Below are 56,205 nucleotides of genomic sequence, written 5' to 3'. Positions count from 1 at the left end.
CGCGCTGGCCGGCTACGAGCAGCGGATCCTGTTCGAGGCCGAACGGCAGCTGGCAGGTGCGCTGGCCGAGGCGTGGGAGACCGACCCCGAGCCCGGGATGGCCACCTCGCCGGTCCTGTTCTGCCCGCGGATCGCCGCCCCCCTGGCCGCGGCCCTCTGGCTCACCGTGTCCCGGGTGGTCGTCGTGGAGCAGCGGCGGGTCGTCGAGCACGCCGCCGACCACCGCACCGCCGCGACCGAGGTGCGGACGCTGACCGACAGCCTGATGAGCGGGCTGTACGCGCAGCTGGGCCTGGAGCCACCGGTGAACGTCGCCTCGCTGCCCCGCCGCGCCGGCTGAGGCGTCGCCGGGAGGTCAGGCGGCGACGGTCTCGTCGACCGGCCGCAGCATCGGCACCAACACCTCGTCGACGATGCACTCGACCTGCTCGGCCGTCAGCGGCTCGGCCATCCGGTAGCGCTGCCACCAGAACGCTTCGAGCACCGAGGCCAGCAAGCGCAGCCGCTCGAGCCGGAGGGGCTCCCCGCGCTGCTGGGCCCGCTCGCCGACGGTCTGGACGGCGGCCGCCAGCGGGCGCACGAGAGCCTCGTCCAGCCCTGCCCGCAGCTCCTCGTCGTGCCGGGCCGCGCCCACCAGGCTGGCCACCGCGCGCTCCTGCCGGTCCAGCGGCTGCGTCCAGCGGTCGCTGACCAGGCCCAGCAGGTCCGCCCGCAGCGATCCGGAGTCCTCGGGCAGCACCACCAGCTCGAAGCGGCTCACCGCCGCCCGGGCGAGCGCGGCCATGGACGGCCACCGGCGGTAGATGCCCGCCTTGCCGGCCCTGGCCCGGGCGGCGATGCGATCGCTGTTCAGGCGGCCCCATCCCTCGTCGGCCAGGATGTCGACGGCCACGGCGAGCAGCTGTTCCGACAGCTCCGCACTCAGCGGACGGCCCGGCGTACCGCTCACGACGCCGTCCTGTCACGGCTGGTTCTATGCACGCGGCCATCCTGGCTGCCGGACGGGGTCACCACAATGATCTCGGTCCTCTGAGGTACACCTAACTTTCCGCGTGCCCCGGCCGGGCGCCGGGGAGGACCGCCTGGTCAGGCGCCCGCGGCGCTCTCGATGTGCACCCGCAGGTTCGCCCCGTCCTCGGACAGCCAGCCCTGCGCCCGGGCGCCGGCGATCATCTGGTCCCACCGCGCGTCCCAGTCCGGGGCGGTGGCCCGGGGCGCCGCGGCAGCCCGCAGCGCCGCCACGTCGAGGGTGGCCGTCTCGGCGTCCTGCAGCCGGCCGAGGCCCGATCGCTCCAGCGCCTCGGCGGCCTCCTCGTCGGTGACCGCCCCCAGGGCCAGGTGCAGCCGGCCCAGGTCCTCGACGTCGACCACCCGCGCCTCGGGTCGCTCGTCGGCGCCCGTCATCACCTCGACGATCATTTCGAACTCCTCATGGATGACAGGTTATGGCCCCGTCCAGGGCACCGCCCTGGACGTGCGAGGGGTGGGGAGGAGGGGTCCTTCCGCTAGACATGCCAGGGGAAGCGGCCGAAGTCGGGGTCCCGCTTCTCGAGGAAGGCGTCGCGGCCCTCGACGGCCTCCTCGGCCATGTAGGCCAGCCGGGTGGTCTCGCCCGCGAACAGCTGCTGCCCGACCAGGCCGTCGTCGATCAGGTTGAACGAGTACTTGAGCATGCGCTGGGCGGTCGGGCTCTTGGCCACGATCCTCTTGCCCCACTCCAGGGCGGTGGCCTCGAGCTCCGCGTGCGGGACGACGCGGTTGACCATGCCCATGGCGTGGGCGTCGGCCGCGGTGTACTCCTCGCCCAGGAAGAAGATCTCGCGGGCGAACTTCTGCCCGACCTGCCGCGCGAGGTAGGCCGAGCCGAAGCCGCCGTCGAAACTGCCGACGTCGGCGTCGGTCTGCTTGAACCGGGCGTGCTCGGCGCTGGCCAGGGTGAGGTCGGCGACGACGTGCAGGCTGTGCCCACCGCCGGCGGCCCAGCCCGGGACGACGCAGACGACGACCTTCGGCATGAAGCGGATCAGCCGCTGGGCCTCCAGGATGTGCAGCCGGCCGCTCGAGCGACCCTTGTCGTGCTCGTAGCCGTACTTCCCGCGCACCCGCTGGTCGCCCCCGGAGCAGAACGCCCAGCCGCCGTCCTTCGGACTCGGCCCGTTGCCGGTGAGGAGCACGCACCCCACGTCGGTGGAGAGCCGCGCGTGCTCCAGCGCGGTGATCAGCTCGTCGACGGTCTGCGGCCGGAAGGCGTTGCGCACCTCCGGGCGGTCGAAGGCGATGCGGACGACGCCGGCGTCCACCGCCCGGTGGTAGGTGATGTCGCTGAAGTCGAAGCCCTCGACCGGCGCCCACGCGGAGCTGTCGAAGATCTCGGAGACGTCGTCGCGGGCGCTCATGCGCCGAACCTAACCCGCGGGGCGGGGTGGACCGGCAGCCGCCGGTCACCCACCCCCGCCGGGAGGGCCGCCCAGGACCCGGCTACGCGTCGTCGCCGGCGAGCAGCGGCCGCAGCCGGTCCAGCGAGGCGGCCAGCCCCGGGTGCAGGGCCACCGCGGCCAGGCCCGCCAGCGGCACCCACGCCACGCCGTCGCTCTCCCCGTCCAGCCGGAGGTCGACCGCCTCGAACCGGCGCGCCGGCCGGGCCAGGACCGTCGTGTACGCCCAGCCCCCGTGGTCGTCCACCGACTGCGCGCCCAGCACGACGTCGCCGGCCGTCAGCCCCAGCTCCTCGGCCACCTCGCGCAGCGCACCGTCGGCCGCCGACTCGCCCACGTGCAGCGCGCCGCCCGGCGTCCCCCAGGTGCCGCCGTGGTGCGACCACCAGGCCCGGTGCTGCAGCAGCAGCTCGACGCCGTCGGGACCGTCGCGGTGGATCAGCAGGCCGGCCGCGCCGGCCCGCCCCCAGTGACGGTGCCCCTGGCTGCAGGCGGTCCAGCCGTCGGTCGAGGCGAGCACCCGCCCAGTGAACCCGCTCGCGCGGGCGGCCGCCGGGGGCACCCCGCCGGAACTCGTGCCCTGCCCACCCCCGCGGGCAGGGCACGAGCATCCCGGGAGAGGACATCCGCACCCGCCGCACCCGCACGCGCGCCGTCGCGCCGGGCCGGGCAAGGTGTGCGGCGGAACCCTCTGCCTCTGAGTGCCCTGGTGATCAGAGGCAGAGTGTCCCCAGGAACACCGCCCACCCCAGGGAAGGACGACCACGTGAGCACCACCACGACCATGGCCGAGCTGAACGGGCTGATCGGCACGGAGCTCGGCACCAGCGACTGGCACGAGGTCACCCAGGAGCACGTCAACCAGTTCGCCGAGGCGACCGGCGACCACCAGTGGATCCACGTCGACGTCGAGCGCGCGAAGAAGGAGAGCCCGTTCGGTGGCCCGATCGCCCACGGGTACCTGACGCTGTCCCTGCTGGCCCCGCTCTCCTCGCAGGTCCTCGTCGTCACCGACACGGTGATGGGTGTCAACTACGGCCTGAACAAGGTGCGCTTCCCCTCCCCCGTCCCGGTGGGCTCCCGGGTGCGGCTCACCGCGACCCTGAAGTCGGTCGAGGAGGTGGCCGGCGGCCTGCAGCTGACGCTGGCCGCGGTCATCGAGCGGGAGGGCGGCGACAAGCCCGTCTGCATCGCCGAGCCCGTCTACCGCTACTACGGCGGCTGAGGAAGGACCCCGTCCTCCAGACCGCTCGCAGGCTCGCGGCGGTGCCCGGGACGGGGTCGACGGCAGCTCGCGCCGGCACCCGGCATAGCCTCGTCCGGTGCGGATCGCCGTCTTCACCGGGTCCCACGCGGGGCCACCGGCCCACGCGGAGGCCGTCGCGTCCTTCGCCACCGGGCTGGCCGAGGCCGGCGTCGTAATCGTCTACGGCGGGGGGCGCGTCGGGATGATGGGCGTCGTCGCCGACGCCGCGCTCGCCGCCGGCGGTGAGGTCGTCGGCGTGATCCCGCAGCACCTCGTCGACGACGAGCTGGCCCACCCCGGCCTCCCGCGGCTCGAGGTGGTCTCCTCCATGCACGAGCGCAAGGCGCGCATGGCCGACCTGTCCGACGCGTTCGTCGCGCTCCCCGGCGCCGCCGGCACGCTGGAGGAGCTGTTCGAGGCCTGGACGTGGGGCATGCTCGGGCTGCACGCCAAGCCGGCGGCGCTGCTGGACGTCGACGGGTTCTGGCAGCCGCTGCTGGCCCAGCTCCGCCGCATGGTGGACGACGGCTACCTCGACGGCCCCCGGCTCGACGCGCTGGGCGTGGTCCGCGACGCCGCCGGGCTGCTGCGGTTCGTCGAGGGCTACGAGCACCCGCCGCGGAAGTGGACGGCACCCGCACCGGCCTGACCAGCGCCGTCGTGACTGCAGAGCAACAAGAACCGTGGTGCACTGGGGCCGTGGCAACCGGTCAGGTCCGAGAGTCGCGGATCGTCCACGGGCACAAGCGGGCCTTTCTCCGCGCGGGAGACGGCCCGCCGCTGCTGCTGCTGCACGGCATCGGGAACAACTGCCAGACGTGGGCCGGGGTGATCGACCGCCTCGCCGAGTCGCACACCGTCATCGCCCCCGACCTGCTGGGGCACGGCGACTCGGACAAGCCGCGCGGCGACTACTCGATCGCGGGCTACGCCAACGGCGTGCGCGACCTGCTCGCGGTGCTCGACGTCGAACGGGCCACCGTCGTGGGGCACTCGCTGGGCGGCGGCATCGCCCTGCAGTTCGCCTACCAGTTCCCCGAGCGCTGCGAACGGCTGGCGCTCGTGGGCAGCGGCGGGCTGGGCTCGGAGCTCTCCGCGGGGCTGCGGGCGGCCACCCTGCCCGGGGCCGAGCTCGTGGTCACCGCGCTGGCCGGGATCTCCGGCCCGCTGCGCATCGGGCTGCGGGCCGTCGACCAGCTCGGGGCGCTCGCCGGCTGGCGGCGGGTGCGCGACCTCGCCGAGGCCGGCGACGCGCTGCTGGCCCTGCAGGACGCCGAGGCGCGGCGGGCGTTCCTGCGCACGCTGCGCGGGGCGGTCGACGTGCGGGGGCAGGCGGTGACCGCGCTGGACCGGCTGTACCTCGCCGACTCCGTGCCGATGCTGGTCATCTGGGGCGGTCGCGACCCGATCGTGCCGGCGCAGCACGCCGAGCCGGTCCGGGCCGCGGTCCCGTCGGCGCGGATCGAGGTGTTCGAGGACGCGGGCCACTGGCCGCACCTCGACGAGCCCGACCGCTTCTGCGACGTGCTGCTGGACTTCGTCGCCACGACCGAACCGGCGCACCACGACCTGGACAGCTGGCGGCGGCTGCTCTCCCAGAACTGGGACGGCGTCCCGCGGTCGGTCGCGCGGTGAGCCCCTCCACTGCCTAGCGTCGGACGGGTGGAGCACTGGGACGTCGTCGTCGTCGGTGGTGGGCCGGCCGGTGCCGCCGCCGCCCTGGCCGCCCGTCGGGCCCGGCCCTCGGCGCGGGTGCTGGTGCTCGACCGCGCCGAGTTCCCCCGGGACAAGGTGTGCGGCGACGGCATCGCCGCCGAGGCGTTCGACGTCCTCGCCGGCCTCGGCCTGCGCCCGGCCGCCCTCACCGCCGGCTTCCCGCCGGTGCCGCGGCTGCGGCTGCGGTCGCCCGGGGGGACGACGGTCGAGCGGGCCACCGCCCGGCCCTCCCACGTCATCCCCAGGGCGGTGCTCGACGCGCGGCTGATCGCGGCCGCCCGCGACGCCGGGGCGGTGCTGCGCCGGCACGTGGTCCGGCGGATCGCGGTGCACGCCGACGCGGTCGAGGTGGACGGGTCCGTCACCGCCGGGGTGCTGATCGGCGCCGACGGCGCGGAGTCGGTGGTGCGCCGGGCGCTGGGCACCCGGCGCAACCGGCCCGACCAGCTCGCCGTCGCCCTCCGCGGCTACGCCCCCGAGCCCCCCGGGCAGCGCGGCGTCCAGGTCATCACGACCACCGACCAGCGCTGGCCGGCCTACGCGTGGTCCTTCCCGCTGGGCGACGGACGGGCCAACGTCGGGTACGGGGAGCTGGTGTCCGGCGGCGCCACCCGGGTCGAGCTCGTCGCCGGCATGCACCGGCTGCTGCCGGGAGCCGAGCCCGAGCAGCTCCGCGCCCACCGGCTGCCGCTGAGCACCGGCCGGCCCCGCCAGCCCGATGGGCGGGTGCTCCTGGCCGGTGACGCCGCCGCGTTGATCAACCCGCTGACCGGTGAGGGCATCTTCTACGCCGTGCTCTCCGGCGCCCTCGCCGGGCAGGCCGCCACCCGGGGGGCGGACGCGGGCGCAGCCTACCGGCGCGCGCTCGCCGACCGGCTCGGCCGCCACCTCCGGCACTCGTCGGTGGCCTCCCGGCTGAGCCGCTGGCCGGCGCTGATGGACTCGGTGTTCCGGGCCGCCGCCGGCTCCCAGGGCGTGTTCGACGACGTGGTCGACCTCGGCCTAGCCGACGGCCGGCTCAGCCTGCGGGCGCTCGCGGGCGCCGCCCGCTCCCTGCGCCTCCCCTCGCCGGCCGGTTAGGCCGCCGCGACCTCCACCCGGCCCCGCCCGGCGCGCTTGGCGGTGTACAGGGCGACGTCCGCGGCGGCGTAGAGCTCACGCAGATCGGTGGCCGCGCCGGCGAGGTGCGACACCCCGACGCTCACCGACATGCCCAGGCTGCTCCCGTCGGAGAGCACCAGGGGCGCCCCGCACACGGCGTCCAGCAGCTGCTCGGCGCGGCGCACCGCGGTGGCCCGCGAGCAGTCGCGCAGCAGCACGGCGACCTCGTCCCCGCCGAGCCGGCTGACCAGCGCGTCGGCGGCGCGGATCTGCTGCTTGATCACGGTGGACAGGTGCACCAGGGCGTCGTCGCCGGCCAGGTGGCCGTGCACGTCGTTGATCATCTTGAACCGGTCGACGTCCATGAGCAGCAGCGCGGTGCCCTGGGACGACGCCGCGCCGGCGCCCCCGGTTTCCAGCGCCTCGTCGAGCACCCGCCGCGTGACCATCCCGGTCAGCGCGTCGACGTCCGCCTGCTCCTGGAGCGCCGCCACCAGGCGCTCCTGCTTGTCGGTGGAGCGGATGAGCAGACCGCCGATCACACCCAGCATGGCGCCGAAGAACGCGAAGTCGGTGAGGGCACCGCTGAAGGGCGCGGCGTCGAACAGCATGACCCCGCCGGCCGCCACCGCGACGACCGTGGCGACCACCGCGCCCGCCGTCCGCGGGTGGAAGCCCGCGTAGAGCACGACGAACGCCAGGAACGCCTGCGCGCGGGTCGACGTCCCCCCGTTCACGACGGCCAGGACGCACAGCACCGCCACCCCGCCGACGGCCAGGACGACGAACGCGCCGGCGCGGTCCAGGCGCTCCGCGGGCACGACGTGGAAGAGGGCCGCCACCCCGGCCAGCCCGATCACGCAGGCCCAGACCACCGCCGGGCTCGCGTCGCCGTCCGTGGCGGGCCCCAACAGTCCGACCAGCGCCAGCATCCCGGCGCAGATGGCCAGGACGACGACGGCCGTGCGCGCGGCAGCGGCGGGCTCGCGTGCTCGCAGCGACGGCGGGAAGGTCACCTCCCCCGCATCGGCACGGCGACCCCGGCAGCGGAGCGCCGCGTCCCCCCGAGGGGTGGGCAACCCCCCGCTGCGAGGGGCTACCGCCGCCCGGACAGCCGGGTGAACGCCTCCGTGCGCGCTGCGCCGTCGTACCCGCCCCGCGGTGCACCCAGGCCGAACAGCGCGCCGACGGTCGGCGCGACGTCCACCGTGCGCGCGGGCGCCCCGCTGACCGCGCCCGCCCGCACCAGGGGGTGCCCGCCCGCCACCAGGAACGGGATCGGTTCGGTGGCCGGGTGCCCGTGGTTGCCGGGGATGGGGTTGGACAGCGGCGTCGGGTCGGTGAAGCGCCAGCCGGCCCGGCAATAGGCGACCAGGTCGCCGGCCTCCCGCCCCAGCCGCAGCTCCGCCGGCCGGTGCACCGACAGCACGCCGGGGTGTGCGGCGACCAGCCGCCGCACCTCCGCCAGCCCAGCGGCCCGCTGCGCGGCCGGGCCGGTCCAGTAGAGGAGGTCCGCGCCTCCGTTCTGGGCGATCTGCACCGACTGCCGCAGGTCCGGGCGCGGCCGCAGGACGGCGTCCACCGAGACGAGGTTCGTCGGCACCGACCAGTCCATCGAGTGGTCGGCGAGCACCACCAGCACGCTGCCGGCCCACCGGCCGGTGCGCTGCAGGTGCGCGACGAAGCGGCCCACCTGCAGGTCGGTGCTGCCCAGCGCGAGAGCGCGCGCCACCCGCAGGGTGCTGCCGGTCAGATCGCTGTGGCCGACCCGGTCGATGTCGCCGAGGTTGACGAAGACAAGGTCGGGGTCGGCCTCGTCGACCATCGCGATCAGCGCGTCGGTGGTCGCGGCGTCCGGCGCGTGCCCGGTGACGGGGATGACCGGGAACGGCTCCCAGCGGTAGGTGGCCCGCTCACCGAAGATCCCGTACAGGTACTCCTTCGACAGCACGGTGCCCGTGGTGCGGCCGGTGGCGTTCACCCGCTCCAGCAGCGTGGGGAAGCGGAGGTCCGAAGGGCGGTCCAGGTCGCGGACGGCGCCCTCGGCCCGGTCGTACACGGAGTTGGCCGGCACCCCGGACCGGTCGGGCCGGACGCCGGTCATCATCATCACGTGGTTGGGGATGGTCTCCATCACCGGCAGCGAGCGCGCCGACGGGAACCAGGTGCCCCCCGTCTTCAGCCGGTGCAGGTTCGGCGTGAGCAGCGGGGTGATCTCCTCCGGTCGCGTCCCGTCGACGACCAGCACGTAGACCCGCAGCCGGTCGGCCGCCCGGGCCCGCGGCGCCCCGAGCGCCGTCGACAGGACGACGGCCGCGCCGCCCGCGGCGGTGACCCGGAGGAACTGCCGGCGGTCCATCCCCTGCGCCGGGCCGCTCACGCCAGCCGCCGGGGCGCACGCTCGACGCGGCCGGTGCCGGCCGGCGTCCGCCAGGACGTCGACCAGACCGCGGCCGACGCCGGATCGGTGCGGTCGGTGAGGACGTACCAGTCCATCTGGACCGCCTCCGGGGTGACGTCGAGGACCGAGAAGCCGTGCGAGTCGAAGTCCAGGTGCTTCACGTGCGGATTGGCCAACCGGATCGCGGTCTCCACCGCCAGGGACGTCGTCCGGGGCGGGGTGCCGAGGATGTCGTCGAGGTTGTCGCTGGTCACCGAGGTGCACACGAGCTCCACGCCGAGGCTGTCGCGCGTCAGCGGGTAGGTCGCGTCGTCCGCCGGCAGCTCGGCCGCCCAGCCGGAGTGGATGTCACCGGTGAGGAAGACGGTGCCGCGCAGCGCGCGGTCGCGCAGGTGCGCCCGCACCCGGTCCCGCTCGGCGGGGTAGCCGTCCCACTGGTCGACGTTGTAGGGCAGGCCGGTCACCCGCGGGAGGTCCACGCCGACCAGGCCGGCGATCGCCTGGGTCGCCCGCAGGTCCAGCCCGTTCGGGAACCGCACCGGCGCGATCATCACCGGGTTGCCCACCAGTTTCCACTGCACCGCGTCGTCGGCCAGCCCGTCGAGCAGGAACTCCAGCTGCTCCGGCCCGGTCAGCGTGCGGCCGGGGTCCCCGAGGGCGGGGTCGAGCGGTGAGGCGGCCTGCTGGTCGCGGTAGGTGCGCAGGTCGAGCATCGACAGGCTGGCCAGCCGGCCGAAGCGCAGCCGCCGGTAGAGCCGGCCGCCCGGCGTGTAGCGCACCGGCATCCACTCGGCGTAGGCCTGCTGGGCGGCCCCGCGGCGAGCCGGCCAGGCGCCCTCGGCGCCCTCCGTGTGGTTCTCCGCGCCGCCGGACCACGCGTCGTTGGCGCTCTCGTGGTCGTCCCAGGTGACCACCCACGGCGCGGCGGCGTGCAGGGCCTGCAGGTCGGGGTCGGCCTTGTACTGGGCGTGCCGGCGCCGGTAGTCGGCGAGGGTGACGATCTCGTGCGGCGGGTCGTGCGGCCGGACGACGACGTCACGCGCCTGGTACTCCCCCGGCGCGTACTCGTACAGGTAGTCACCCAGGTGCACCACGAGGTCGAGGTCCCCGCGCGCGGCCAGGTGCCGGTAGGCGGTGAACCAGCCGGCCTGCAGGTTGGCGCAGGAGACCACCGCCATGCGCAGCCGCGGCACGGCGGCACCGGTGGCGGGCGCCGTGCGGGTGCGGCCCACCGGGGAGGTCGCCCCCCGGCAGCTGAAGCGGTACCAGTAGCCGGTGCCCGGCCGCAGTCCGGCGGCGTCCACCTTCACCGTGTGGTCGGTCGCCGGGCCGGTGCGGACCCGGCCCCGGCGGACGACGCGGCGGAAAGCGGAGTCGGTGGCCACCTCCCAGCCGACCTCGACGACGGGGCCGGCACCGGAGCCCGGCGTCGACCGGGCGTCGGGCGTCACGCGGGTCCAGAGGACCACGGCGTCGGGCAGCGGATCGCCGGAGGCGACCCCGTGCGCGAACGGCCCCGGGATGCGGGCGGGGGCCGGCGCGGCGGCAGCGGGTCCTGCGGACACCGCGCCTGCGACTCCGGCGCCGGTGACGGCGGCCAGCTGCAGGGCGGTGCGGCGGGAGAACGGCGGCGTGCGGGTGATCACGGCCCGTCCATTGAGCGGCCCGGCCCGCGGTTACGGCCCGGACGCAGCGTTCACCGAGCGTTCGCCACCGGTTCCGCGTCGCCTCGTGGGAGCGGCGCTCAGCGCAGCGCGGTCACCAGGGTGACCCCGGTCGCCCCGACGGTCTGGACGACGAAGCCGAGCTCGGCCAGCGTGTCGGCGAGGGCGGCGGCCATGACCTCCTGCACGACCACGTGCGCCGCCTCGCCGCGCGAGTGCTGCACGCCCATCCGGTCGTGCGTCCGCCAGCTGACCAGCACCCCGCAGGACGCGGTCTCGGGCACCAGGCAGACGCCGCCCGACGTTCCGCTCCCGGCGGCGTCGTGCAGCGGCAGCCCGGCCTCGACCAGCGCCGCCGCGACCTCCACGACCAGGGTCGTCAGCGGGTCGGTGTCGCTCAGCAGCGCGTCCCAGTCCTCGGGGAGCCGGTCGAGCTGGTCGCCGAGCTCGGTCAGCCAGACCCGGTCCGCCGGCGAGGGGCGCGGGGCGATCGTGCCGTCGGCCCGGGGGACGCCGAACACGGTCACGGCCGCCAGCTCACCCGCCAGCGCCGCCCAGTCGGCGTCGATCCGGTCGGCGAAGGGGCCGGCCATGGCCTGCGCCGACCCGTCGACCAGCCACCAGCCGTTGGCGGCCCCGGGAGTGGGGCCGGCCGGCCGCGCGGGCACGGGCGCCGCGGCGGGCCGGACGGCGAGGGCGACCGCCTGGGGGCTCCGCTGGGTCCCGCGCCCGGCCGGGGCGGGGGCGGCGCGGCGCCCGGCCGGGTGGGTGCCGGCGGCCCTCGCCGCCGCGCGCTGGACCTGCTGGGTGGCGGCCGCGCCGGCGTACTCGTACCGGGCGGTGGAGCTCGCGCCGAGCGCGACCACGACCGCGGTGCACAGCAGGAAACCGAGCACCGCCGCGGCGGGCCACAGCAGCATCGTGCCCATGATCACCGGGAAACTCCTCCGTGCCTCGTCGCGACCGGGGAAGGTGCCGCGATCACGGGAGAAGTTACGGCGCACCGACCCCGCGATCGGCGGGTTCGGCGCCTCACCGGAAGGCCCGTCACCGGATCGTTGCGACCGCCCCTGCCGCGGCACGGTGACCCGTCCCGCGGGCCACCGCCATGTCGACATGCACCGCGTCGACCAGCGTGGATGCCGTCGGCGGTCGGACCGGTCACCCCTCGCCGGCGCTGCCGCCCGGCATGTCGGGCGGCCGCGCCGAGGGGCCGCGATGCGCGCTGCGGGCGCCGTCCCCGGGGGGTCGCGCGCCGCGCCCGCACGTCGCTGCCCGGCGCACCGTCCCGGGGACGCGGAACGGCCCGCCGGCGGGTGCCGGCGGGCCGTTCGCGTGCTGCGCTACCGGGTCAGTTGACCCGGACCTGCATGAGCGCACCCTGCGCGCTCATGCCGGTGACGGTGATCGTCGTGCCGGTCTTCGGCACGTCGACGCCGGTCCAGCCGTTGGCGTCGGGCTGCTCGCCCGGGGCCACCCACCAGTCGAGCGTGTCGTCGAAGGTGCGGACGGCCGGGAGACCGCCGACCCGGCCGGCCACGCCGGTGTCCGGGTCGTGCAGCGTCAGCTTGTCCGTCGGCTGGAGCCCGAAGGTCGAGTCGTAGGACTGGACCCGCGGCCGCCAGCTCTCGCCGTTGGTGCGGTCCTCACCCTCGTCGTCGGTCGGCTCGTAGAGCAGGCCCGGGTGGGCGTCGACCGGGAGGACGAGGCCCGCACCGGGGTGGGCGCCGACGTTGTTGTCGTTGTACTGGGTGTTCCAGTAGCTGATCAGCAGGCCGTCCTGGTACGGGAAGTGCTCCACCCAGTCCGGACGCCGCGGGTCACCGAAGTTGTACGGCCCCGTCTTCAGCCCCGTGTCGTAGCCGGTGTAGGCCCGGTTCTCGAGGATGTAGGCGTTGAAGTACGAGTTCGTCGTCGTACCGGTGGTCAGCTCGAAGCCGTCCAGCGTCCAGTCGGTCACCGGTGCGTCGTCGATGGCCACGGCGTCGACCTGCAGGCCCGGCTCGGTGGCCGCGCCGTCGGTCCAGTACCGGAAGCCGACCTGCGCCCCGTCGGGCACGCCCGCCAGGCCGGCCGTGAGCTCGACCCACTCGCCACCGGTGCTGCCGGTGATGCCGTGGCCGAAGTTCTGGCCGTTGGGGTCGGTGGTCGTCGACAGGTTGGTCGGGATCGACGTGAAGGTGGCCCCGCCGTCGGTGGTGTACACCGCGTACGCGTAGTCCCAGTCCGCCTCGATCTCGTACTTGACCTGGGCGGTCAGCTCAGCCGCCCCTGCGGGCTTGGGCGCCAGCATGCTGTGGTCGAGGTTGTCGCCCGAGCCGGAGTACCAGAAGTCCTCGCCCTCGAACGGGGTGCCGATCGTGGTGGTGACCTCGTTGTCCGGGAGGACGACGACGGCGGCCTGGTTCTCCTTGGAGTTGTACGCCGCCGGGCCGAGGCGCAGGTTCGCGCTCTCGCCGGGCTGCACCACCTCGTAGTTGAGCCAGCCCAGCTGCAGCTTCTCCCAGGCGCCCATGTGGATCGGCTGGGTGCCGATGCCGTCCTCGGGGCGGCCGGAGTTGCCGTAGGAGCCGGAGCTCATCAGCGTCCAGAAGGCGGTGCTGTTCTCCGCGCCGCCGCTGTTGCCGGAGGTGTCGTACAGGTCGGGCAGACCGAGGTCGTGGCCGAACTCGTGGGCGAAGACGCCGACGCCGCCGTTCTCGGGCTCGACGGTGTAGTCACCGATCCAGTACTTCGACCCACCGACCTGCGTGCCGCCGAGCGGGTTGACCGCACCGTTGACCGTCGGGCCGGCGGTGCCGATCCGGTTGGTCTGGTTGTACCAGCGGTGGCTCCAGATGGCGTCGTCGCCGAGGACGCCGCCACCGACCTCCTCGCCCTCGCCGGAGTGCACGGCCTGGAAGTGGTCGATGTAGCCGTCGGCCTCGTCGAAGTTGCCGTCGCCGTCGGAGTCGTAGCGGTCCCAGACGTCGAACTGCGAGAGGTACTCGTCGATCTGCTCGGCCGTCTTGCCGGCGGCCAGCTGGTTGGCGTACCAGGTGTTGACCGAGTCGTTGATGAAGCCCCAGACGGCGCTGTCGCCCAGGTCGTTGTCGCCGTAGGAGGCGCCGGTGCCGGGCACCTGCACCCAGTCCTCGACCTCGCCGGTCACGGTGTAGCGGCCCGAGGAGAGCTGCTCGTAGAAGTTGGCCACCGAGTTGACGCCCGGCTCGGAGCTGTACAGCAGGGTGTCGAAGTAGCCCTGCGAGAAGTCCGGGGTCCAGATGGTGGTGTTGTCCACCGACCGCTTGGGCTCCGGGATCGAGTTGTGCGGCAGGTCGCTGAACTCGCCGAGGACGGTCCAGATCGCGTCGCTGTCCTCCTGGGCCAGCTCGACGTAGCGGCCCCGGGCGACCTCGACCACCTTGTTGTTGCCGCGCGGCGTGGCCTGCCCGGTGAGCACCTGCTCGAGTGCCTCGGCACGCAGCGCCTGCTGCGTCTCGGCGAGCGGGTTGGGCAGGTCGTGGGCGCGCTGCGGGGTCGCGGGGGCGTCTTCTGCGGGGGGTGCGGCGGAAGCCGTCACGGGAACCGCCATGACCAGGGCGGCACCGGCGACGACGGCCAGAGCTCTCTTCAAGGATGGTTCTCCTGCGTTCGGAGGAAGACCGTCCAGCCGGACGGTGGGGGGCCACCGGCGGCCGCTCGCGGACGGTCGAGCGGGACGTTAGATGCGGCCTGCACGTGTGTCTACATATCGACACCGCCCGGTTACGCAGGGGCCGCACCCCGCGGGGGGCGACTACGGATCCGACCAGGCTCTTTACCGTTGCGAAACAGTTTCCGGACCGCCGGATCCGACCCGGCAGCGTCCCACTGTCTGGGACGATCGGGTGTGGGGTGGGATCCGCCGCAGGTCAGGCGGCAGCGCGGAGACGTGCCGGGGCGAGGTGACGACGCCCTGCGGCACCGCAGCGCGGAGGGCGTGGGATTCGAACCCACGAAGAGGGGTTACCTCTTAGCGGTTTTCAAGACCGCCGCCATCGGCCACTAGGCGAGCCCTCCTGGCGCCGTCGAGGCTAGTGCGTCATCCCGGACGCCCGCTCCCGGCCCACCGCGCCGACCCGGCGCCGGACGCCGTGCGCGGACCGGCAGGAAGCGCGGCTCGATCTGCCGATCGGCACACACGCTCGACTCCCGCGGCGGCGCCGCATCGCCCGGGCCCAGCCGGTTTCCAGTGAGTGGAAGCTGCTCCTCGTGTCCGGCCGAGGGTGTGCCTAGCCTCACACCACCCACGCTCCGCACCGGCAACGTCGCCACCAGGAATGGAGTCCGGATCCCATGCAGCACACCGCACGTGCGCCCCGACGACAGGGCGCGATCACCGCCGCCTGCGGCCTCGCCGCCGCCTCCACCGTCGTGCTGGCCCTGGCCACGCCCGCCCAGGCGGCACCGCCCGCTCCCGAGCCGACCGTGATCAGCGACCTCGCCTACGGCCCGGCCACCCCGGGTAACCTGCTCGACCTGCACCTCCCCGGCACCCCCCGCCGGCACGCCCTGCCGCTGGTCGTCTGGCACTCCGGTTCCGCGTGGTTCAGCAACGACGTGAAGACCGGCGAGCAGGCGCTCGACGTCGTCGAGGAGTTCACCGGCCGCGGCTACGCCGTCGCCACCATCAACGTGCGCTCCAGCGCCGACGCCCGGTTCCCCGAGCAGGGCTACGACGTGCGGGCCGCCGTCCGCTACCTGCGGGAGAACGCCGCGCAGTACGGCCTCGACCCGGACCGCTTCGCGTTCATGGGCAACTCCTCGGGCGGCTGGTCGGCGGCGTTCGCCGCGACGACGAGCGACATCGAGCAGCTGCCCGGGGAGACGGGCGTCGACGGCACCTCCAGCGCCGTGCAGGTGGCCGTGCCGTTCTTCCCGCCGACCGACTTCCTCTCCATGGACACGTTCGCCGCGGAGAACGACCTGCCGATGCAGCCGGGGATCTACCCCCACGATGCCCCGACGTCCCCGGAGAGCCTGCTGATCCACTGCGCCGGCGAGGAGTTCCCGGGCCAGCTGAGCATCCAGGCGTGCCCGGAGGAGACCGAGGCCGCGGACCCGAGCAGCTACATCGAGGGCGAGGAGATCCCGGTGTGGGTGCTCCACGGCCTGGCCGACCCGCTGCTGCCGTACAACCAGAGCCGGCTCGTCTACGACACGACGACGGCCGAGGGGAACGAGGCGAGGTTCACGCTCGTGCCGGACGCCGGCCACTCGGTCGACGACATCATCGGCGCCGAGGTCTCCACGACGTGGATGACGAACCACGCCGGGCGCGAGCGGGTGGTCAACCGCGCCGCACCGACGTGGCACGACATCGACAGGTTCCTGCGCGCCGGCTTCGCCCAGGCGGAGCGCGCCAACCGCTGAGCCCGCGAGAGACGGCGAACGGGGCCCCGGCGCAGCTGCCGGGGCCCCGTTTCGCGCGTCTCGCGCCGGGCCCCTCGGGGAGCGGTCAGAACCCCGAGTGGTCGGGTGCGGCCGGTGCGGGCCCGGTCACCGGACTCGCGGCCACCGGCTGCGCCGGCTCCTCGGCCGGCTCGTCCTTGGGCCGGTGGATCTGCTCGTAGACCCGCGCGCGGAGCTCGGCGAACCGCGGGGACGAGCGGGTGGTGAGCTGGTCGCGCTCGTCGGGCAGGTCGATCACCAGGTCGTCGCGGATGACCGTCGGCGAGTTCGACAGGATGAGCACCCGCTGCCCGAGGTAGACCGCCTCGTCGATGTCGTGGGTGACGAACAGCGTGGTGACGCCGAACTTGTGCCACAGGTCGCGGATGAGGTCCTCGAGGTCGGCGCGGGTCTGCGCGTCGACAGCGGCGAACGGCTCGTCCATGAGCAGCACGTGCGGCTCGTAGGCGACCGCGCGGGCGATGGCCACGCGCTGCTGCATCCCGCCGGAGAGCTGCCACGGGTAGGCCGCGTGCGCCTCGGCCAGGCCGACGGCGGCCAGCGACTCCTCCACCAGCTCGTTGCGGCGGGCGGCGGGCAGCTTCTTCTGCTTCAGCGGCAGCTCGACGTTCTCTCGCACCGTCATCCACGGGAAGAGGCTGCGCCCGTACTCCTGGAAGACCACGGCCATCCCCGGCGGGGGGCCGTTGACGACCTCGCCCTCCATGCGGACCTCGCCGGACGTCGGCTCCAGCAGGCCGGACATGATCTTCAGCAGCGTGGTCTTGCCGCAGCCGGAGGGCCCGACCAGGCAGGCGAGCTCCCCGGCCGGGAGGGTGAACGTGAGGTCGCGGACGGCCTCGACCGTGCGGTCCTTGCTCTCGTAGACCTTCTTGATGCCGCGGACGTCGAGCATGGGGAACCTTCCAGGTGGTGAAGGAGGTCAGGAGGAGCGCTGGGCGCGGCGCAGGCCGTGGTACCAGGCGAGCTGCCGGCTCTCGACGATCCGGAACAGCAGGGCCAGCAGGAAGCCGAGCAGGCCGAGCATGAGCATGCCCGCCCAGGTCTCCGCGATGGCGAAGCTGCGCTGGGCCTGGACGACGGCGTAGCCGAGCCCGTTGGTCGCGGCGAAGAGCTCGCTGATGACCATGAGGATGATCGCGACCGAGAGCCCCTGGCGGAGCCCGGCGAAGATCTGCGGGCTGGCGCTGGGCAGCACCAGGCGGCGCAGCCGGGACCAGCCGCGGAGGCCGTACACGCGGCCGGTGTCGCTGAGCACCTCGTCGACGGCGCGCACGCCCTCGACGGTGTTCAGCAGGATCGGCCACATGCAGCCGAAGGCGATGACGACGATCTTCATGCCGTCGCCGAGGCCGAACAGCAGGATGAAGATGGGCACCAGCACCGGCGGCGGGATGGCCCGGAAGAACTCGAACACCGGCTCGGTCACCGCCCGCACCGTGCGGGAGGTGCCGATGAGCACGCCGAGGGCCAGGGACACCGCGACGGCCAGGGCGTAGCCGGCCGCCAGGCGGTAGAGGCTCGGCCAGACGTCGGCGGCCAGGCGCGGGCCGAACCACTCCTCGACCATGCTCTCGAGGATCTCCGACAGCGGCGGGAAGAAGAAGTTGGTGCTCCCGGCGCTGGCGAACCACCAGGCGGTGAGCAGGATGACCGGCAGGCCGAGGGTCATCGCCACGCGACGCAGCACGCTCATGCCGCCACCTCCGCTCGCTGGGACGGGTGCCACGACAGCGCCCGCCGTTCGACGGCCCGGAAGACCAGGTTGACGATCACGCCGAGGATCCCGGTGACGACGACGATCGCGTAGGTGGCCGCCACCGCGCCACTGCTCTGCGCGTTGTTGAGCAGCTGCCCCAGGCCCGGGGTGCCGATGACGAGCTCGGCGGTGACCGCGAGGATCAGCGCCACGGCGGCCCCGAGGCGCAGCCCGGTCATCACGTACGGCAGCGCGGTGGCCAGGTGACGTGCCGCACCCGCGCCCAGGGGCCCAGCCCGTAGGCGCGCGCGGTGTCCTGCGCGACCGGGTCGACGTCCTGCACGCCGTAGAGGACCTGGATGAGGATCTGCCAGAAGGAGGCGTAGACGACCAGGAGCAGCTCGCTCTCCAGGTCGTTGCCGAACAGCAGGACGGCGATGGGGATCAGCGCCACCGACGGGATCGGGCGCAGGAACTCGATGGTGGAGGCGGTGAACTCGCGGGCGAACCGGAACGTGCCGAGCAGCAGCCCGAGCAGCACGCCGGCCACCGCGGCGATCGCCAGGCCGATCGCCCAGCCCTCGAGGGTGTCCAGGACCGCGGTCCAGAACTCCGGGCGGCCGAACTGCACGAGCAGCTCGGCGCCGATCTCCGAGGACGGCGGGAACCAGCGCCGCGGAACCAGGCCGATCCGCGGCGCGATCTCGACCAGCGCGATCAGCGCGAGCAGGCCCAGCAGCCCCAGGGCCCAGGCCGGCACCTGCCGCCGCCGGCCCGCCTGCGGAGAGCGGGCCGGCGAGGCGGCGGGATCCGCCGACGCCCGGGTGGCGGTCGACCCGGTCACGGCAGCAGGGCGTCCAGATCCGGCGCCTCGTCGAGCAGCCCGTCCTCGACCGCGAGGTCCGCCAGGGTCTGCACCGAGTCGCGGTTGATCTCGGCCGGCCACGCCGGCAGCGTCATCTGCTCGGCGACGGCCGGGTCGATCTGGGTGTACTCGCCGAGGATCTCGCGGACGGCGTCCGGGTTCTCCTGGGCGTACTCCAGCGACTGCGCCATCGCGTCGCTGAAGCACTCGACGGCCTCGGGGTTCTGCTGGGCGTACTGCTGGCTGGTGAAGTACGTGGCCACGGTGAGGTCGTCGGCGGTGTCGACGAAGTTCGACGTGACGACCTGGGCGCCCTCACCGGTCGACAGGGCCAGGAAGGGCTCCACCACCCAGGCGGCGTCGACGTTGCCCTGCTCGAGGGCGGCCGGCATCTCCGGGAACGGCAGCTCGACGAACTGGATGCTGTCCGGGTCGCCACCGGCGGCCCGGACCGACTCGCGCACCGTCGTCGTCCCGATGTTGTTCAGCGTGTTGACCGCCACGGTGCGGCCGGCGAGGTCGGCGGCACCGGTGATGCCGGAGTCCGGGGTGGTGACGACGGCGCCGAAGTCGGCCCCCTGCTCACCGGTCGAGGCGACGCCGTTCGCGACGACCTGCAGCGGCAGGCCCTCGCTGGCGGCGAGCAGCAGCGAGGTGACGTTGCTGAAGCCGAACTGCGACTGGCCGCTGACGACCGCGGGCACGATGGCCGCGCCGCCCTGACCGGTCTCCAGGGTCAGGTCGAGGCCGCACTCCTCGAAGAAGCCCTGCTGGTCACCGAGGTAGATCGGCGCGACGTCGACGATGGGGATGACGCCGACCGACACCTGCTCGAGCCCGCCGCCCTCGCCACCACCGGTGGTGCCGCCCGCCTCCTCGTCGGAGCCGCCGCAGGCGGCGACCAGCATCAGCGGCGCGGTGACGAACGCAGCGACGGTGCGGCGCATGAGATCTCCTTCGATGACGACCGAGCGTCACATGTGTTCGCTATGCGAACGCATGTGTGCGATGTGAACGGAGGAACGCTGACACGTGAGCGCCGTCACGTCAAACGGTCGTGACCGTGCCGTATCCGTGCGCATACCGCACTCGCGTTCCCGATGCGCACCGTACAGTGATGCCGCTCACCACCGATCCGACCGAAGGAGCGCCGTGACCTCCGTGCCCGACGAGCGGCCGGTGCCCGTCCGGGACGGCACCTTCGTGCAGTCCCTCGACCGCGGTCTCGCCGTCATCCGCGCCTTCGACGCCCAGCACCCGAGGCTCCAGCTGAGCGAGGTCGCCCGCGCCACCGGGCTCACCCGGGCGGCCGCCCGCCGCTTCCTGCTCACGCTGGTGCAGCTGGGCTACGTGCGCGCCGACGGCCGGGAGTTCTCGCTGCGCCCCCGGGTCCTGGAGCTGGGCTACTCCTACCTGTCCGGGCTCACCCTGCCCGAGGTCGCGCAGCCGCACCTGGAGGCGCTGGTCGCCCGGGTCGAGGAGTCCTCCTCCCTGTCGGTGCTCGACGGCGACGACGTCGTCTACGTGGCGCGGGTGCACACCAAGCGCATCATGACCGTGATGATCACCGTCGGCACCCGCTTCCCGGCCCACGCCACGTCCATGGGCCGGGTCCTCCTCGCCGGCCTGCCCGACGAGGAGCTCGACGCCTACCTGGCGCGGGCGGAGCTGCCCGCGCTGACCTCGCGCACCGTCACCGACGCCGCGGAGCTGCGCCGCGTGCTGGCCACCGTGCGGGCGCAGGGCTACGCGATGGTCGACCAGGAGCTGGAGGAGGGGCTGCGCTCGGCCGCCGCACCGGTCCGCGACCGCAGCGGCGCCGTCGTCGCCGCGGTGAACCTCTCGGTCAGCGCCAGCCGCACCTCGCTGGAGCAACTGGAGGACGAGTACGTGCCGCCGCTGCTGGAGACCGCCACCCAGATCGAGCACGACCTCGGCCGCAGCTCCCGGTCGTGACCGGTACCGGCACCCGCACCCGCCCCGCATGGCGGCTGGCCCTGCCGGCCGTGGCGATGGTCCTGGTCGCGCTCTGCCTGCGCGCGCCCTTCGCCGCCGTGGGCCCGCTCCTCGGGGAGCTCGGCGACGAGCTGACGCTCTCCACGGGCGCGCTCGCCGTCGTCACCGCCCTGCCGCTGGTCTGCTTCGGGCTCATCTCACCGTTCGCCCCCGCTCTCGCCGGCCGCGTCGGCGTGCACCGCGCCGTGCTGCTCGGCGTCGCCCTCCTGGCGATCGGGATCCTGCTGCGACTGGCCGCCACGCCCGGGCTCTACGTGGGCACCGTGCTGCTCACCGGGGGCATCGCCATCGCCAACGTGCTGCTGCCCGCGGTCGCGCGTGCGGAGTACGGCGCGCGCAGCGCGGTGGTCGTGGGGATGATCGTCGCCTCCATGGCGGCGTCCGCCAGCATCGGGGCCGGGCTGGCGCAACCGCTGGCCGCCGCGGCCGGCAGCGCCGTGGTCGGCCTGCTGCTGTGGGGCGTGCCGGTGCTGGCCGCCCTGGTCGCCGTGGCCGCGCTCGCCCGTGCTCGGCGCGACGTCCCCCCTCCGCCGCCCGCCCCCTCGGGCGCCCGCACCGCGGTGCTGCGCGACCGGGTGGCGCTGGCCGTCACGCTGTTCTTCGGGCTCCAGTCGCTCTCGTTCTACGCGATGCTGACCTGGCTGGCCGACATCCTCCAGGCCGAGGCCGGCGTCTCCCCAGTCGCGGCCGGCGGCCTGCTGGCGCTCGCCGCCGCGCTGGGCGTCCCCGCCTCCCTGGTGGTCCCGCCGCTGGCCGCGCGGCGCCCCGGCCAGCAGGGGTGGGTGCTGGTCGGCACCGTGCCGGTGATCGTGGCGATCGTGGGGCTGCTCGTGGCCCCGGCCGCGGCCCCGCTGCTGTGGACGCTGCTCTACGGCATCGGCACGGGAGCGGCCTTCCCGCTGGCCATGGCGCTGATCCTGCAGCGCACCCGCGACGTCGCCCAGACCGGCCGGCTGTCCGCGTCGGCGCAGAGCGTGGGCTACCTGCTGGCCGCCACCGGCCCGCTGGGCGTCGGCCTGCTGCACGAGGCCACCGGGGAGTGGGTCCCGGGGCTGCTGCTCCTGCTGGTCGTGGTCCTGGGTCAGACGGCCGTCGGGATCGCCGCGGCCCGCCCCCGGCTGGTCGGCCCCGCCGTCTGACCCCGACCCTCAGGGGTCGGCGGTGACGCCCTCCGGGGTCTTCGTCACCGGGGTGCCGGCGACGCCGTGCAGGTGGCATGCGGCCAGCTGGCCGGGCGACCCGGCCGGCTGCAGCGCCGGGTCGACGTCGTCGCACGGCTCGAAGACGTACGGGCAGCGGGTGCGGAACCGGCAGCCCGAGGGGACGTCGGAGGGCGAGGGGACGTCGCCGTGCAGCACGATCCGCTCCCGCGCCCGCTCCTGCGCCGGGTGCGGCACGGGCACCGCCGACAGCAGCGCCTGCGTGTACGGCATCTGCGGCTCGCTGCCCACGGCGGCCGCGGGCCCGATCTCCACGATCCGCCCCAGGTACATGACCGCGATCCGGTCGGAGATGTGCCGGACGGCGGAGAGGTCGTGGGAGATGAACAGCAGGGTGAGCCCCAGCTGCCGCTGCAGCCGGCGCAGCAGGTTGAGCACCTGGGCCTGCACGCTCACGTCGAGGGAGGCGATCGCCTCGTCGCAGACCAGGAAGTCCGGCTCCCCCGCCAGCGCCCGGGCGATGCCGACGCGCTGGCGCTGCCCACCGGAGAACTCGTGCGGGTAGCGCCCGGCCACCACCGGGTCCAGGCCCACGAGCTCCAGCAGCTCGCCCACCCGCGCCGCGCGTTCGCGCTTGCCCGAGCGCAGGCCGTGCACCTCCAGCGGCTCGCTCACCGTCTGGGCCACGGTGCGCCGCGGGTCGAGGGAGGCGAACGGGTCCTGGAACACCATTCCGGCCCGGCGGCGCATCTCCTTGAGACCGCGGCGGTCCAGCGAGGTGACGTCGGTGCCGTCGAAGGTGATCGTCCCCCCGGTCGGCGGCACCAGCCGCAGCAGCGCGTTGCCCAGCGTCGACTTCCCGCAGCCGGACTCCCCCACCAGGCCCAGGGTCTCGCCGCGCAGGATGTCCAGGTCGACGCCGTCGACGGCGCGCAGCACGCTCGCGGGCGCCCGGCGCAGGCCGCCGCCCCCGACGGGGAAGTGCACCTCCAGGCCGCGGGCGGAGACCAGCACGTCCTCGCTCATGCCGGGCTCCCCCCGTCCGTGCCCTCGGTGCACCAGGTGGCCGCGCGGTGCGGCAGCCCCGCGCCCTTCCCCGACCCTTCGCCGGCGTAGGCGCTCGACGCGGTCGCGCCCGCCGGCCCGCCGGCCGCGGTGCGGGAGACGACCGCCAGCGGCGGCTGCTCCGTCTCGCAGCGCGGATCGGCCCGCACCGGGCAGCGCGGCCAGAACACGCAGCCCGGCGGCAGGTCGGTGGGGGGCGGCGGCAGACCCGGGATCGCGGTCAGCTCGGGCACCTCGCCGTCGGGGCCCACCGGTGCGGCCAGGTCGGGCAGCGAGCCCAGCAGCCCACGGGTGTAGGGGTGTGCCGGGCGCTCCAGGACGTCGTCGACAGTGCCGTCCTCCACGCACCGGCCGCCGTACATGACCAGCACCCGGTCGGCGATCCCGGCGACCACACCGAGGTCGTGGGTGATCCAGATGACGCCGGTGCCGTGCTCGGCCTGCAGCTTCTCGACCAGGTCGATGATCTGCGCCTGCACCGTGACGTCGAGCGCGGTGGTCGCCTCGTCGGCGATCAGCAGCGACGGGGAGTTGCTCAGCGCGATCGCGATGACCACCCGCTGGCGCATGCCGCCCGACAGCTCGTGCGGGTAGCGGTCCAGCGCCTTCTCGGGATCGGGCAGGCCGACCTCGCGGAGCAGGTCCGCCGCGCGGGTCCGGGCGTCGGCCTTGGAGACGTCGCCGTGCGCCCGGATGCCCTCGACCAGCTGCCGGCCGATGGTGAGCACCGGGTTCAGCGAGGTCATCGGGTCCTGGAACACCATGCCGGCGCCCGGGCCGCGCACCTGGCGCAGCCGCTCGGGTGACATGGTCAGCAGGTCCTCGCCCTGCAGCAGCGCCCGGCCGGTCACCGTCGCCACCCGGGCGGGGAGCAGGCCGAGCAGCGCCAGCACCGAGACGCTCTTGCCGCTGCCGGACTCCCCGACCACGGCGACCGTCTCCCCCGCGCCGACGGTGTAGCTCAGCCCGTTGACGACGTCGGCCGGCCCGCGCGGGGTGCGCAGCCGCACCCGCAGGTCCTCGACCTCCAGCACCGGCTCGCCGCTCACTTGCCACCCCCGGCCATCAGGGTGCGCTGCCGCGGGTCCAGCGCGTCGCGGAGCCCGTCGCCGAGCAGGTTGAAGCAGAGCACGGTCAGGAAGATCGCCATCCCCGGGAAGAACGCCAGCCACCAGGCCAGGTCGATGTAGCCGCGTCCCTCGGCCAGCATCAGCCCCCACGAGGGGTTGGGCGGCTGGGTGCCCAGACCGAGGAACGACAGCGCCGCCTCGGCCAGCACCGCGAACGCCAGGCTGATCGAGGTCTGCACGATGATCGGCGGCGCGGCGTTCGGCAGGATGTGCCGGGTGAGGATCCGCCAGTCCGAGGCCCCCACCGACCGCGACGCCCGCACGTAGACCTCCTCGCGCACGCCCAGCACGCTCGCGCGGGTGACCCGGGCGAAGATCGGCGTGTAGACGATCCCGATCGCCAGCGCGGTGTTGCCCGACCCGGGTCCGCGGACGGCGAGGACGGCGATCGCCAGCAGCACGGCGGGGAACGCGAAGAGCATGTCCATGAACCGCATCAGGACGTCGTCGATCCACTTGCCGTAGTAGCCGGCGAGCAGGCCGATCAGGGTGCCGACGACGAGCGCGAAGCCGACGGCGAGGAAGCCCACCCGCAGCGACACCGAGGCGCCGAGGATGACCCGGCTGAGGATGTCCCGGCCGAGGTCGTCGGTGCCGAACGGGTGCTCCCAGCTGGGCGACTGGAGCCGGTCGGTCACCGAGATCTCGTTGGCCCCCTCCGGGGCGAACGTGTCGTCGAAGAAGGCCACGACCACGATCAGCAGCAGGACCACCGAGGCGATTGCCGCCGTCGGGTTGCGCGCCAGCAGGCCGAGCGTCTCCCGCCAGCGCGGGCGGGCCGGGCGCAGCGTGGGCGGCGCCGACCGCGACTCCCGCTGCGGCGATCCGCCCGGGGGCTCCTCGGGGGCCTCCGGGCGGCGCTCGCCGCTCGGCTCCTGGTAGGGCGGCGGCCCGGGGGTCGGCTGGATGCTCATCGGCGGATCCGCGGGTCGATGGCGGTGTAGAGGAGGTCGACGACGAGGTTGATCACCAGGAAGACCAGCGCGAACAGCAGGATGGCGCCCTGCAGCACCGGGTAGTCGCGGGCCTGCACCGCCTGCAGGGCCAGCTGACCCAGCCCCGGCCAGGAGAAGACGATCTCCACGACGACCACCCCCGACAGCAGGTAGGCCAGCTGCACGCCGGTCACCGTGACCAGTGGCAGCAGGGCGTTGCGGAGCACGTGCCAGGAGAAGACCTGCCGCTGCGGCAGCCCCTTGGCCTGCGCCGTCCGCACGTGGTCGGCGCCCAGGGCCTCCAGCATGCTGGACCGGACGAACCGGGTGATCACCGAACCGGAGACCACGCCGGTCACCAACGCCGGCATGAGCAGCCGCTGGAACCAGGCTCCGGGGTCCTCGCTGAGCGGCACGTACCCGCCCGAGGGCAGCCAGCCCAGCGTCCCGGCGAAGACCAGGATCAGCACGATCCCCATCCAGAAGTCGGGCACCGAGATGCCGAACTGGCTGATCACGGTGGCGACCCGGTCGACGAGCGAGCGCGGGCGCAGCGCCGAGATCGTGCCCAGCGGGATGGCGATGAGCAGGGCGACCAGGATCGCGGCGAACGCCAGCGTCAACGTGGCCGGCAGCCGCTCGGCGATCTGGGAGGTCACCGTCTCGCCGCTGCGGAAGCTGACCCCCAGGTCCCCGGTCAGGGCCCGGCCGAACCAGCCGAAGAACTGCTCGACCAGCGGCTGGTCCAGCCCCGACCGCTCGCGGAGGGCGTCGTAGCTCTGCTGCGAGAAGCGGGTGCCCAGGGCGAGCCGCACCGGATCGCCCGGTACGAGGTGCACCAGGCCGAACACGATGACGCTCACTCCGGCGAGGACGACCGCCGACTGGCCGATCCGCCGGAGGACGTAGCCGGTCAGGGCAACTCCACGCCTTCGAAGTTGATCGCCTTGTCGGCGCGGATCTCGTACCCGGACAGCCCCGGCGCCCAGGCCTGCACGACGTCAGGGTTGTAGAGGTACACGTAGGAGACGTCGTCGACGATGAGCTGCGCCGCCTGGTCGTAGAGGTCCTTGCGGGTGTCCTCGTCGGTCTCCGTCGACGCCTCGGTGAGCAGCCGGTCCACCTCGGGGTTGCTGTAGCCCTGGTAGTTGTTCGAGCCGTCGGTGATGTGCTGCGAGTGGTAGTAGTCGAACGGGTCGATGTTGCCCAGCCAGCCGAGCATGAAGGCGTCGAAGTCGCCCTGGCTCTGCCGGTCCAGCCAGGTCGCGAAGTCCACGGTCTGGACGTCCACGTTGATCCCGATCGGCTGCAGCTGGCTGGCGATGACCTGCGCGGCGGTGACGGTCTCGGGGAACTCGTCGGTGACCATCAGGCCCATCGTGATGGGCGTCTGGACGCCGGCCTGCTCCAGCAGCGCCTGCGCCTCCTCGGCGCTCGGCTCGAACGGGGCGTAGTCGTAGTAGTAGAAGCTGTCCTCGGGGATGGCGGTCTGGTTGGGCTGCGCCGCCCCGAACCGGGCCGCCTCGGTGACCGCGGCGCGGTCGATGGCGGTGGCGATCGCCTGCCGCACCTGCGGGTTGCCGAAGGGCTCCCGGTCGTAGTTCATGCTCATGTACCAGTAGTCGACGCTGGGCGTGGTGGCCAGCTCGACGGCGTCGTCGCCCTCCAGCGACTCGATCTGCTGCGGCGGGATGTTGTCGGTCCACTGCACCTCGCCGTTCTGCAGCGCGGTGAGCGCCGCGGCCGGCTCGGTGATGTAGCGGAACTCGACCCCGTCGAGCGTGGGCTCCTGGCCCCAGTACTCGTCGAACCGGGTCAGCACCGTGCTGCTCGCGTCCGAGCTCTCCAGCTGGAACGGGCCGGTGCCGACCGCCTCGGTGTTGAGGTCGAACTCCTCGGCCGCGCCCTCGGGCAGGATCGCCATGCCCTTGAAGCCGCCGATCAGCGCCGGCAGGTTGGGCGTCGGCTGGCTGACGGTGATCTCGACGGTCTGCGGATCGGCCGCCTCGACCGACTCCACGTTGGCGAACCGGTACGAGTTGGCGAGCTCCTCGTCGATGATCCGGTTGTACGAGTAGACGACGTCGGCGGCGTCGAACTCGCTGCCGTCGTGGAACGTGACGCCCTCGCGGAGGGTGAACGTCCAGGTCAGCCCGTCCTCGCTGGTCTCCCAGCTCTCGGCCAGGCTGGGCTCCATCGTCAGGTCGTCGGCGGCCGGGACGACGAGGGTGTCGTAGACGTTCTCCAGGATCTGGAACGCCGGGTAGGCCGTCGTCGTGTGCGGGTCGAGCTTGTCGGGCTGCGCGCTCACCGCGGCCACGAGCACGTTGTCCCCGCCGCCGCCACCGCCGCCACCGGTGTCGACGCTCTCCCCACCGCCGCCGCAGGCGGAGAGGGCGAGCGCGCCGACGGCGCCCAGGGACAGGAGTCGGGTGGTGCGCACGGGAACCTCCGGGGTCGGGGCAGGTCGTCCACCTCCGACCTTGACCCCGTCGCTGCCGGCCGACAACCCGAACCGACCGCTGAGCAGGATCGTTGCCTGTTCGAGACATCCTGGCCGTGGCCCGCCAGACTCACCCCGTGGAGCTCACCTGCCGTCGCCTGACACTGCGCCTGCGCGACACGTTCACCATCGCCCGCTCGTCGGTGGACACCGAGGAGGTGCTCGTGGTCGAGGTCGCCGACGGGGGCGTCCGCGGGTACGGCGAGGGCGCGCCGGTGGCCTACTGGGGCGAGTCGGTGCCCGCGATGGCCGACGCCGTCGCCGCGGACGGGCGCGCGCTGCTCGGCGACGACCTGCGCGACCTGGAGGGCATCGCCCGCCGGCTGCGCGCCTGGGACGGCCCGCAGGGCGCGAAGATGGCCCTCGACGGGGCGGTGCACGACTGGGTGGGCCGCCGCTACGGCCTGCCGGTCTGGCGGTTGCTGGGGCTGGACGGGGTGCTCCCGCCGACGAGCTTCACCATCGGGATCACGACCGTGGCCGACACCGCCGCCCGGGTCCGGCGCGCCCCCGGCTTCGCCGTCTACAAGGTGAAGGTGGGCGGGCCGGAGGACCTCGCCCGGCTGGAGGCCATCCGGTCGGTCACCGACGCCCCGCTGCGGATCGACGGCAACGAGGGCTGGACCCTCGACCAGGCCCGCGACCTCCTGCCGCGGCTGCGCGAGCTGGGGGTCGAGATGATCGAGCAGCCGTTCCCGGCAGCCGACCTGGACTCGTTCGCCCGCTACCGCGAGTTGCCCGGCCGGCTCCCGGTCTTCGCGGACGAGGGCTGCAAGGACCTGGCCTCGGTGGCCGGCGTCGCCGGTTACGCGGACGGCATCGTGGTGAAGCTGGCCAAGTGCGGCGGCATCCGCGAGGCCCACCGCATGATCGCCGCGGCGGCCGCGCTGGACCTGCGGGTGATGCTCGGCTGCATGATCGAGTCGCAGCTCGGCATCGCGCAGGCCGCCCAGCTGGGCCCCCTCGCCGATCTGGTCGACCTGGACGGCCACCTGCTGATCAGCGACGAGCCGTTCACCGGCCTGGGCTTGCGGGACGGGCGGCTGGTGCTGCCGGACGCACCGGGGCTCGGGCTCGTCGCGGAGGATGCGACGTGAGCGCCGAACGGCTCGCCGTCCTCACCGGTGGCCAGCTCGCGGAGTCCTACGCCAAGACCGCCCACGGGGTGCTGCGCTACGGCGCCCGTGAGGTCGTGTGCGTGATCGACGACGTCCACGCCGGGCAGCGTGCGGTGGACGTCGTCCCGTTCTGCGCACGCCCCGTGCCGGTCGTCGCCGACGTCGCGGCGGCCCGGGAACTGGGCGCGACGACGGTCCTGCTCGGCGTGGCCCCGCTCGGGGGCCGGCTGACCGACGCCTGGCGGCGGACGCTGCTCGCGGCGCTGCGCCTGGGGATGCACGTCGAGGCGGGGCTGCACACGGATCTGGGCGCCGATCCTGAACTGGCGGCGGCCGCCCGGGCGGCCGGGGTCCGGATCCGGGACCTGCGGGCGGTGCCGGACGACCTCGGGGTGCCGCTTACCGGGCCGGTCGGGGCCCGGGTCGTGCACACGGTGGGCTCGGACTGCGCGATCGGGAAGATGAGCGTCGTCCTGGAGCTCGACCAGGCCGCGCGGGACCGCGGGCTGCGCTCGGTGTTCGTGGCCACCGGGCAGACCGGGGTCGCCATCTCGGGGTGGGGCATGGCGGTGGACCACGTGATCTCCGACTTCGTCGCCGGCGCCGCCGACCGGCTGGTGCGCGAGGGGGCGACCCGTGGTGATCTGCTCTGGCTGGAGGGCCAGGGCTCGATCTACCACCCGGCCTACTCGGGGGTGACGCTCGGCCTGCTGCACGGCTCCTCGGCGGACGCGCTGGTGCTGTGCCACCGGGCCGGGCGCACCGCGATCGCCGACTACCCGGGCACCGCGCTCCCGTCGCTGGGCGAGATCGTGCGCGGCTACGAGCAGGCCGCCGGGTGGGTGCGCCCCGCACGGGTCGCCGCCGTCGCGCTGAACACCGCCGGGCTGGACGACGCCGACGCCCGGGCCGCGGTCGGGGCCGCCGCGGCGGAGACCGGGCTGGTCAGCGACGACGTCGTCCGCTTCGGCGCGACCCGGGTGCTCGACGCCGTGCTGAGCGCGCTCGACCGGGGGTGAGCCGGGTCAGCCGTCGACGGTGACGTCGTTCCAGGGCAGCTGCGGCTCCACCCAGGGGAAGACGACGAAGAGCAGCAGGGCGCAGACGGCGAGCGCCAGCACCAGCGCCTCCAGCGTCTTCGCGCCCCTCCCGCCGGGCAGGGAACGCCAGATCCAGCCGTACATCGCAGCCTCCTCGGTCAGCTCTCGCGCAACGCCGGCGGGCCGTCGGGCATCTCCGCCTTGGGGATGCCCGCGCCGTCGAGCTCCGCGTGGATGATCAGCCGCTGCTTCGCGGAGAACCGCGGGTGGCAGGTCGTGAGCGTGAGGTAGGAGCCCGTCGGCCCGACGGCGACATCGGCGTTCGGCGTCGGGGCGATGACCGAGACGTCGCTCGGGCTGACGATCTGCATGCCGGGGATCCCGCTGGGGTCGGCGTCGACGTCGCCGGTCGCCGGGTCGCCCAGCACCCGGTACACGAACCAGGTGTCGGCGGTCTCCACGACGATCGGGTCGCCGGCGCGCATCGCGTCCAGCTCCAGGAAGGGCGAGCCCTTGCCCACGCGGTGGCCGGCCAGCGCGACGTTGCCGGGCTCACCGGGCATCGCCGTGTCGGCGTAGTGGCCCGGGCCCTGCGAGAGCTCGTTCTCGGTGGTCCCCTCGAGGATGACGCGCGCGTAGTCCTCGCCCAGCCGCGGGATCCGCAGGACGCCGAACGCGTCCCCGATCTCCACCTGGACCAGGCCGGCGTCGGCGGGGGCGTCCTCCCAGCGCTCCTGCAGCTCGGCGCTGAGCTGGCCCTGCCGGCGGTCGGTGAGCAGGTCGGTGACGTACACCTCGTAGACGACGAACAGGAGCAGCACCAGACCGGCCGTCACGAACAGCTCGCCGATGCCGCGGGACACCACCTGCCACCGCGGTTCGCGGCGCCGGGGGCCGCCGGCCGGCTCCTCGCCGTCGTCGTCCCACGACGGGTCGTCCCAGGACTGGTCGTCCCAGGAGCCATCGACCGAGGTGCCGCCGTCCGAGGGGATGTCGTCCCAGGACCCGTCGTCCGAGACGAGCTGGTCCCAGTGCTCGTCCCACGGCCCGTCGTCCCACGGGCGTTCGGCCGAAGGGGCGTCGGCGACGGTGCCCGCCGGGCTGCCACCCCCGGCCGGGCGCGCGCCGTACCGCGGCGCGGCGGCGCGACTGGATACCGGCGGTACGGGCGGGCGACCGAGCACCGGCACCACGTCGGGCTCGGCGACGCGGTCCCACCGCTGCGTGGGACGGGTGTCGTCCTCGCGCCGTCCCCGGTCCGGGTCCGCCATACCGTGCCCCCGGTCGTCGGCCTGCGTGCACGCCCGTGGCGCGCCTCGCCAGATGTTAAGTGACGGAACAGGTGCTCAGCGTGATCCGACGCGCCGTGGGACGCCGGAGGCCCGGGCCCGCCGGTGAGGGCGGGACCCGGGCCCCAGATGCGTCGTGCGGCCGTACGGATCAGGCGGCGCGACGGCGGGCGGCACGCAGCAGCGCGCCACCCGCGGCGAGCGCCACCAGTCCGCCCACCACCGGCACGGCGATGTCGGCACCGGTGGAGGCCAGCGTGGTGCCGGCGCCGGTGGGCGCCGTCGTCTCGTCCTCGGCGGGTGCGGCGACGGTGACGTCCAGGCGGAGGAAGCGCTCCGTGCCGTCCGGCGCGAAGCCGGAAGCCACCAGGCTGTGCTGGCCCGCCGCGAGATCGGCCGGCACGGTCACCGCCGTGCGGAAGTCGCCGTTGCCATCGGTGGTCGCGGTCCCCAGCAGCCGCGGCTCGGAGTAGATGACGATGGCCACCGTCGAGTTCGGCCGGAAGCCCGTGCCGATGACGACCAGCTCGTCGCCCGGGGCGGCGCTGGTGATGTCACCCTTGTCGGTGGTCAGGGTCAGCGACGTGGTGGGGACCGTGGCCGGCACCCGGGGGGTGTCCGCCTTCTCCTCCGGGGTCGGCTCCGGAGCCGGCGGGGTGCTCGTGACCGGGGCGGACGGCGTGACGGTCAGCGCGTTGCTGATCGCGCCCGGTCCCCGACCACTGGTGGCGCGCACGACCACGATCGCCGGCGTGCCGTTGGTCAGACCCGGGACCGTGCCGGTACGCGCGCCATCCTTGGTCGAGGTCGTGGTCAACGGTGCCCAGGCGTCCTTGTCCACCCGGTACTCCCAACCGGTGACCGCCGTCCCCGTGTCGGTGCCGGGGGTGAAGGCGACCGTGGCCGAGCCGTCGCCCGCGGTCAGGGCCGTCAGCGTCGGAGCGTTCGGCGCGGGGCAGTCGACGTAGTTTCCGCTGACCGAGCCGTTGCCGCCGATCTCACTGACACCGTTCACCGTGGCCGTCCCGGGCGCCAGGTTCGAGCCACCACCGCCACCGGCGCCGTCCTCACCGTCGCTGCCCCCGGCGCCGCCGCCGTAGAGGCCGCCGCCACCACCGCCCGCATTGTGGCCCGTGGCCGCACCACCGACCCCGCCGATGCCGTCGCCGCCCGTCCCGGAGCTCCAGCCGGACGCGCCGCCGGCGCCGGGCGCCGAGGCCGTGCCGCCGGTGCCGCCGAGGACGCCCGCCGACTCGTCGACGCCCTTCACGCCGACCGGGCCGGCGTTCCCCCCGCCGACGTAGTAGCCGCCACCACCGCCGCCGCCGGCGATGATCAGCGGCGAGCCGTCGAGGAGGAGTGCGCTGCGCCCGCCGCCGCCACCGCCGAAGTGACCGTTGCCACCACTGGGCTGACCGCCGCTGCCGCCGCCTAGTCCCTCGAATCCCGGGATGTCGAACGGGGCGCCGCTCTGGCCGGCCACCAGTTCGAAGACCTGGCCGGGGGTCGCGGGCAGGCGGGCCTCGACGCGCCCACCCAAACCGCCGTTGCTGTGGTTGCCGCCGCCACCGGACGCCCCCGACACCACCCAGTCGACGGCGCACACGCCGGCCGGGATGGGCTCCGTCATCGTCGACGCCGACGTGGTGCCCCAGGAGATGTCGGTGGGCAGGTCCGCCTGCGCGACGCCGCCGACCGCGAGAACTGTCGTGGAGAGGCCCATCGCACCGACGGCCACGAGGCCCAGGGCACGACGAGATGGAGACGTGGAACGCACGCCGACCCCCGTGATGATCGAACCCGGGACGCCGGGCGCGGACGCCCGGAGCCGGGCGACGGAGCACGGGACCACGCGCACTCCGGCGCTCCGGTGGCGCAACGCCGCCTGGCACGGGCGTGCCTGCGCGTTACCCGTTCGTGATCCTGGATCGCCGACGACCGGCCGACGCGCTCGTGGATGCAGTCGAAACTGTGCCGAACGCCGTCCGGCGGGTTGTCAGGTCACGGGACGCTCGTCGGGCGCCCGGCGGGTGCCCGACGCCGTCGTCACCACCCTGCCGGGGCGGCGACTCGCGTCACCGGATCTGCACGCCGGAGATCGTGCGGGCGATGACCAGGCGCTGGATCTCCGAGGTTCCCTCGAAGATGGTGTAGATCTTCGCGTCCCGCGCCATGCGCTCGACGGGGTAGTCGCGGGTGTAGCCGTTGCCGCCGAGGATCTGCATCGCCTGCTCGGTGACCCGCACCGCGGTCTCCCCGGCGACGAGCTTGGACATCGAGCCCTCGGCCGCGGTGAACTGCTGCCCGTTGCGCGCCATCCACGCGGCCCGCCAGACGAGCAGGCGGGCGGCGTCGATCCGCGTCCGCATGTCGGCGAGCTGGAAGGCGATCGCCTGGTTCTCGATGATCGGCCGGCCGAACTGCACCCGCTGCTTCGCGTAGTCAAGCGCGTAGTCGTAGGCGGCCCGCGCCACCCCGACGGCCTGCGCGCCGACCGCCGGCCGGGTGCGCTCGAAAGTGGCCATCGAGGGCTGGGTGCGCCCGCTCTTCGCGCCCTCGCGGGCACGGGCGAGGCGCTCCTCCAGCCTCTCCCGCCCGCCGAGCAGGCAGTCACCGGGGATGCGGCACTCGTCGAGGACGACCTCAGCGGTGTGCGAGGCGCGGATGCCGTGCTTCAGGAACTTCTGCCCCTGGCTGATGCCCTTCGTGCCCGGCGGGACGACGAAGCTGGCGTGCCCGCGCGCCTTGAGCTCGGGGTCCACGACGGCGGTGACCACGTGGATGTCGGCGATCCCGCCGTTGGTCGCCCAGGTCTTGGTGCCGGTCAGCACCCACTCGTCGGTCACCTCGTCGTAGACCGCCCGCGTCCGCATGGCGCCGACGTCGGACCCGGCGTCGGGCTCCGAGGAGCAGAAGGCGGCGACCTTCGGCTGGGCTTCCGTGCCGAACATGGCCGGGATCCACTGGCCGACCTGCTCGTCGGTGCCGTTCGCACGCACCGAGGCCGCGGCCAGCGTGGTGCCGACGATCGCCAGCCCGATGCCGGCGTCACCCCAGAAGAGCTCCTCCATGGTGAGCGGGATGCCGAGGCCGGATTCGTCGAACCACTGGGTGGCGAAGAAGTCGAGCGAGTAGAGCCCGATCTTCGCCGCCTCCTGCAGCACCTCCCAGGGGAAGGCCTCCCGCTCGTCGTACTCGGCGGCCGCCGGGCGGACGACGGTCGCGGCGAACTCGTGCACCCACTTCTGCAGCTCGACCTGGTCCTCGGTGAGCTCGAACGACACGGCCATGCGGGTTCTCCTGTCAGTGCAGCCCGTTGATCATCGGCATCTGGTGGCCGTCACCGGCGTGTCGACCGGTCATTCGCCGATGATCGACGACGGAAAGAGCCCCTGGTCAGCGCGGACGGATGGTCCCGACCAGGTGTTCGGTGCCGGAGTTCGCGTTGCGGACGGCAGCATCCCAGCCGCCGTCGGCCTGCGCGGTGGCGAGGGTGACCGTCGAGGGCAGGAACAGCGGCTTGCGGAAGGCGACGTCGACGCCGAACGCCTCGGGCAGCCGGTTGCCCACCGCCGCCAGCACGCGGGCCTTCACCCACATGCCGTGCGCGATCGCCCGCTTGAAGCCGAACGCCTTCGCGGTGAGCCCCGAGAGGTGGATCGGGTTCACGTCGCCGGAGACCGTGGCGTACCGGCGGCCGGCGTCGGCCGGGACCCGCCAGGTGGCGACCGGGCGCTCCAGGTCCCCCACCGCTACCGTCACATCGCTTTCCGGTGCACCCTCGGGAGCGCTGGCTCCCCGCGCCAGGTACGTCGAGCGGCTCCGCCAGACCTCCTCGCCGCCGGCCGAGACCGACGCGCACAGGTCGACGGTCGCCCCGCGTGGATGGCGGGCGAACCGCTCCGCCCACACCCCGAGGTCGAGCGCCTCGGTGACGCCGACCGGCCGCAGCACGTCGATCCGGTTGCGCACGTGCACCAGCCCGGGCAGGGCGAGCGGGAACGCGCGGTCGGTCATCAGCGCCGTCTGCAGCGGGAAGGTGAGCACGTGCGGGTAGGTCGCCGGCAGCGAGTCCGTCAGCGGGAACCCGCAGACGCGCGCGTAGTCGGCGAGGTGCGCGCCGTCCACCGCCACCCCGGTGCGCGCCAGCCGGGTGTTCGGCAGCTCCCCGCCCCGGCCGCGCGCGGTGAGCGCCGCCTTCGCGAACAGCGCCGCCATGTTCGGCGGCCCGTCGAACTCCGTCGTCGCCACCTCAGGCCCCCAGCATCGACTGGCCGCAGACCCGCACGGTCTGCCCGTTGACCCCGGCGCTGGCCGGCTGCGACAGCCAGGCGATCGTCTCGGCGACGTCGACCGGCAGCCCGCCCTGCTGCAGCGAGTTGATCCGCGAGCCGATCTCCCGGGTGCCGAAGGGCATCTTCGCCGTCATCTCGGTGACGATGAAGCCCGGCGCGACGGCGTTGATCGTGGCGTTCCGGCCGGCGAACTCCGGCGCCCAGGCGCGCACCATGCCGATGACGCCGGCCTTGCTCGCCGCGTAGTTGGTCTGGCCACGGTTGCCCGCGATGCCCGACTGCGAGGAGACGCAGACGACGCGGGCGCCGGGCCTGAGCGCGCCCTCGGCGTCCAGCAGCGCCTGGGTGATGTCCAGCTGCGCCTGCAGGTTCACCGCCATCACCGAGTTCCAGCGCGCGGCGTCCATGTTGACCAGCAGCTTGTCGCGGGTGATCCCGGCGTTGTGCACGACGACGTCGACCCCGCCGTGCCGCGCGACGAGCTGCTGCACCAGCCGCGGGCCGGCGTCCTCGGCGGTGATGTCCAGCGCCACGGCCGTGCCGCCGATCTCGTTCGCGACCTTCGCCAGCTGCTCCCCCGCGGCCGGGACGTCGACGGCCACCACGTGGGCGCCGTCCCGGGAGAGCACCTTCGCGATCGCCGCGCCGATGCCACGCGCGGCGCCGGTGACGACGGCGACCTTGCCGGCCAGCGGCTTCTCCTCGTCGGGGTTGGCCGGGACGTCGGCCGGCGAGACGGTGAGCAGCTGCCCGTCGACGTAGGCCGAGCGGCCGGAGAGGAAGAACCGCAGCGGGCTCGCCAGCGACGCCTCGGCGCCCTCGGGAACGAACAGGGCGTTGGCCGTCGACCCGTTCAGCAGCTCCTTGCCGATGGAGCGGACCAGTCCGTCCACCGCCTGGCGGGCCGCCGCCTGCGCCGGGGAGCCGGCGTCCGACGGCGGGTCGGCCAGGACCAGCACCCGGCCGGAGGCGCGCAGCCGCTTGATCGCCGGGGCCAGGAAGTCGTGTGCGCTGGCCAGGTCGGCCGGCCCGGTCAGCCCCGTCGCGTCGAGGACGACCGCGCCGAGCTTCTCGCCGTCGGTGCCGCCGTCGGCGGTGACCGGCGACTGCACCGTCACCCCGGCGTCCCGGAGGACGGCGGTGACCGTGTCGCGCAGCCGGCCCTGGCCGGCGGAGCCGACCACCACCGGCCCCGGCAGCAGCGGCTGCCCGGGCTCGTAGCGGCGCAGCTCCGCCGGCCGCGGCAGGCCGAGCTGCTTGGTGATCGTGGTGCCGAAGCCGGAATTGGCGAAGTTCGTGTACCAGTCAGCCATTGTTCAGTGCCTCCAGGAAGGGGATCGGGAGCGCCTGCCCACCGCTGCGGCCACCCGAGCGGACGTGCAGCCGGGCCGTGGCGCGGCTGCACGTCCGGTCGTGCGGGTGGAGCCGGCGAGTGCGCGAGGTCAGGACTCGAGGATGGCGACGATGCCCTGGCCGCCGGCGGCGCAGATGGAGATCAGGCCACGCTTGCCGGGGCCCGCCTCGTGCAGCTGCTTGGCCAGCTGGGCGACGATCCGGCCGCCGGTCGCGGCGAACGGGTGCCCCGCCGCCAGGGACGAGCCGTTGACGTTGAGCTTGGTCCGGTCGATCGAGCCCAGCGGGGCGTCCAGGCCCAGCTTCTCCTTGCAGTAGGCCGGGTCCTCCCAGGCCTTCATCGTCGCGAGCACCGTCGAGGCGAACGCCTCGTGGATCTCGTAGAAGTCGAAGTCCTGCAGGGTCAGCCCGTTGCGGGCCAGCAGCACCGGGACGGCGTAGACCGGCGCCATGAGCAGCCCCTCGCCGCCGTGCACGTAGTCGACGGCGGCGGTCTGCGCGTCGACGAGGTGCGCCAGCACCGGCAGCCCCTTGGCGTCGGCCCACTCGTCGGAGGCCAGCAGCACGGCCGAGGCGCCGTCGGTGAGCGGGGTCGAGTTGCCCGCGGTCATCGTGGCGTCGGGGTCGCCCGTGCCGAACACCGGCTTGAGCTTCGCCAGCTTCTCGACGCTGGAGTCCGGGCGCAGGTTGTTGTCGCGGGCCAGCCCGAGGAACGGCGTCACCAGGTCGTCGAAGAACCCGCGGTCGTAGGCGGCGGCCATGAGCTGGTGCGAGCGGGCGGCGAGCTCGTCCTGCTCCTCGCGGCCGATCCCCCACTCCTTCGCGGTGATCGCGGCGTGGTCGCCCATCGCCAGGCCGGTGCGCGGCTCGGCGTTGCGCGGGATCTCCGGGGCGATCATGCCCGGGCGGATCCGGCCGAGGACCTTGAGCCGGTCCTGCCACGTCCTGGCGTTGTTCAGCGCGATGAGCACGCGGCGCAGGTCCTCGCTGACCGCGAGCGGGGCGTCGGAGGTGGTGTCGACGCCACCGGCGATGCCGGACTCGATCTGCCCCAGCGCGATCTTGTTGGCGACGAGGATCGCCGCCTCCAGCCCGGTGCCGCACGCCTGCTGCACGTCGTACGCCGGGGTGGTCGGCGAGAGCTTGGAGCCCAGCACCGACTCGCGGGTGAGGTTGAAGTCGCGGGCGTGCTTGAGGACGGCGCCGGCCACCACCTCGCCCACCGACTCGCCCTGCAGCCCGAAGCGGGCGACCAGCCCGTCGAGCGTGGCGGTGAGCATGTCCTGGTTCGACGCCTGCGCGTAGGCGGAGTTGGACCGCGCGAACGGGATCCGGTTGCCGCCGACGATCGCGGCCTTGCGGGTGGCCGGGTTCTGGGTAGCCATCGGGACCTCCGAAGTCGGTGGGACTGGCCGGTACCAACAGTACCCGGTACCGTGGGTTCCGTGAAACTCGAGGCCATGGGAGGGGGGGCGGTGGCACCGTCGTCGGGGGAGGCGGCCGCGGCCGTCCGGGACCGGCGCAGCTCGCGGTGGGACGAGCACCGCCGTGCCCGCCGCGCCGCACTGGTCGATGCCGCCGTCGCCGCGATCGGCCGGCACGGCGCGGGCGTCGGCATGGACGAGATCGCCGCCGAGGCCGGCACCAGCAAGACCGTCGTCTACCGGCACTTCGCCGACCGCACCGACCTGTACGTGGCCGTCTGCGCCCGGGTCGCCGAGCAACTGCTCCCCCGGCTGCGGGCGGCGATGGAGGACGCCGGGTCCCCGCGCGCGATGACCACCGCGGCCGTCGAGGCCTACCTCGCCTTCTGCGAGGCCGACCCCGAGCTGTACCGGTTCGTGGTCCACCTGCACCCGACCGACCGACCGGTCGATGCCGACCCCATCGACAACCTCTCCGACCTGGTGGGCGACGAGGCGGCCGGGCTGCTGCGCACCGCCCTGACCCGGGCCGGCCTCGACCCCGCACCCGCCGGACCGTGGGGGCACGGGCTGATCGGCCTGGTCCGCGCCGCCGCCGACTGGTGGCTGCGGGCCGACCGGCCGATGCCCCGGGCCGAACTGGCCGCCCACCTCACCGACCTGGCCTGGTCCGGGCTCACCGGCGTCATCCCGGTGCCCGACCGCGGACCCGACCGACCCGCACCGACCGCACGACCGACGTCCCAGGAGGAACAGTGACGAGCACCCTGCCGACCACGGTCGACCCGGCCCACCTGCAGGAGGCCCTCGACGGCCGCTGGGCGCACGTGCGCCGCGACGCCCGCGAGAACCTGCACGACCCGGAGATGCTGCCGGTCTACGGCGAGTCGATGACCGAGGCCCGGGAGCGGGTCACCCGCATGGCGGCGAAGCTGGCCGACTCCGGCCGCGTGACCCTGGGCTTCCCCAAGGAGTTCGGCGGCGAGGCCGACGCCGGCGGCTCGGTCACCTCGATCGAGATGCTCGCCTTCGTCGACCTCTCGCTCATGGTCAAGGCCGGCGTCCAGTGGGGGCTCTTCGGCGGCGCCGTCCAGCTGCTCGGCACGCGCCGGCACCACGAGACCTACCTGCGCGACATCATGAGCTTCGACCTGCCCGGCTGCTTCGCGATGACCGAGACCGGGCACGGCTCCGACGTCCAGCAGCTGCGCACCACGTGCACCTACGACCCGGCAACGCAGACGTTCGACCTGCACACCCCGCACGAGGCCGCGCGCAAGGACTACATCGGCAACGCCGCCAAGGACGGGCGGATGGCGGTCGTCTTCGCGCAACTGGTCACCCAGGGGAAGAACCACGGCGTGCACGCCTGGCTGGTGCCCATCCGCGACGAGGACGGCAACCCGATGCCCGGCGTCACCATCGGCGACGACGGCCCCAAGGCCGGGCTGCTCGGCGTCGACAACGGGCGGCTGACGTTCGACCACGTCACGGTGCCGCGCGACATGCTGCTCGACCGCTACGGCCAGGTCGCCGAGGACGGCACCTACACCTCCACCATCGAGAACGAGACCCGCCGCTTCTTCACGATGCTCGGCACGCTGGTGCGCGGCCGGGTCAGCGTGGGCGGCTCCGCCTCGGCGGCCACCAAGCTGGCCCTCGACATCGCCGTCCGGTACGGCAACACCCGCCGCCAGTTCGCCGCCCCCGGCGAGGAGCGCGAGGTCGTCATCAACGACTACCTGGTGCACCAGCGCAAGCTGCTGCCGGCGCTGGCGAAGACCTATGCGCTGCACTTCGCCCAGAACGAGCTGGTGAGCACCATGCACGACGTCCAGACGGCGGTGCACGAGCACGGCCAGGGGATCGACGAGCAGGCCCAGCGGGAGCTGGAGTCGCGCGCCGCCGGGCTCAAGGTGGCCCAGACCTGGCACGCCACCCGCACCATCCAGATGTGCCGCGAGGCGTGCGGCGGCGCGGGCTACCTGCAGGAGAACCGGCTCCCCCACCTCAAGGCCGACACCGACGTCTTCACCACGTTCGAGGGCGACAACACCGTCCTGCTGCAGCTGGTGGCCAAGGGTCTGCTGACCGGTTACCGGGACGCCTTCGGCTCGCTCGACGGCTGGGGCCGGGTCGGCTTCGTCGCCGACATGGTGCGCGAGACGGTGCTGGAGCGGACGGCGGCCCGCGCGCTCCTCCAGCGGCTGGTCGACGCCGTCCCCGGCCGGGACGACGAGGTGCCGATGCTCGACCGCGGCTGGCAGGCCAAGATGCTCGAGTTCCGCGAGAAGCACGCGCTCGAGGGCGCCATCCGGCGGCTGCGCAACAACTCCACCACCGAGGGCATGGCTCCGTTCGACGTCTTCAACGACGTCCAGGACCACGTGCTGAAGACCGCCGAGGCGCACATCGACCGGATCGTCCTGGAGGCGTTCGTCGAAGGTGTGGACCGCGTCAGCGACCCCGCGGCGAAGGCGCTGCTGGACACCCTGTGCGACCTCTACGCCCTCTCGACCATCGAGGCGGACAAGGGCTGGTTCCTGGAGCACGGGCAGCTCACCCCGGCCCGGGCCAAGGCGCTCACGGCCACGGTGAACGGTCTGCTCAAGCAGCTGCGGCCGCACCTGACCACGCTGGTCGACGCCTTCGCCATCCCGGCGGACTGGAAGGCCGCGGCGATCCTGGAGGAGGAGCCGGCCCGGCAGGAGGCGATGGCCGCCCGCGACGCCGAGCTGCGGGCGAGCACCCCCGCCGGGACGGCGACCGACCTGGACGTCCCGCCCGGCCAGTAAGAGGACCCCCGTGCTCCCCGGCCCTCGCAGGCTCGGGCCGGGGCCCTGCACGGGGGCCGCTCCAGCACGTCGCGACGAGCCGCCCCTCGCGGGCTCGGGTCAGCTCAGCCGGACGGCGAGGACGGCGACGTCGTCCTCCGCGTCGGGCAGGAACATGCGCTCGAGCACCCGGTCGCACAACTCGTCGAGGGGCAGCCCCTCGCACTCGCCGAGCACCTCCAGCAGCTGCTCGGTGCCCTCGTCGATGTCGCGGTCCCGCCGCTCGACCAGCCCGTCGGTGTAGAGCAGCACTGTGGCGCCCGACGCGAGGACGGCGACGTGGTCCTCCCGCGCCGTCTCCGGCGCCACGCCCAGCAGCAGGTCGGCCTGCTTGCCGTCGAGGAGGACGACGCTGCCGTCGGAGGCCAGCAGCACCGGCGGCGGGTGCCCCGCGTTGGCCCAGCGCAGCCGCATCCGGCCGGCCTCGTCGCCGGGCTCGGGCTCCAGCTGGGCCACCAGCGCGGTGGCCATCGTGTTCAGCGCCAGGCCGTGGACGGCCCGGTCGAGCTCGGTGAGCACCTCCGCCGGCGAGCCACCGCTGGAGTAGCTGATGCCGCGCAGCAGGCCGCGCACCTGGCCCATCGCGGCGGCCGCCCGGGTGTCGTGGCCGACGACGTCGCCGATCGCCAGCACGGTGGTGCCGCCGCGCTGCAGGAACGCGTCGTACCAGTCGCCGCCGATCTCGGCGCCCTCGGCGGCCGGCACGTACCGGACGACGATCTCGCAGTGCTCCGGCTGCGGCGGCTCGGTGAGCATGCTGCGCTGCAGGGCGTCGGCCAGGTCGCGCTGCTGCCCGTACAGCCGCGCCTGGTGGAGGGCCAGGCCCGCCCGCCGGCCGATCTCCACCGCGGTGTCCACCTCGGCCTCCCCGAGCGGGCCCCGGTGCTCAGCGGTGAACAGCCCGAGCGCGCCGAGCCCCTGCCCCCGCGCCACCAGCGGCACGACGACGGCGGAGGCGGCGCCCAGCCGGGCGAAGAGCTCCCGGGTGGCGGGGTCGGGCAGCGCGCGGGCGACGTGCTCGCCGTCGATGTCCGGCAGCACCATCGGGCGACCGGTGGCGGTCACCTGCCGCGCGGCCGACTCCTCGGTCATCTCCGCGACCATCGCCCGGACGTAGGCCTGGACCTCCTCGCGGCGCGCGGGGTCGCGGTGGCTGCTGGCCAGCCCGTGCAGCCGGCCCTGCTCGTCGGTGACCAGGATCCAGCACCAGTCGGCCAGGGCGGGCACGACCAGCGCGGCGAGCTGCCCGATCTGCTGGTCGATGTCCAGGGTGCCCGAGAGCACCCGGCCGGCGTCCGCGAGCAGCCGCAGCCGCTGGTTGGCCTGCGCCATCGCCGCGACCGCTGCACCGCGCTCGGCGTCGGCCTGCAGGCGCGAGACGCTCAGCGCGATCTGCGCGGCCAGCGCCTCGAGCACCTCGACGTCGTCGGCGGTGAACTCGTGCTCGGTGGTCCACGCCGCGAGGAAGGCCCCCAGGAGCCGCCCCTCGATGCGCAGCGGGATCGTCGCCAGCGCCCCCAGCCCGAGCAGCTCGACGACCGGCTCCAGCGCCGGGAACCGGGCAACCGCCTCGCCGGGGTCGCCGAGCAGCAACCGGCGCCCGTGCCGGGCCGCGTGCTGCGCGGGGAGCGCGTCGTCCATCGGGAGGACGACGCCGTCCTCGAGCCAGGCGTCCGGCGCGCCCTCCCGGACGGTGGCGACCATGTTGCCGGTCATGCGCAGCCGCAGCGGACCGCCCGACGAGTCGAAGACCGCCAGAGCGCTGGACTCCGCGCCCAGCACCTGCGCTCCGCGCAGCGCGATGTCGGCGAGCTGGTCCAGCCGGGCGGCGTTCGCCAGCTCGGCCGCCACCTCGGCGATGGCGGCGGCCCGCTGCACGGCGGTGAGCCGCCGCTGCGCCTGGCCGCGGGCCTCGGTGATGTCGACGGCCGTGCCGAGGACCCGCGCCGGTGCGCCGGTCGCGTCGGCGACCACGCGGCCGCGGGCGAGCACCCAGCGGGTGGCGCCGTCCTCGCGCAGCGCCCGGAACTCGATGGTGTAGTCGCTGCGTTCCTCGATCGCCACCCGCATGGCCTCGGCCATCGTGGCGTGGTCGTCGCGGTGCACGTGCGACTCGAGGACGTCGTCCAGCGAGTTCAGCTCCACCGCGGACTCCAGGCCGAACAGCGCCGCGCACCGGTCGTCCCAGTGGATCGTCCCGGTACGCAGGTCCCGTTCCCAGATGCCGACGGAGCTCGCCTCCAGCGCGACCTCGAGCCAGGCCCGCGAGGTGCCGACCGCCGACTGCGCCGCCGAGAGCTCCAGCTCGGCGACGACGGAGGCCGCCAGCTGCTCCAGCAGCTCGGCGGCGTCCTCGGACCAGCTCCGCGGCGCCGCGTCGTACACGGCCAGCGCGCCCACGACCTGCCCCGAGGCGGCCATCAACGGCGCGCCCAGGTAGGCCCCGACCTCGCCGGAGGCGACGGCGGGCAGATCCGCCACCCGCGGGTCCTCCGCGGCCGCCGCGACCTTCAGCGGCCGGCCCTGGCGAACCGTGATGGCCGAGAGGGCGCCGGTCGCCAGCGCCGGCCCCCCGACCACGCCGGCGGGCAGCCCGTACCCGCCGACGACGACGTCGTGGTCGGTGAAGAGGGTGACCTTCGCGTGGCCGGCGTCCACGAGCCGGGCCGCCAGCGCCGAGAGCCGGTCGAAGGCCGCGGGCCCCGGGACCTCCAGCAGCAGCCGGCGCGCCGCCGCCACGCGCAGCGGATCGGTGAGCGGGTCCGGCTCGACCTGCCCGTCCGGGACGGCGGAGCCTCTCGTGGCCACGCACCCTCCACCCGGCGTCCGCTGCCCCCGGGCCGGGGGCGTCCTCCGCACATGCTGGCACGGCTTCCCGACGGATCCGGACGGGTGTCCCCGCCGGCGGCGCGGCGCGTCTCCCCCCGCCGGGTGAGGGCGCATAGCTGCGGTCAAGGAGCGGAGCGCACCGGTCGATCCCCTGACCATGCTGGGCACGCGCACCATCGGTCTGCCGGACTGCCGTCCGCTGCTCGCCGACGCCGACGACCTGACTCTCGTGTTCCAGCCGATCGTCGACCTCGCCGCGGCGAGCATCGCCGGCTACGAGGCGCTGGCCCGCTTCCCCGGCGCGGCCGGGCCCGACGTCTGGTTCGCCGCCGCCACCGAGGCCGGGGTCGCTGCCGAGCTCGAGGCGCTGGCCATCCACAAGGCGCTCGCCGCGGTCGACGCGCTGCCCGCCAACACCTTCCTGACGGTGAACGTCAGCCCGCACCTGCTGGGCACCGACGTGATCCAGACCGCCCTGGCCACCCGGCCCGACCTGCACCGCGTCGTGGTGGAGCTGACCGAGCACACCCCCGTCGACGACCTGTCCACCCTGCGCCAGCAGACCGACGCCCTGCGGCAGCGCGGTGCGCTCATCGCCCTCGACGACGCCGGCAGCGGCTACTCGGGGCTGCAGCAGCTGGCCGCCGTCCGGCCGCAGCTGGTGAAGCTCGACCGTGCCCTCGTCTCCGACGTCGACGGCGACCCGGTGCGCATGGCGCTGGTCGAGATGATCGGCGAGTTCGCCGGGCGCATCGACGCCTGGCTGCTGGCCGAGGGCGTGGAGACCCCCGCGGAACTCGCCGCCGTCACCCGCCTCGGCGTGCCGCTGGCCCAGGGCTGGCTGCTCGGCCGCCCGGCCCCGGAGTTCCGGCCACTGGACCCCGAGATCGCCCGGCTGGTGCGCGCCCACGTGGCACGCGCGCGGCTGACCGACAGCGTCGCCAGCCTGCTGCGCCCGGTGCGCCAGTACGTGCTCGGCGAGGACGTGCCCGCCACCCCGCCGGCCGTCGTGGTGGGGCCGCACGGCGAGCCCGCGGCGCTGCTGCTCTGCGACCCGCGGACCGGTGAGGTGCACACCGCGCCGGTCTCGCTGCGGGTGCACCCCTCGACCGACATCGGCGACGCGCTGCGCCGGGCGCTCACCCGACCGCCCGCCCACCGCTTCGACCCCGTCGTCTGCACGGACCCGACCGGCCACGTGCTCGGGCTGCTGCGGATCGAGGACCTGGCCTCCAGCGCCAGGTCCGATCGCTGACCCCACCAGAGGAGAGACCCCCATGAAGCGTTTCGCCTGCGGCGACGTCATCCCCGGCTGCGACGCCACGTTCACCGCGGCCGACGAGGACGGCATCTTCGCCCAGGCGGTGCCCCACGGCGCCGCCGCGCACGGCATCCACGAGGTCGGCCCCGAGCTGGTCGCGTCGGTCCGCTCGCACATCGTCGACGTCTGAGGGAGCTCCTCCGCCGGCGCGCTCCCGCGGGCCCCGGGCGCGCCCCCGGGGCCTGCCGCCCCGGCGCGTCGCCCGGCCCACGGAGGGGCGTTACCGCTGTGACCGGCGGGTCTGCTGCGGGGTTTCGCGGTACCCCCACTGGCCAGGACAGCAGGCGGCATGACACCGTGCTGCCGGCCCGGACTCCCGCGAGACGGGCCGGCCGCACCCCGCGACGAGCGCGGGTGCGGGAACCCCGGCGGCGCGCCGCGCGTCCGGGAGGGAAGACCCGGCTGAGTGCCGAGCACACGGCACCGCCACCGCCTACGAGAGGAAACACATGAACAAGGCCGAACTGGTCTCCGCCATCGCCAAGCGCGCCGACGTCCCGGCCTCGACCGTCGACTCGGTCCTCGCCGGCCTGCAGGACGAGCTGGTCGACGCCATCACCCGTGGCGAGAAGGTCGCCGTCTCCGGGCTGATCACCGTCGAGCGGACCCAGCGTTCCGCCCGCACCGGCCGCAACCCGCAGACCGGTGAGTCGATCGACATCCCCGCGGCCAACACCGTCAAGGTGACCGCCGGCTCGAACCTCAAGAAGGCCGCGAGCTCCGTCCCGGTCTGATCGCAGGTCGCGCCCGCAGCCGGGCGGACGCCGAGACCCCCGTGTGTCCCGGCTCACAACGGCGTGAGTCAGGATGCCGGTCGAGGCGTCGCCCGGCGGCGGACGGCGCCCGGGACCCGGAGGTGCGCGTGAGCGACGAACTGCAGGTGGTCACCGACCCGGCCGAGGTGGGCATGGACCCCGCCCGGTTGGGACGCCTGGACGGCCGGCTGGCCCGCTACGTCGAGGACGGCCAGCTGCCCGGCTTCCTGGTGACGGTCGCCCGGCACGGGAAGCTGGTGCACGTCGGGCGCTACGGCTCCCGCGACGTGGAGAACGGCCTCCCCGTCGAGCTGGACACCCGGTGGCGGATCTTCTCGATGACGAAGCCGGTCACCTCGGTGGCGGCGATGATGCTGTACGAGGAAGGCGCCTTCCAGCTCACCGACCCGATCTCGCGGTGGCTGCCCGAGTTCGCCGAGACCCGGGTCTACGTCGCCGGGTCGGCGATGAAGCCGGTGACCGCCCCGCAGGTGGAGCCGATCCGGATCTGGCACCTGCTGACCCACATGTCGGGGCTCACCTACGGCTTCCACCACGCCCACCCCGTGGACGCGATGTACCGCACGATGGGGCACGAGTGGGGCACCCCGCCGGGCGCGGACTCCGCCGAGGTCTGCCGGCAGTGGGCCTCGGTGCCCCTGGTGTTCCAGCCCGGCAGCGAGTGGAACTACGGCGTCTCCACCGACGTCCTGGGCAGGCTGGTCGAGGTCGTCTCCGGGCAACCGCTGGACGAGTTCTTCGCTTCTCGCATCTTCGGGCCGCTCGGCATGGCCCAGACGTCGTTCGGGCTGCGCCCCGAGGACGACCCCGACACCCTGGCCCGGCTCTACGCCGCCACCCCCGGGCAGCCGGGTGGCGCGCCCACGGGCTTCGCCCCGCTCGACGCCATGGGGCAGGCGGCGCTGAGCAAGCCCGCGTTCCTCTCCGGCGGCGGCGGGCTGGTCTCCACCGCCGGGGACTACCTGCGGTTCGCGGAGATGCTGCGCCGCGGTGGCGCCTACGACGGCGGCCGGCTGCTCGGCCCGCGCACGCTCGCGCACATGGTGCGCAACCACATCCCCGGCGGCCAGGACCTGGAGAGCTTCGGCCGTCCGCTCTTCGCCGAGACCCCGCTGCGCGGGGTGGGCTTCGGTCTCGGGGTCTCGATGGTGATCGACCCGACGCGCTACGGCGTCGTCTCGAACATCGGCGACTACAGCTGGGGCGGGGCGGCGTCCACGGCGTTCTACGTGGACCCGGTCGAGGACATCACCGTCGGCTTCTACACGCAGCTGCTGCCCTCGAGCACCCTGCCGATCCGCAACTACCTGCGCCAGCTCGTCAACCAGGCCCTCGTCGACTGAGGAAGGACCCCGTCCTCCTCACGCCTCGCACGCTCGGCGCGAGCCTCTGGACGGGGCCGCCCCGCGGGGACTTCCGGGTGCAGGAAGTCCCCGCGGGGTCTCAGAGGTAGCGGCGGTAGACGACGGTGGCGACCATCGCCGGCTTGCTGCCGCCCTCGACCTCCATGGTCACGGCGAGGTTCATCTGGATGCCGCCCTCGAACGGCGTCGCCGCCTCGAGCGTGGCACCGGCCCGCACCCGTGCGCCCACGGGCACCGGGGAGGGGAAGCGCACCTTCTCCGTGCCGTAGTTCACGCCCATGCGGAACCCGCCGATCTCCACGATCTGCGGCATCAGGGACGGCAGCAGCGACAGCGTCAGGTAGCCGTGCGCGATCGGCCCGCCGAACGGGCTCTCCTTCTTCGCCCGCTCCGGGTCGACGTGGATCCACTGGTGGTCGCCGGTCGCCTCGGCGAACTGGTTCACCTGCTCCTGGGTGATCGTCACCCAGTCGCTGTGGCCCAGGTGCTGCCCGACCAGGCCCTGGACCCCCTCGACGCCGTGCGCCGTCGTCTGCGCCATCTGTCTGCCTCCTCGTGGACGGTCTGGTTGGCTGACTCCACCACACACCACGATCGGACGGGGAGCGGGTTGCTGCGACTGGGGGCCCTCGAGGTGCCGGACGGCGCGTTCGCGGTCATGGCGATCGTGAACCGCACCCCCGACTCGTTCTACGACCGCGGCGCCACCTACGAGCTGGCCGCGGCGGTGGAGCGCGTCGACCGGGTGGTCGCCGAGGGTGCGGACATGGTGGACGTCGGCGGGGTGAAGGCCGCGCCCGGCGAGGAGGTCTCCCCCGCCGAGGAGGTGCGCCGGACCGTCGACCTCGTGGCCGCCATCCGCGCGGCACACCCGGCGCTGCCGATCTCGATCGACACCTGGCGGGCGGAGGTCGCCCGGGAGGCGCTGGCCGCCGGCGCGGACATCGTGAACGACGCCTGGGGCGGGGTCGACCCGGAGCTCGCGGCGGTGGCGGCCGAGGCGGGCGCGGGGATCGTGTGCACCCACGCCGGCGGGCTGCCGCCGCGCACGCGGCCGCACCGGATCGCCTACGCCGACGTGGTCGCCGACATCGTCGCTCGGACCACGGCCCTGGCCGAGGCGGCGGTCGCGGCGGGGGTGGCGCGGGAGCGGGTGCTGGTCGACCCGGGGCACGACTTCGGCAAGAACACCCGGCACTCGCTGGAGGCCACCCGCCGGCTGGGCGAGCTCGTGGCCACCGGCTGGCCGGTCCTCGTGGCGCTGTCGAACAAGGACTTCGTCGGCGAGACCCTCGACGTCCCCGTCGGGGAACGGCTCACCGGCACGCTCGCGGCGACCGCGGTGAGCGCCTGGCTGGGGGCGCGGGTGTTCCGCGCCCACGACGTCGCCGCGACCCGCCAGACGCTGGACATGGTGGCGTCCATCCAGGGCACCCGCCCGCCGCTCCGCACCGTCCGCGGCCTCGCCTGATGATCAGGTGACCTGATCGTTATGGGTCCTGGCTCAGCGTCGACGGTGAGCCAGGACCCCGCACGGTGAGCCAGGAGGTCGCCCGGCGAGGCGGGTGCCGGTCGCCGTCCCGAGGGCGCTCGCTACGTTGCCAGCCATGTCCGCCACCGGGTTCCTGACCGCCGACGAGCTCAACGACCTGCTGCCGGGCACCTTCCCGGGCCTGCTCGGCATCGTCGTCGACACCCACGAGCCCGGCCGGCTCACGAGCCACCTCGACATCCGGCCCGAGCTGCTGGCACCCAACGGCTACCTGCACGCCGGCACTGTCGTCACCCTGGCCGACACCAGCTGCGGGCTGCCGACGCGGGCGCTGCTGCCCGCGGGCTCCAGCGGGTTCACCACGATCGAGCTGAAGAGCAACCACCTGGGCACCGCGCGCGAGGGGCGCATCGCGTGCGAGGCGACCAACGTGCACGCCGGGCGGACGACCCAGGTGTGGGACGCCGTCGTGCGCAACGCCGACACCGGGAAGACCATCGCGCTGTTCCGCTGCACGCAGTCGGTGCTCTGGCCCCGCTGATCGGGCGAACCCGCCGGTAACCCCCTTGTGAGCGGGGACACCGCGGGTGTGAGACTGGCGCCACACACCATGCGAGGAGGAACACCCGTGGCGCTGTCCAGCCCTTATCCCGACGTCGAGATCCCGAACGTCTCCGTCCCCGAGTTCGTCCTGGCGGCCGGCCGGGAGAAGCCCGACGCACCGGCGCTGATCGACGGCCTCAAGGGCGACGTGATCACCCACGGTCAGCTGGCCCAGTACGTGGACCGGGTCGCCGCCAACCTGCACGCCCGCGGGCTGCGCAAGGGCGACGTCGTCGCCGTCTTCTGCCCGAACACCCCGTGGTTCCCGGTGGTCTTCCACGGCATCGCCGCGGCCGGCTGCGTGATGAGCCCGATCAACTCGCTCTACACGCCCGAGGAGATCGCCTTCCAGCTGAAGGACTCCGGGGCGAAGATGCTCATCACCATCTCGCTGTTCATGGACTGCGCCACCGCAGCCGTGGAGAAGTCGCCGGTCGACGAGGTCATCGTGCTCGACGGCGCCGAGGGCCACGCCAACCTGTTCGACCTGCTCGGCGCCGACGCCCCGAGCGTCCAGGTGGACATCGACCCGGCCAACGACCTGGTCACGCTCCCCTACTCCAGCGGCACGACCGGGCTGCCCAAGGGCGTCATGCTCACCCACCGCAACCTGGTGGCGAACGTCGCGCAGTGCCGCCCGCTGATCCAGCTGGGCGAGGAGGAGCGGATCATCGCTGTCCTGCCGTTCTTCCACATCTACGGCCTCACCGTGCTGATGAACCAGGGCCTGGCCTGGGGCGGCGCCGTCGTCACCCTCCCGCGGTTCGACCTCGAGGACTTCCTGCGCACCATCCAGGACCACAAGATCACCCGGGCGTTCGTGGCGCCGCCCATCCTGCTGGCCATGGCCAAGCACCCGCTGGTCGACCAGTACGACCTCTCCTCGCTGACCTCGATCCTCTCCGGCGCCGCCCCGCTCGACGAGCAGCTCGCGCTGGCCGCCCAGGACCGGCTGCGCAAGGGCGCCGACACCGGCGTCTCGGTCGGCCAGGGCTACGGGATGACCGAGCTCTCCCCGGTGTCGCACACCACGCCCGACCCGGGCGCGGAGCCGCCCGGCGTCACCAGCGAGGTGCCGAAGGGCTCGGTCGGCTACGCGGTGCCCAACACCGAGTGCCGGCTGATCGACCCGGGCACGGGTGAGGACGCCGCGCCGGGCGAGCGCGGCGAGCTGTGGGTGCGCGGCCCGCAGGTGATGAAGGGCTACCTCAACAACCCCGACGCCACCGCCGGCACCATCGACAGCGAGGGCTGGCTGCACACCGGCGACGTCGCGATCGTCGACGAGCACGGCCGCTACACCGTCGTCGACCGGGTCAAGGAGCTGATCAAGTACAAGGGCTACCAGGTGGCCCCGGCCGAGTTGGAGGCCGTGCTGATCAACCACCCGGAGATCGCCGACGCCGCGGTGATCGGGGTGCCGGACAAGGAGAGCGGCGAGGAGCTGCCCAAGGCGTTCGTGGTGCGGGCCCCCGGCTCGGAGCTCACCGAGGACGCCGTGATGGCCTACATGGCCGAGAAGGTGGCCCCGCACAAGAAGATCCGCTTCGTCGAGTTCATCGAGCAGGTGCCGAAGTCGGCGGCGGGCAAGATCCTGCGCAAGGACCTCAAGGCCCGGGCGTAACCGACGACGACGGCGCCGCATCCCCCCGGGGGCGCGGCGCCGTCGCGCGTCCGGGGGCGGATCCCTCCGGCCGGCCCCGGACGGTCACCGGCGGCACCGCCGTCACCCGCTTGTAGGCCCGGGAGAAGGCGGCCTCGGACTCGTAGCCCAGCTGCCGGGCCAGCTCGTTGACCCGGGCACCGCGGGCGAGCGCGGCCGTGGCGAGGTGCATCCGCCAGCGGGTCACGTAGCGCAGCGCGGGTTCGCCGGCGAGCTCGGTGAAGCGGGCCGCGAACGCCGAGCGCGACATCCGCGCCTCACGGGCGAGCCGGTCCAGCGTCCACGCCGCGCCCGGCTCGCGGTGCACCGCCGCGACCGCCCGGCCCACCTGCGGGTCGCGCAGCGCGCGCAGCCACCCGGGCCCGGTGGCCCCGGTGTCCAGCCACCCGCGGATCGCCTGCACCACGATGACGTCGGCCAGCCGGGTGACCACCGCCTCGGCGCCGGGCCGGTCCTGGCGCACCTCGTCGGCGATCATCCCCAGCAGCACCGACAACCAGCCCGCGCGCGCGTCGCCGGCCTCGACCAGCAGCACCGGGGGCAGCAGGTCGAGCAGGTGCAGCGCACCCGGCCGCTCGGGCTCGACCACCCCGCAGATCAGCCGGGACGGCGCCCCGCCGCCGTCGATCCGCAGCACCGAGTAGTGCTCGCCGAGGTAGTCCTGCGGCAGCAGGTCGGCCCGGCCCGCGATCGGCGCGCCCGGATCGCTGCGCAGCAGGTGCCCGCGCCCGTGCGGCACGAGCGCCAGGTCCCCGGCCCGTAGCTGGTGCACCGTGCCGTCGACCTCGAGCAGGCAGCCGCCCTCGGTGACCACGTGGAAGCTCATGCAGCCCGCAATCGCGGGCATCTCCGCGCCCCAGGGTGCCCGGCCCTCGGCGCGGCAGTAGAACGTGCCGCGCATGCGCAGGTCGCCGAGGACGCCCCCGAGCGGGTCGACGGGAGCCCAGGGGGCGGCGGGGTCGACGGCCATGCCGAGAGCCTGACCGCGCGGGGACCGCCAGTCCAGATCCGCTGGACGAACGGTCATGGAACGGCGACGGACGGGCGTTCTCCCGACTGCCCGTCCAGACCAGGGTGGACGACGTCGGCAACGCGCCGGCAGCACCTCCACCACCGAAGGAGCGGGTCATGCGAGTACTGGTCGTGGGAGCGACGGGCGGTTCGGGTCGGGCAGCGGTCGACGCCCTGGTCGCCCGAGGACACGAGGTCACCGCGTTCGCGCGGGCGGCGGGCACGGCGTTCGGCGGACGGCGCGGCGCCCGTGGGGTCGACGGGGATGCGACGAGCGCGGCCGACGTCGGCCGGGCCGTGGACGGCCAGGACGCCGTCGTGGTCGCTCTGGGCATCGCCGAGCCCGCGCTGAGGGTGCGGCTGCGCGGCAGTTCCGGCACACCCCTGGACGTGCGCTCGCGGGGGACCGCCACGGTGGTCGCCGCGATGCAGCGGCACGGCGTGCGCCGGCTCGTCGTCCAGTCGTCCTACGGGGTCGGCGAGACGCGCGACCGGCTGCCGTTCACCTCACGGGTGGTCTTCGCCCTGGTTCTCCGCCCGCAGATCGCCGACCACGAGCGGCAGGAGCAGATCGTGCGGGCCAGCGCGCTGGACTGGACGATCGTGCAGCCGGTCTACCTGACCGACGGCGACGAGGCCGCCACGACGTCCCGGACGGGCGGGACGGACGGGATGAAGGTGTCCCGCCGGGCCGTCGGCGCGGTGCTCGCCGACCTCGCCACCGCCAGCGACGCCGTGGGCAGCACCGTCGCCGTCTCCGGCGCGGCAACGGCGCCCGACGCTAGCCTGCGAGCGGCGTAGGGCAAGAGCGGCCCCCTGCCGGCGCCCGACGCGAGCCTGCGAGCGGCGTAGGGCAGGAGCGGCCCCCTGCAGGGGCCCGATGCGAGCCTGCGAGCGGCGTAGGGCAGGAGCGGCCCCCTGCAGGGGCCCGATGCGAGCCTGCGAGCGGCGGGGGGCAGGGGGTCCTTCTAGGGTCGGGCCATGCGCGCGGTGACGATCAGCGAACCCGGCGGCCCGGAGGTGCTCACCTGGGCCGAGGTCCCTGACCCGGTGTGCGGCCCCGGCGAGGTGCTCGTCGACGTCGCGGCCGCCGCGGTGAACCGGGCCGACCTGCTCCAGCGGCAGGGTTTCTACCCGCCGCCCAAGGGCGCCAGCGAGATCCTCGGCCTGGAGTGCAGCGGCGTCGTCAGCGAGGTCGGCGAGGGCGTGACCGGCTGGTCGGTCGGCGACGAGGTGTGCGCGCTCCTCTCCGGTGGCGGCTACGCCGAGCGGGTCGCCGTCCCGGCCGGGCAGTTGCTGCCCAAGCCCGCCGGGGTGGAGCTGGCCACGGCGGCCGCGCTGCCCGAGGTGACCTGCACGGTGTGGTCGAACGTGTTCATGCTGGCCCGGCTCGGCAGGGGCGAGACCTTCCTCGTCCACGGCGGGTCCAGCGGCATCGGGACCATGGCCATCCAGCTCGCCGCCGGCGCCGGGGCCCGCGTGCTCACCACCGCCGGCACCGCGGCCAAGCTGGACGTCTGCCGCGAGCTCGGCGCCGAGGTCGCGATCAACTACCGCGACGAGAACTTCGTGGAGCGCGTGCGCGAGGCGACCGACGGCCGCGGCGTCGACGTCGTCCTGGACAACATGGGCGCCAAGTACCTGGCCCGGAACCTGGAGGCGCTGGCCGTCGGGGGCCGGCTGGTGATCATCGGCATGCAGGGCGGGTCGAAGGCGGAGCTCGACATCGCCACGCTGCTGCGCAAGCGGGCGGCGGTGCACGCCACCGCCCTGCGTTCGCGGCCGGCGACCGGCCCCGGCGGCAAGGCCGACATCGTCGCCGCGGTGCGGCACGACGTGTGGCCCGACGTCGAGCGCGGGACGATCCGGCCGGTCGTCGACCGGCGGCTACCCATGGCGCGGGCGGCCGAGGCGCACCGCGTCGTCGAGGCGAGCGAGCACGTCGGGAAGGTGCTGCTCCTCCCCGGCTCCTGAAAGAGGACCCCGTCCTCCTCACCCCTCGCACGCTCGGGGCGAGCCTCGGGACGGGGCCGTCAGCGGGGACGCAGCCCCGCGACCGCGTCGATGATCCGGCCGACCTCGTCGGCGGTGTTGTAGTGCATGAGCCCCAGGCGCACCGCGCCTCCGCTCTCGTTCACCCCGAGGGCGTCGAAGAGCTCCCGGGCGTAGAAGTCACCGTCCCAGGCGCAGATGCCTGCCCGGGCCAGCTCTGCGGCCACCTGGCGGGGGCGCATGCCGGCGACGGTGAACGACAGCGTGGGGGTGCACCGCTCGGGCTCGCCGAGGACCTGAACGTGGCGCATGGCCCGCAAGGCCTGGTCCAGCCAGTCGAACAGGTCACCCTCGTGCCGGGCGACGGCGGCCATCGACGCCCGGAGCCGGTCGCGGCGACTGCCGATCGCCTCGGCGCAGAGCCCGGCCAGGTGGTCGACGGCGGCGCTCACCCCCGCGTACAGCTCGAACGGCGGCACCCCCGTCTCGAACCGGTCGGGCACCCGGTCCGACGAGGGCAGCAGCTTGTCCGGCCGCAGGTACTCCAGCAGCTCCGGGTCGGCCACCAAAGCAGCGACGTGCGGCCCGCACCACTTGTAGGCCGACACCGCCAGGAAGTCCGCACCGAGCGAGCCCTTGTCGAGGAACACGTGCGGGGCGGCGTGGACGGCGTCGACGTAGACCAGCGCACCGACCGCGTGCGCCTGTGCGGCGATGCCGGCGACGTCGGGCCGGGTGCCCAGTGCGTTGCTGGCGGCGGTGACCGCCACCAGCCGGGTGCGCCGGGTGAGCAGGTCGGCGTACTGCCAGGCGGGCAGCTCGCCGGTCTCGATGTCGACCTCCGCCCAGCGCACCTGCACCCCGGTGGTCGCGGCCAGCTGCAGCCACGGCCGGACGTTGGCATCGTGGTCCAGCCGGCTGAGCACGATCTCGTCACCGGGGCGCCAGGTGCGGGCCAGCGCGCGGGCCATGCCATAGGTCAGCGCGGTCGCGCTCGGCCCGAGGACGACGCCGCCGGGCCGGCCGCCGACCAGGTCGGCCACGGCGGCCCGGGCACCGGAGACCAGCGCCTCGGCCCGCCCGGACGCCGGGAAGACCCCGCCCCGCTCGGCGATCGGCGTGCGCAGCGCGGAGCCGACCGCGTGGGCGACGTTCTCGGGCACCAGCGAGCCGGCCGGGCCGTCGGCGTGGACGTAGCCGTCGGACAGACCGGGGAAGAGACCGCGGACCCGAGCGACGTCCAGCCGGCCCCCCGATGCCATGGTCCGACCCTAGTTCCTGCCCCCGGTCGGCCCGCACTCTCCCGGCCCCCGGCGGAGCGTCCGCGCCACCGGGCAGGATGGGTGGCATGACTGCACCGCAGAACGGCAACGAGCGCCCCCAGCAGGTCGTCGTGGTCGGGCCGGACGGGCGTCCGGTCGGCACCGTGCCGATGCCCCAGGGGGCCGACGACGAGGGCAACGGGGGCATGGACGTCGGCGAGCTGGTGGAGCAGCCCGCGAAGGTCATGCGGATCGGCACGATGATCAAGCAGCTGCTCGAGGAGGTCCGCGCGGCCCCCCTCGACGACGCCAGCCGCAACCGGCTGCGCGACATCCACGCCTCCTCGATCCGCGAGCTGGAGCAGGGCCTGGCCCCCGAGCTGCGCGAGGAGCTGGCGCGCATCTCGCTGCCGTTCAGCGAGGGCGAGACGCCCTCGGACGCCGAGCTCCGGATCGCGCAGGCGCAGCTCGTGGGCTGGCTGGAGGGCGTCTTCCACGGCATCCAGACGGCGCTCTTCGCCCAGCAGATGGCCGCCCGGGCCCAGCTGGAGGAGATCCGGCGGAAGGCCCTTCCCGGCGGGCAGCACCCGGCGGGCCAGCCGGACCTCCGTCCGGGTGGCGGCCAGTACCTGTAGCGCGCGATCCGACCGGAACCCACCGGTTCCCCTGACCGGGTGACGCTGGTCGCCGGCGGTTTCCGGGGGCGGGCCCGCGCTCACTGACGGTCCGGCGCCGGGACCGCCCCGGCCCCATCCCGGGAGGATCCCGTGACCACTCAGCAGTCGAGCAGCCCGTCCACGCGCAGCGGCCAGAACGGCCTGGCGATCGCCTCGCTCGTCACCGGCGCCGTCGGCGTCGTCTTCGCGATCCTGTTCGCGATCATCGGCCTGGCCCTGGGCGTCGTGAGCGTGGGCCTGGGCGTCGCCGCCCGGCGCAACAGCACCCGCACCGGCCAGGCCACCGCCGGTCTGGTGCTCGGTGCGGTGGCGGTCGTCGCCGCCGTCGTGAACATGGTGATCGCCTACAACGTGCTCACCTGAGCCGGACGCGCGACGGCGCCGCCCCCGGGTCGGGGGACGGCGCCGTCGGGCGTGCCGGGTTGGTTCAGACGGTGAAGCGGGCGACCGCCTCCTGCAGCTCCCCGCTCATCCGGGCCAGCTCCGCGGCGGC

At 74.2% G+C, this 56,205-nt stretch carries 52 protein-coding genes, 1 tRNA gene and 1 pseudogene (1 of these 54 only partly in view); 23 read left to right on the top strand and 31 right to left on the bottom strand.

All coding sequences use genetic code 11. The annotated features are described in order from the left end of the window. Positions 1 to 340, top strand: the 3' portion of a protein-coding gene (locus ACI8AP_RS17485; protein ID WP_456590630.1) for a TetR/AcrR family transcriptional regulator. The gene continues 362 nt to the left of window position 1, outside the view; only the last 340 of its 702 coding nucleotides appear in the window; its start codon lies beyond the left edge, outside the window; the stop codon is at positions 338 to 340. Positions 341 to 355: 15 nt separating this feature from the next. Here ACI8AP_RS17485 and ACI8AP_RS17480 read toward each other — a convergent pair whose 3' ends face one another. The 4 genes from ACI8AP_RS17480 to ACI8AP_RS17465 all read right to left on the bottom strand — a co-directional run bounded on the left by ACI8AP_RS17480 (position 356) and on the right by ACI8AP_RS17465 (position 2,955). Beyond that, a complete protein-coding gene (locus ACI8AP_RS17480; protein ID WP_456590629.1) occupies positions 356 to 949 on the bottom strand; it encodes a TetR-like C-terminal domain-containing protein in 594 nt (197 codons plus the stop codon). A gap of 137 nt (positions 950 to 1,086) precedes the next feature. Next, entirely contained in the window at positions 1,087 to 1,419 is a 333-nt protein-coding gene (locus tag ACI8AP_RS17475; protein WP_456590628.1) for a hypothetical protein, read from the bottom strand. Positions 1,420 to 1,505: 86 nt separating this feature from the next. Next, a complete protein-coding gene (locus ACI8AP_RS17470) occupies positions 1,506 to 2,396 on the bottom strand; it encodes a 1,4-dihydroxy-2-naphthoyl-CoA synthase (protein WP_456590627.1) in 891 nt (296 codons plus the stop codon). 82 nt (positions 2,397 to 2,478) lie between these two features. After that, positions 2,479 to 2,955, bottom strand: a complete 477-nt coding sequence (locus tag ACI8AP_RS17465) for an NUDIX domain-containing protein (RefSeq protein WP_456590626.1) — start codon at positions 2,953 to 2,955, stop codon at positions 2,479 to 2,481. A 246-nt stretch (positions 2,956 to 3,201) separates the two neighbouring features. On the opposite strand from ACI8AP_RS17465, the gene ACI8AP_RS17460 reads away from it, so the two are divergent. From ACI8AP_RS17460 to ACI8AP_RS17445, 4 genes are all read left to right on the top strand, one after another. Next, positions 3,202 to 3,660 carry a MaoC family dehydratase gene (locus ACI8AP_RS17460; RefSeq protein ID WP_456590625.1) on the top strand — a complete coding sequence of 153 codons (459 nt, stop codon included), beginning with the start codon at positions 3,202 to 3,204 and terminating at the stop codon, positions 3,658 to 3,660. Positions 3,661 to 3,757: 97 nt separating this feature from the next. Continuing rightward, complete coding sequence (locus ACI8AP_RS17455; RefSeq protein WP_456590624.1) at positions 3,758 to 4,330, top strand: LOG family protein; 573 nt, start codon at positions 3,758 to 3,760, stop codon at positions 4,328 to 4,330. Between the two features lie 50 nt (positions 4,331 to 4,380). After that, positions 4,381 to 5,316, top strand: a complete 936-nt coding sequence (locus tag ACI8AP_RS17450; protein ID WP_456590623.1) for an alpha/beta fold hydrolase — start codon at positions 4,381 to 4,383, stop codon at positions 5,314 to 5,316. A 27-nt stretch (positions 5,317 to 5,343) separates the two neighbouring features. Then, complete coding sequence (locus ACI8AP_RS17445; RefSeq protein ID WP_456590622.1) at positions 5,344 to 6,477, top strand: geranylgeranyl reductase family protein; 1,134 nt, start codon at positions 5,344 to 5,346, stop codon at positions 6,475 to 6,477. On the opposite strand, the gene ACI8AP_RS17440 is transcribed toward ACI8AP_RS17445, so the two are convergent. From ACI8AP_RS17440 to ACI8AP_RS17415, 6 genes are all read right to left on the bottom strand, one after another. Next, positions 6,474 to 7,514, bottom strand: coding sequence for a GGDEF domain-containing protein (locus tag ACI8AP_RS17440; RefSeq protein WP_456590621.1), 1,041 nt, complete (start codon positions 7,512 to 7,514; stop codon positions 6,474 to 6,476). The two genes, ACI8AP_RS17445 and ACI8AP_RS17440, sit on opposite strands and share 4 nt — an antisense overlap. 80 nt (positions 7,515 to 7,594) lie before the next feature. Further along, positions 7,595 to 8,878, bottom strand: a complete 1,284-nt coding sequence (locus tag ACI8AP_RS17435; RefSeq protein WP_456590620.1) for an alkaline phosphatase family protein — start codon at positions 8,876 to 8,878, stop codon at positions 7,595 to 7,597. Next, positions 8,875 to 10,545, bottom strand: coding sequence for an alkaline phosphatase D family protein (locus tag ACI8AP_RS17430; protein ID WP_456590619.1), 1,671 nt, complete (start codon positions 10,543 to 10,545; stop codon positions 8,875 to 8,877). Before ACI8AP_RS17430 ends, ACI8AP_RS17435 begins: the two co-directional genes overlap by 4 nt. A 98-nt stretch (positions 10,546 to 10,643) precedes the next feature. Continuing rightward, on the bottom strand, positions 10,644 to 11,492 hold the full coding sequence (locus tag ACI8AP_RS17425) for a hypothetical protein (RefSeq protein WP_456590638.1): 849 nt from the start codon (positions 11,490 to 11,492) through the stop codon (positions 10,644 to 10,646). Positions 11,493 to 11,914: 422 nt separating this feature from the next. Further along, positions 11,915 to 14,179 (bottom strand): immune inhibitor A domain-containing protein, encoded by a 2,265-nt coding sequence (locus tag ACI8AP_RS17420; protein ID WP_456590618.1) that lies wholly within the window; start codon positions 14,177 to 14,179, stop codon positions 11,915 to 11,917. A 337-nt stretch (positions 14,180 to 14,516) separates the two neighbouring features. Then, a tRNA-Ser gene (locus ACI8AP_RS17415) sits at positions 14,517 to 14,604 on the bottom strand. A 276-nt stretch (positions 14,605 to 14,880) separates the two neighbouring features. On the opposite strand from ACI8AP_RS17415, the gene ACI8AP_RS17410 reads away from it, so the two are divergent. Continuing rightward, a complete protein-coding gene (locus ACI8AP_RS17410) occupies positions 14,881 to 15,957 on the top strand; it encodes an alpha/beta hydrolase fold domain-containing protein (protein WP_456590617.1) in 1,077 nt (358 codons plus the stop codon). An 85-nt stretch (positions 15,958 to 16,042) separates the two neighbouring features. On the opposite strand, the gene ACI8AP_RS17405 is transcribed toward ACI8AP_RS17410, so the two are convergent. Genes ACI8AP_RS17405 through ACI8AP_RS17385 form a run of 5 tightly spaced genes read right to left on the bottom strand, consistent with a single transcriptional unit; the run spans position 16,043 to position 19,507 of the window. Continuing rightward, entirely contained in the window at positions 16,043 to 16,891 is an 849-nt protein-coding gene (locus tag ACI8AP_RS17405) for an ABC transporter ATP-binding protein (protein ID WP_456590616.1), read from the bottom strand. 27 nt (positions 16,892 to 16,918) lie between these two features. Beyond that, the gene (locus ACI8AP_RS17400; protein WP_456590615.1) at positions 16,919 to 17,692 is read right to left on the bottom strand and encodes an ABC transporter permease; all 774 of its coding nucleotides are present in this window, start codon (positions 17,690 to 17,692) and stop codon (positions 16,919 to 16,921) included. Further along, on the bottom strand, positions 17,689 to 17,934 hold the full coding sequence (locus tag ACI8AP_RS17395) for an ABC transporter permease subunit (protein WP_456590614.1): 246 nt from the start codon (positions 17,932 to 17,934) through the stop codon (positions 17,689 to 17,691). Before ACI8AP_RS17395 ends, ACI8AP_RS17400 begins: the two co-directional genes overlap by 4 nt. Next, complete coding sequence (locus ACI8AP_RS17390; RefSeq protein ID WP_456590613.1) at positions 17,934 to 18,539, bottom strand: ABC transporter permease; 606 nt, start codon at positions 18,537 to 18,539, stop codon at positions 17,934 to 17,936. Before ACI8AP_RS17390 ends, ACI8AP_RS17395 begins: the two co-directional genes overlap by 1 nt. Next, complete coding sequence (locus ACI8AP_RS17385) at positions 18,536 to 19,507, bottom strand: ABC transporter substrate-binding protein (RefSeq protein ID WP_456590612.1); 972 nt, start codon at positions 19,505 to 19,507, stop codon at positions 18,536 to 18,538. Before ACI8AP_RS17385 ends, ACI8AP_RS17390 begins: the two co-directional genes overlap by 4 nt. A gap of 205 nt (positions 19,508 to 19,712) precedes the next feature. Here ACI8AP_RS17385 and ACI8AP_RS17380 point away from each other — a divergent pair, with 205 nt between their 5' ends. Continuing rightward, on the top strand, positions 19,713 to 20,516 hold the full coding sequence (locus ACI8AP_RS17380) for an IclR family transcriptional regulator domain-containing protein (protein ID WP_456590611.1): 804 nt from the start codon (positions 19,713 to 19,715) through the stop codon (positions 20,514 to 20,516). Further along, positions 20,513 to 21,715, top strand: coding sequence for an MFS transporter (locus tag ACI8AP_RS17375; protein WP_456590610.1), 1,203 nt, complete (start codon positions 20,513 to 20,515; stop codon positions 21,713 to 21,715). Before ACI8AP_RS17380 ends, ACI8AP_RS17375 begins: the two co-directional genes overlap by 4 nt. A gap of 9 nt (positions 21,716 to 21,724) precedes the next feature. Here ACI8AP_RS17375 and ACI8AP_RS17370 read toward each other — a convergent pair whose 3' ends face one another. The 5 genes from ACI8AP_RS17370 to ACI8AP_RS17350 are packed head-to-tail and all read right to left on the bottom strand — an operon-like array spanning position 21,725 to position 27,309. Then, positions 21,725 to 22,762: an ABC transporter ATP-binding protein gene (locus tag ACI8AP_RS17370; protein ID WP_456590609.1), complete on the bottom strand. Its 1,038-nt coding sequence runs from the start codon at positions 22,760 to 22,762 to the stop codon at positions 21,725 to 21,727. Further along, entirely contained in the window at positions 22,759 to 23,850 is a 1,092-nt protein-coding gene (locus ACI8AP_RS17365) for an ABC transporter ATP-binding protein (RefSeq protein WP_456590608.1), read from the bottom strand. Before ACI8AP_RS17365 ends, ACI8AP_RS17370 begins: the two co-directional genes overlap by 4 nt. Beyond that, positions 23,847 to 24,845, bottom strand: coding sequence for an ABC transporter permease subunit (locus tag ACI8AP_RS17360; RefSeq protein WP_456590607.1), 999 nt, complete (start codon positions 24,843 to 24,845; stop codon positions 23,847 to 23,849). Before ACI8AP_RS17360 ends, ACI8AP_RS17365 begins: the two co-directional genes overlap by 4 nt. Further along, positions 24,842 to 25,783 (bottom strand): ABC transporter permease, encoded by a 942-nt coding sequence (locus ACI8AP_RS17355; RefSeq protein WP_456590637.1) that lies wholly within the window; start codon positions 25,781 to 25,783, stop codon positions 24,842 to 24,844. The genes ACI8AP_RS17360 and ACI8AP_RS17355 overlap by 4 nt, the downstream gene beginning before the upstream one ends. Further along, a complete protein-coding gene (locus ACI8AP_RS17350) occupies positions 25,780 to 27,309 on the bottom strand; it encodes an ABC transporter substrate-binding protein (protein WP_456590606.1) in 1,530 nt (509 codons plus the stop codon). Before ACI8AP_RS17350 ends, ACI8AP_RS17355 begins: the two co-directional genes overlap by 4 nt. 137 nt (positions 27,310 to 27,446) lie before the next feature. Between ACI8AP_RS17350 and ACI8AP_RS17345 the strand changes: the two genes are divergently transcribed. Both ACI8AP_RS17345 and ACI8AP_RS17340 read left to right on the top strand, forming a co-directional pair. After that, entirely contained in the window at positions 27,447 to 28,466 is a 1,020-nt protein-coding gene (locus ACI8AP_RS17345; protein WP_456590605.1) for a dipeptide epimerase, read from the top strand. After that, positions 28,463 to 29,506, top strand: coding sequence for a DUF1611 domain-containing protein (locus tag ACI8AP_RS17340; protein ID WP_456590604.1), 1,044 nt, complete (start codon positions 28,463 to 28,465; stop codon positions 29,504 to 29,506). Before ACI8AP_RS17345 ends, ACI8AP_RS17340 begins: the two co-directional genes overlap by 4 nt. 6 nt (positions 29,507 to 29,512) lie before the next feature. Here the strand turns inward: ACI8AP_RS17340 and ACI8AP_RS17335 are convergent, their stop codons facing one another. The 7 genes from ACI8AP_RS17335 to ACI8AP_RS17305 all read right to left on the bottom strand — a co-directional run bounded on the left by ACI8AP_RS17335 (position 29,513) and on the right by ACI8AP_RS17305 (position 37,849). After that, on the bottom strand, positions 29,513 to 29,671 hold the full coding sequence (locus ACI8AP_RS17335; RefSeq protein ID WP_456590603.1) for a hypothetical protein: 159 nt from the start codon (positions 29,669 to 29,671) through the stop codon (positions 29,513 to 29,515). 14 nt (positions 29,672 to 29,685) lie between these two features. Further along, complete coding sequence (locus ACI8AP_RS17330; protein WP_456590602.1) at positions 29,686 to 30,798, bottom strand: class E sortase; 1,113 nt, start codon at positions 30,796 to 30,798, stop codon at positions 29,686 to 29,688. Between the two features lie 169 nt (positions 30,799 to 30,967). Then, entirely contained in the window at positions 30,968 to 32,554 is a 1,587-nt protein-coding gene (locus tag ACI8AP_RS17325; protein WP_456590601.1) for a fibronectin type III domain-containing protein, read from the bottom strand. Between the two features lie 337 nt (positions 32,555 to 32,891). Beyond that, on the bottom strand, positions 32,892 to 34,106 hold the full coding sequence (locus tag ACI8AP_RS17320; protein WP_456590600.1) for an acyl-CoA dehydrogenase family protein: 1,215 nt from the start codon (positions 34,104 to 34,106) through the stop codon (positions 32,892 to 32,894). Between the two features lie 106 nt (positions 34,107 to 34,212). Then, positions 34,213 to 35,067 (bottom strand): MaoC family dehydratase, encoded by an 855-nt coding sequence (locus tag ACI8AP_RS17315; protein ID WP_456590599.1) that lies wholly within the window; start codon positions 35,065 to 35,067, stop codon positions 34,213 to 34,215. Position 35,068: 1 nt separating this feature from the next. Next, on the bottom strand, positions 35,069 to 36,424 hold the full coding sequence (locus tag ACI8AP_RS17310; RefSeq protein WP_456590598.1) for a 3-oxoacyl-ACP reductase: 1,356 nt from the start codon (positions 36,422 to 36,424) through the stop codon (positions 35,069 to 35,071). Between the two features lie 129 nt (positions 36,425 to 36,553). Further along, entirely contained in the window at positions 36,554 to 37,849 is a 1,296-nt protein-coding gene (locus ACI8AP_RS17305) for an acetyl-CoA C-acetyltransferase (RefSeq protein ID WP_456590597.1), read from the bottom strand. A 60-nt stretch (positions 37,850 to 37,909) separates the two neighbouring features. On the opposite strand from ACI8AP_RS17305, the gene ACI8AP_RS17300 reads away from it, so the two are divergent. Beyond that, positions 37,910 to 38,647, top strand: a complete 738-nt coding sequence (locus ACI8AP_RS17300) for a TetR family transcriptional regulator (protein ID WP_456590596.1) — start codon at positions 37,910 to 37,912, stop codon at positions 38,645 to 38,647. Next, positions 38,644 to 40,683 carry an acyl-CoA dehydrogenase family protein gene (locus ACI8AP_RS17295; RefSeq protein ID WP_456590595.1) on the top strand — a complete coding sequence of 680 codons (2,040 nt, stop codon included), beginning with the start codon at positions 38,644 to 38,646 and terminating at the stop codon, positions 40,681 to 40,683. The genes ACI8AP_RS17300 and ACI8AP_RS17295 overlap by 4 nt, the downstream gene beginning before the upstream one ends. A gap of 99 nt (positions 40,684 to 40,782) precedes the next feature. Here the strand turns inward: ACI8AP_RS17295 and ACI8AP_RS17290 are convergent, their stop codons facing one another. Then, positions 40,783 to 43,530, bottom strand: coding sequence for a SpoIIE family protein phosphatase (locus tag ACI8AP_RS17290; protein ID WP_456590594.1), 2,748 nt, complete (start codon positions 43,528 to 43,530; stop codon positions 40,783 to 40,785). A 178-nt stretch (positions 43,531 to 43,708) separates the two neighbouring features. On the opposite strand from ACI8AP_RS17290, the gene ACI8AP_RS17285 reads away from it, so the two are divergent. From ACI8AP_RS17285 to ACI8AP_RS17270, 4 genes and pseudogenes are all read left to right on the top strand, one after another. Beyond that, a complete protein-coding gene (locus ACI8AP_RS17285; protein WP_456590593.1) occupies positions 43,709 to 44,806 on the top strand; it encodes an EAL domain-containing protein in 1,098 nt (365 codons plus the stop codon). 22 nt (positions 44,807 to 44,828) lie between these two features. Beyond that, positions 44,829 to 45,002, top strand: coding sequence for a DUF1059 domain-containing protein (locus tag ACI8AP_RS17280; RefSeq protein ID WP_456590592.1), 174 nt, complete (start codon positions 44,829 to 44,831; stop codon positions 45,000 to 45,002). A 304-nt stretch (positions 45,003 to 45,306) separates the two neighbouring features. After that, positions 45,307 to 45,606 (top strand): annotated as a pseudogene (locus ACI8AP_RS17275) (HU family DNA-binding protein); the annotation flags it as partial. A gap of 128 nt (positions 45,607 to 45,734) precedes the next feature. Further along, entirely contained in the window at positions 45,735 to 46,991 is a 1,257-nt protein-coding gene (locus ACI8AP_RS17270; protein ID WP_456590591.1) for a serine hydrolase domain-containing protein, read from the top strand. A gap of 100 nt (positions 46,992 to 47,091) precedes the next feature. On the opposite strand, the gene ACI8AP_RS17265 is transcribed toward ACI8AP_RS17270, so the two are convergent. Next, the gene (locus ACI8AP_RS17265) at positions 47,092 to 47,553 is read right to left on the bottom strand and encodes a MaoC family dehydratase (protein WP_456590590.1); all 462 of its coding nucleotides are present in this window, start codon (positions 47,551 to 47,553) and stop codon (positions 47,092 to 47,094) included. A gap of 69 nt (positions 47,554 to 47,622) precedes the next feature. On the opposite strand from ACI8AP_RS17265, the gene folP reads away from it, so the two are divergent. From folP to ACI8AP_RS17250, 3 genes are all read left to right on the top strand, one after another. Next, on the top strand, positions 47,623 to 48,483 hold the full coding sequence (gene folP, locus ACI8AP_RS17260; protein WP_456590589.1) for a dihydropteroate synthase: 861 nt from the start codon (positions 47,623 to 47,625) through the stop codon (positions 48,481 to 48,483). A 136-nt stretch (positions 48,484 to 48,619) separates the two neighbouring features. Next, the gene (locus ACI8AP_RS17255; RefSeq protein ID WP_456590588.1) at positions 48,620 to 49,045 is read left to right on the top strand and encodes a PaaI family thioesterase; all 426 of its coding nucleotides are present in this window, start codon (positions 48,620 to 48,622) and stop codon (positions 49,043 to 49,045) included. 87 nt (positions 49,046 to 49,132) lie between these two features. Beyond that, positions 49,133 to 50,731, top strand: coding sequence for a 4-coumarate--CoA ligase family protein (locus ACI8AP_RS17250; protein WP_456590587.1), 1,599 nt, complete (start codon positions 49,133 to 49,135; stop codon positions 50,729 to 50,731). On the opposite strand, the gene ACI8AP_RS17245 is transcribed toward ACI8AP_RS17250, so the two are convergent. Next, the gene (locus ACI8AP_RS17245) at positions 50,715 to 51,740 is read right to left on the bottom strand and encodes an AraC family transcriptional regulator (RefSeq protein ID WP_456590586.1); all 1,026 of its coding nucleotides are present in this window, start codon (positions 51,738 to 51,740) and stop codon (positions 50,715 to 50,717) included. The two genes, ACI8AP_RS17250 and ACI8AP_RS17245, sit on opposite strands and share 17 nt — an antisense overlap. A gap of 158 nt (positions 51,741 to 51,898) precedes the next feature. Between ACI8AP_RS17245 and ACI8AP_RS17240 the strand changes: the two genes are divergently transcribed. Both ACI8AP_RS17240 and ACI8AP_RS17235 read left to right on the top strand, forming a co-directional pair. After that, positions 51,899 to 52,582, top strand: coding sequence for an NAD(P)-dependent oxidoreductase (locus ACI8AP_RS17240; protein WP_456590585.1), 684 nt, complete (start codon positions 51,899 to 51,901; stop codon positions 52,580 to 52,582). 180 nt (positions 52,583 to 52,762) lie between these two features. After that, entirely contained in the window at positions 52,763 to 53,755 is a 993-nt protein-coding gene (locus ACI8AP_RS17235; protein WP_456590584.1) for an NAD(P)H-quinone oxidoreductase, read from the top strand. Between the two features lie 59 nt (positions 53,756 to 53,814). Here ACI8AP_RS17235 and ACI8AP_RS17230 read toward each other — a convergent pair whose 3' ends face one another. Then, positions 53,815 to 55,035, bottom strand: a complete 1,221-nt coding sequence (locus ACI8AP_RS17230) for a cysteine desulfurase-like protein (RefSeq protein ID WP_456590583.1) — start codon at positions 55,033 to 55,035, stop codon at positions 53,815 to 53,817. An 86-nt stretch (positions 55,036 to 55,121) separates the two neighbouring features. On the opposite strand from ACI8AP_RS17230, the gene ACI8AP_RS17225 reads away from it, so the two are divergent. Together ACI8AP_RS17225 and ACI8AP_RS17220 are read left to right on the top strand one after the other, a co-directional pair. Beyond that, positions 55,122 to 55,670 carry a bacterial proteasome activator family protein gene (locus ACI8AP_RS17225; RefSeq protein ID WP_456590582.1) on the top strand — a complete coding sequence of 183 codons (549 nt, stop codon included), beginning with the start codon at positions 55,122 to 55,124 and terminating at the stop codon, positions 55,668 to 55,670. Between the two features lie 132 nt (positions 55,671 to 55,802). Continuing rightward, positions 55,803 to 56,075 carry a hypothetical protein gene (locus tag ACI8AP_RS17220; RefSeq protein WP_456590581.1) on the top strand — a complete coding sequence of 91 codons (273 nt, stop codon included), beginning with the start codon at positions 55,803 to 55,805 and terminating at the stop codon, positions 56,073 to 56,075. Positions 56,076 to 56,205: the final 130 nt, after the last annotated feature.

Source organism: Blastococcus sp. SYSU DS1021, from assembly GCF_054050995.1.
The sequence above is the reverse complement of the archived record's forward strand: the minus strand, read 5'-3'. Positions and strand labels throughout refer to the sequence as shown.

What these genes read in the sequence shown, in the direction of transcription:
- ACI8AP_RS17475 (WP_456590628.1), bottom strand. Translation starts at nt 1,419, where the DNA reads ATGATCGTCGAGGTGATGACGGGCGCCGACGAGCGACCCGAGGCGCGG.
- ACI8AP_RS17470 (WP_456590627.1), bottom strand. Translation starts at nt 2,396, where the DNA reads ATGAGCGCCCGCGACGACGTCTCCGAGATCTTCGACAGCTCCGCGTGG.
- ACI8AP_RS17425 (WP_456590638.1), bottom strand. Translation starts at nt 11,492, where the DNA reads ATGGGCACGATGCTGCTGTGGCCCGCCGCGGCGGTGCTCGGTTTCCTG.
- ACI8AP_RS17410 (WP_456590617.1), top strand. Translation starts at nt 14,881, where the DNA reads ATGCAGCACACCGCACGTGCGCCCCGACGACAGGGCGCGATCACCGCC.
- ACI8AP_RS17405 (WP_456590616.1), bottom strand. Translation starts at nt 16,891, where the DNA reads ATGCTCGACGTCCGCGGCATCAAGAAGGTCTACGAGAGCAAGGACCGC.
- ACI8AP_RS17400 (WP_456590615.1), bottom strand. Translation starts at nt 17,692, where the DNA reads ATGAGCGTGCTGCGTCGCGTGGCGATGACCCTCGGCCTGCCGGTCATC.
- ACI8AP_RS17395 (WP_456590614.1), bottom strand. Translation starts at nt 17,934, where the DNA reads ATGACCGGGCTGCGCCTCGGGGCCGCCGTGGCGCTGATCCTCGCGGTC.
- ACI8AP_RS17385 (WP_456590612.1), bottom strand. Translation starts at nt 19,507, where the DNA reads ATGCGCCGCACCGTCGCTGCGTTCGTCACCGCGCCGCTGATGCTGGTC.
- ACI8AP_RS17370 (WP_456590609.1), bottom strand. Translation starts at nt 22,762, where the DNA reads ATGAGCGAGGACGTGCTGGTCTCCGCCCGCGGCCTGGAGGTGCACTTC.
- ACI8AP_RS17360 (WP_456590607.1), bottom strand. Translation starts at nt 24,845, where the DNA reads ATGAGCATCCAGCCGACCCCCGGGCCGCCGCCCTACCAGGAGCCGAGC.
- ACI8AP_RS17335 (WP_456590603.1), bottom strand. Translation starts at nt 29,671, where the DNA reads ATGTACGGCTGGATCTGGCGTTCCCTGCCCGGCGGGAGGGGCGCGAAG.
- ACI8AP_RS17330 (WP_456590602.1), bottom strand. Translation starts at nt 30,798, where the DNA reads ATGGCGGACCCGGACCGGGGACGGCGCGAGGACGACACCCGTCCCACG.
- ACI8AP_RS17320 (WP_456590600.1), bottom strand. Translation starts at nt 34,106, where the DNA reads ATGGCCGTGTCGTTCGAGCTCACCGAGGACCAGGTCGAGCTGCAGAAG.
- ACI8AP_RS17310 (WP_456590598.1), bottom strand. Translation starts at nt 36,424, where the DNA reads ATGGCTGACTGGTACACGAACTTCGCCAATTCCGGCTTCGGCACCACG.
- ACI8AP_RS17305 (WP_456590597.1), bottom strand. Translation starts at nt 37,849, where the DNA reads ATGGCTACCCAGAACCCGGCCACCCGCAAGGCCGCGATCGTCGGCGGC.
- ACI8AP_RS17285 (WP_456590593.1), top strand. Translation starts at nt 43,709, where the DNA reads ATGCTGGGCACGCGCACCATCGGTCTGCCGGACTGCCGTCCGCTGCTC.
- ACI8AP_RS17280 (WP_456590592.1), top strand. Translation starts at nt 44,829, where the DNA reads ATGAAGCGTTTCGCCTGCGGCGACGTCATCCCCGGCTGCGACGCCACG.
- ACI8AP_RS17265 (WP_456590590.1), bottom strand. Translation starts at nt 47,553, where the DNA reads ATGGCGCAGACGACGGCGCACGGCGTCGAGGGGGTCCAGGGCCTGGTC.
- ACI8AP_RS17255 (WP_456590588.1), top strand. Translation starts at nt 48,620, where the DNA reads ATGTCCGCCACCGGGTTCCTGACCGCCGACGAGCTCAACGACCTGCTG.
- ACI8AP_RS17245 (WP_456590586.1), bottom strand. Translation starts at nt 51,740, where the DNA reads ATGGCCGTCGACCCCGCCGCCCCCTGGGCTCCCGTCGACCCGCTCGGG.
- ACI8AP_RS17240 (WP_456590585.1), top strand. Translation starts at nt 51,899, where the DNA reads ATGCGAGTACTGGTCGTGGGAGCGACGGGCGGTTCGGGTCGGGCAGCG.
- ACI8AP_RS17235 (WP_456590584.1), top strand. Translation starts at nt 52,763, where the DNA reads ATGCGCGCGGTGACGATCAGCGAACCCGGCGGCCCGGAGGTGCTCACC.
- ACI8AP_RS17230 (WP_456590583.1), bottom strand. Translation starts at nt 55,035, where the DNA reads ATGGCATCGGGGGGCCGGCTGGACGTCGCTCGGGTCCGCGGTCTCTTC.
- ACI8AP_RS17225 (WP_456590582.1), top strand. Translation starts at nt 55,122, where the DNA reads ATGACTGCACCGCAGAACGGCAACGAGCGCCCCCAGCAGGTCGTCGTG.